The sequence below is a fragment of the Psychrobacter sp. 5A.1 genome (assembly GCF_030407455.1).
In the GTDB taxonomy this organism is placed as follows: domain Bacteria; phylum Pseudomonadota; class Gammaproteobacteria; order Pseudomonadales; family Moraxellaceae; genus Psychrobacter.
In genome coordinates, this window is sequence record NZ_JASDDJ010000006.1 from 1 (window position 1) to 57,671 (window position 57,671).

Consider the following 57,671-nt stretch of genomic DNA (forward strand, 5'->3'; position numbering starts at 1 on the left):
TGACGATGTTTGGCAAAATTTAGCTGTTTTTAGCCCATTTAGAGGACACTCGTTTGAATTGAGGACACGCCCTAATAAAAGGGCGCCTATTAATAGCCAATCATAAAAGTAAGACGAAATGCTTAAAGTGCAAAATATCATCCTACTATCAAATAATAAAATAAACAAGGAAACACCATTTAATAAATAAATACTTAGGTTGTTTGATAATGATAGTCTATAAGCCACCTGCCCTAACGGTACTAATTGTGGTTTAGCAACTAGCCTACGGTAAGTGTGGTATCACTAAACTTTACTACGCCCAGTTATGCTTTACCGTTATTTATCATCGTATCTATGCCAGACTAACGATATAATCACTCGTATCATCATTCATAAATAAAGCACTCTTAAACTATGACTATCAATCAACAAGACCTCGCAACATTGCCATCAACCACAAACACTATAGATAGCGATAACATTGAGAAAAAAGCTATCGCAGAAACTGTCATTCACACTGAAAGCAATAGTGTGAATGAGTGTGTTGAAGCAGAGCCAACCGAAGAAGATAGCGTCGATATCACACACCTACGTACTCCTATAAAGGTAGACCTGTCCCCTGTTTATGACTTTCTAGGTGCTCGAACCACGCAAGCCTGGGTAAATGCTGCCATTGAAAACTTGCCATTGATCATTCAAGATCATGCCAACTGCGAAAAAAAGGCCGCTGGCACTGCGATGAATTTGATATTTCGTTATGAGTTCTCGTATGACTTACAGCGTAAACTGGCACAGTTGATACGCGAAGAGATGCTGCACTACGAACAAGTACTGGGCATCATGAATGAGCGTGGTCAGGAATGGAAATATCTGAGTGCTGGGCGCTATGCTAAGGGTATGTTGAAGCACAAACGCACTTACGAGCCAGCAGCGATGGTCGATGTATTGATAATCGGGGCATTTATTGAAGCACGCTCTTGTGAACGTTTTGCCGCGTTGGCCGAAGTCATCGATGATGAGCGTTTAGCAAAATATTATCGTTATCTACTCAAGTCAGAGAGTCGTCATTTCGAAGATTATCTTGCGCTCGCTCAATCATTATCAGATGAGAATATAGACGAGCGAGTCGCGTTCTTTAAAGAAGTAGAAGCTGAATTAATCAGTAGCCCAGATGCTGAGCTACGTTTTCATAGTGGTACACCTGCATAGTTGATGTATAAATGATAATAGCTATCGATATCTTGAAATCTTACTTGTCATCTTCCATCAATGGACTGTCATACTGTTTATTACTTTTAGCGACATTGTGCGGATCATGATCTTCCGTAGCCTTTTCTGCTGCGGCTGGATTTGCCTTTTGTAATGCATCGTCAGGAACAATACCATTATTATCATCTGCATCTTTTAAGCTATGATCGTTATTGACGCTTTCGTTATGTGAGTTATTCATTAATACTCCCTACTATGATAATTACTCGTCTAACCCAAGAAACACTATAGATCTGTCGAAATTTAAACCTATCTAATCTTTTTCATCAGGATTTAAGACACGAGTTTGCGCATTATCAATGTCGGCATAACGATTTAAATCATTAATACCTTCACTCTTTGGCGCGGTACTACCGACAGTGTCTTCATTGATATTGTCATCAAATGCAGTGCTTCCTTCCTGATCACGGCGATCAGGTTGGCGTGCTGGATTGTCATTGTCGTTTACATGTTCTGAGTCGACAACTGACTCATCAAAAGTATCCGTTCCTTTGTTCTCAGTGGTATTTTTTTCAATTGCATTATGATCGTTAGATCCTAGCACCTTTACATTATCTATTGCTGAGTCTTTGGCTTGCATTGTCATATCCTCGTTTTATATTTATTATTTTGTCGATTTGGTTAGCCCGCTGTCATCCGTAGCCCTCTACTCGTTACCTTTTTGGCTCAAGTCATAGGCACTCAATTCTGCTGCGTTTTTGCCACCCGCTGGAAGGTTCTCTTCCTTACGTGGATCAGCATAAACCTCGTCCGTTTCTTGTGAGTCTTGCTCAGGGCCATCTATTTCAGGCTCATGCTTACGTCCTGCATAGCTGTCTTTAGGGTTTTTTAATACGTTAGCAGCAGGGTCATCTACGATTACTTTTTCCTCTGTTTCTGTTGCTACTGGTTCTTGCATAGTCATGGCGCGTCCCTCGCTTTATTATTGGTTATTATTGCCTATTAGGTCGATATTCTAATGTTCAACAGACCCTACTTATCGGTACGTAAGTCATCATTGATAAAAGGCGTTTGCTCTTCTTCATTTAACGGTTCAGGAGCGTCGACTTTCTTATTCTCTTTTAGATTCTTCTCGATTTCCTGACTGTTTACTTGTTCTGCAGCTTGCTTGATATCAGAATTGTCAGTATTAGTAGCACTCATGATTTATTTCCTATTTTTATAATTGGGTTGGGGCATGTCCTCAATTCAAACGATAGTCATCTAACTGGGTTAAAAATGGCTAAATGAACAATTAATACTTATCAAACAGCGTCGGAATTGATATTAATTATAGGTATGACCTTGGGCAATGCACCAGTGTACTGCCGTATCAATATGTGAATAATTGTGAGGTTGCAATTCAGTTTGTAACCGTTGCAATTGGTTAGCACAAAAAAACCAAGCACCAGTATTTACCAGTGCTTGGTCAGATAGATAATCGAATAGCTGATTATCGGCTAAAGGTACTTTTACAAATTAGCTAGATTCTTCCACACGATTAATCGTTTTTAATAAATGCTCTTGTGCGACATGTGGCTCCTCGCCTGCTGCGGGCTGTAGCTGCTGCCAAACACCAGTACCATCGAGTGTCCATGCTTGCATATTATCCTGTAAGTAGTTAATCAAACCATCTTGGTAAATCTGCTTAAACAGCTTTTTGTTCTCAATTGGGAATGCTACTTCTACACGATGGAACAGGTTACGATCCATCCAGTCTGCACTACCGCAGTACAAGCGCTCATCGCCATTATTATAGAAATAATAAACGCGCGTATGCTCCAAAAATCGACCGATAACGGAGCGTACCGTAATATTTTCAGACAGCCCTCTCACTTGCGGACGTAGACAACACATGGAACGCAAAATCAGCTCAATCTTGACGCCTGCTTGTGAGGCATCATATAACTTATCAATGAGTCGACGCTCGGTCAGCGCATTGGTTTTGATAATAATATGCGCGCGCTTGCCAGCTTTGGCATGAGCGATTTCATCATCGATAAAGCTCATTAGTTTTTCATGCAGCGTAAACGGGGCATGTAGCAGTTTTTTGAGGTTGGCAGGTTTGCCCATGCCGGTTAACTCTTGGAAAATCTTGTGAACATCTTCTGAAATATCAGGGTCGGCGCTAAACAGACCATAGTCGGTGTAAACCTTGGCATTGGCCGCATGATAGTTACCAGTGCCTAGATGGACATAACGGCGGATTCGGTCGTCCTCGCGGCGTACGATTAGCATGAGCTTGGCATGGGTTTTATAACCAACGATACCGTAGACCACGACCGCGCCTGCTTCTTGTAAATAGTTGGCGACTGCGATATTAGACGCCTCATCAAAACGCGCACGTAGCTCGATGACGGCAGTGACTTCTTTGCCATTGCGAGCGGCGGCGGCAAGCGCCTTGACGATTTCTGAATTGGTGCCTGAGCGATATAGTGTTTGCTTAATCGCCAATACTTTGGGATCACTGGCTGCCTGCCAAAGTACATTGATAATCGGTGAGAACGCATGAAAAGGATGATGAACCAACACATCACTTTTACGCATGGCAGCGAACATACTGGTCGATTTATCGGATTTGTCCATTTCACGGCGAAATGCTTTTGGCACGACATGGGTAAACGGCTGATAACGCAGCGCAGGAATATTAAAGTCAAACAGCAAGCGCGTTAGATTCACTGGGCCATTGACACGGTATAGCTGATTGTCATGCAGCTCAAACTCATTGAGCAGATACTCACTGATGTGCGTTGGACAATCGGTTGTGACCTCAAGACGTACTTTATCACCAAAGCGGCGGTTTTCAAGCTCACCTTCTAGTGCCTTGGCAATGTCTTCGACATCATCAGCCAAATCTAAATCGGCATTACGTGTCAGTCTAAATTGGTGACAGCCTGTCACACTCATTCCAGGGAATAGCTCACCGATATGCTCATGAATGATAGCGGATAGCATCACATGATGCTCTTTGCCACCAGTCAGCTCATCAGGCAAGCGAATTACGCGTGGCAGACTACGCGGCGCAGGCACAATCGCTAAGTTGATATCACGTCCAAAGGCGTCTTTACCTTCCAAGGTAGCGATAAAGTTTAAGCTTTTATTTACAAGACGCGGGAACGGATGCGCCGGATCAATACTAATCGGCGTCAATACGGGTACGACTTGCTCCGTAAAATAGCGCTTCATCCATGCAGACTGCTCAGCGTTTAGCTCATCACGTTTGAGATAGCGAATATCTTCGAGCGCGAGCGCTGGCAAGATATCTTCATTGAGAATACGATACTGCTCACTGATTGCGGCATGAGTGATAATAGATATCTCGTTCAGCACTTCGCTAGGGCGCATGCCATGAGCACTGGTCGATACATCACCGATATTAAGCTTTTGCATGATACCAGCGACCCGAATCTCAAAAAACTCATCGAGGTTAGATGAAAATATAATCAAGAAAAATAAGCGCTCAAGCAATGGATGGCGTGGACTGGATGCCTGTGCCAAGACACGCAGATGGAACTGTAATAAAGACAAATCACGATTGATATAACTGCTGGGTGAATAGCTGCCATCTTCTGAGCGTTGCCATTCGATTTCAGCCAAGTCATTTTGGTTACTACCTACACTGATACCTTTATCAAGGGTTTCATTAGCACCCTCGTTCACATTATTAACGTCAATTATATCGTTAACATCACCGCTGCCCTGATTGTTAGTCATCTCTACCACGTCACTACTCCTTTTGCGTTATCGATACGCCATCATCTTTTATAGTTCTGTCTTTATTAGGGTATATCCTAGGGCGTGTCTTCATTTCAAAAATGGCGATAAAAATGAGATAAATTGCCGCCAAACAAGAAAAATAGCGCAGATAATATCGGGATATTAGCCAGCTATTTGACGCTGTCTGGCAAGATTTAGCCATTTTTAACCCATTTAGATGACTATCGATTGAATTGAGGACACGCCCTAGTCTTATTCGAAATAGCCGAGCCTACAACATCCGATCCTATAACCTAACCTAGCCCTAATGATTTATCTTTACGAAGATGCTTGTGGCAATACGGCGTTTTTCATGCGCTTTTTGATAATACGTTGCTTGTTACGTAAGCGTTTATCACCTTGATTGTCTTCGTAATATTTTGGGTTGGTTAACATAGAGATAAGCAACGCTGACTCATCACGGTTGAGATTGGCCGCCGACTTATCAAAATAATGGTGCGCTGCCGCGTCGATACCATAGATACCATTGCCAAACTCTGCCACATTAAGGTAAGCAGTCAAGATACGCGGCTTGTCCCACAGTGTTTCAATCAGCACAGTGATAACAGCCTCTTCGCCTTTACGGACATAAGAGCGATGTGAGGTTAAGAACAAATTTTTTGCCAGTTGCTGAGTAATTGTTGAGCCGCCAGCTGACATCTTACCTGTCTCTTCGTTTTTCTTTTGTGCCGCTTTAATGCCTTTAAAATCGAAACCACTGTGCTGACTAAATGTTGAATCTTCACTTACAATCGCCGCTTGCTTGGCAGACTTGGCGATCGCATCATACTCAGCCCACGTCTGAGTGACCGTGCCGCCCGTTAGGCGATGCGTCAACATAAACATGCTGTTATTAATTGGCTGCGTTTTCCAAATTAATAGTAACCCAACGACCAAAATATGGAATGCAACGACCAATAGCATAATTGCCAATAACAGTCGTTTGATGAATGTGCCAAAACTTGCCATGCGCGATATCCGAGTGGTTAAAAAAATAATAAGCTAATCTATTAGGGTCTGTTGAACATTCAAATATTAGGGCTGCTGATTGCTAAAATTGCACCAAATTAGGCGCAAGCCGACGATAATGTCGAGACCTTAACTAGGATTGCAACAACGTTTGGGGTGATTTTAGCATCAGCCTTTCAGGGCAGTACTATTTTCTGCCAATATATGGCGAAATTGTTTAACCTAGAATCACTAGGCGTCAAAAATTTCACTGCATATTGTCTAAAAAATAGTGACTGCCAGCACCATATTTGAATGTTCAACAGACCCTAATAACGAGGGCGTGGCCTCAGTCTGAACCGTAAACTATAAATGGGCCAAAAAACAGCAGTGACAAACCCATAGTTATAAGCCTGTCATTAGCAAACCATCATTAGTCATTAATAGCAGGTCATCTTACCTAATCTCACAATCGCTGTCATTATTTACCCCACTTCTTTATGATGTAATGACCCTTGAGGTATTTTACACTTTAGATAAGCGCGTACTAGGGCGTGTCTTCAATTCACTCGATAGTCATCTAAATGGGCTAAAAATGGCTAAATCTTGCCAAACATCGTCAAATAGCTGGCTAATATCCCGATATTATCTGCGCTATTTTTCTGGTTTGGCGGCAATTTATCTCATTTTTATCACCATTTTTGAAATGAAGACACGCCCTAACAACCAGCGCTTTGCAATCAGTAAGAAGATAAGAGACTAACCATGCACGATGATAATATAGAAGTGTTACGAGCGCGTGTTATTGCAGAAAATCCGAGCCTCGGCACCGCTGATAAGAGCAATCAATGGTGGTTATTGGGTACATCGGGCTGTCATTTATGTGATATCGCTGAGCAAATAATTAATCAGTTTCAGGCGGTACAGCCGATTGGTTACCAAAATCTCGATATTGCAGACTTTGATGAGGCACTCATGATGGAGTTTGCCACGACTATCCCTGTGATTTTGACGCCATCAAAGCGATTAAACTATCCGTTTTCGGTTATGGATTTGCAGCAACTGCTCGGATAATAGCATTAGGCTTATCATAAAGACGTTCTATTATAGTCAATCTTTTATAAACTGGGGACGGTGTCAGTCTTGCCACACAAATGATTGGTGAGTCCATCAAGATGCCAGTCGCCATCATCCCAACTGCAGCGGGAATGATGTGGGCAGATACATAACATTATCTGACCATACCCTTTATACTATATATACAACATTCTGATGATATCTCGCTTTTATGACCATTCAACAATTATTCAAAACAGCACCCGTCACAACCCTGCTACTAGCCAGTTTTATTGGCCTATTTATTATGCAGGTGCTGACAGGTGTCGATGCCAATAACCCCTCCACTGAAGCACTGCTCAAATGGGGCGCGAATGCATTGCCTTACACGATGCAAGACCAACCATGGCGGCTGGTCAGTAGTGCGTTTTTGCATATTGGTTTGATGCACTTATTGTTTAATGGCTTTGCTATGTATTTCTTTGGGCAGATTGCCGAGCCGATGTTTGGCTCAGCCAAGTTTTTGGCGTTATTTTTGCTGGCGGCAATCGGTGGTAACTTGCTCAACAGCTATGTGACGTGGCAAAGTATTTTGGATGGCACGGGACAGCCTGGACTATCAGCTGGTGCATCAGGCGGTATTATGGGTATTGGCGCAGCATTACTAATCGCTGCACTGTTTAAAATATCAGTAAATGGTATGGTGCTGAATCTCAAAAGTCTGATATTTATTATGGGCATCAACTTGGTTTATGGTTTTGCTGTACCGGGTATTGATAATGCGGGTCATATCGGTGGTGCTATTACCGGACTGGTCATTGCACTGGCCTTCGCTATTGCTTACCGTCAGCGTTTGGCTGTCGCACTACAAAACGCAGCTATCTATCAAAACCAAAATTCACACCGTTATCAAACGACCTACATCAATCAACCGCCTAGCCTTGATAGTTACTCAGCTCATCAGGCTACTGATTTAGATACGACCGATTCACGTAGCGATGATACTTATGCTCAAAGCAGCACTGGAACGGATGCAGGGTCAGATATCAACACTACTCATGCCAACAGCATCACACCAAAAACACCTATCAAACCCTCCTTTATCTGGCAGTTATTGCCATGGCTAGCGATGTTATTGATCAGTATTGGCTTTGTCTGGTGGTGGCAAGATATTCACTATCAGATATTACAAGTATTAAAAGCTATTGAGTAAACGCCCATACTTATCTATCATGGCTCAACGGCTTCTTAGTTTGGTTTTCTCTACTCGCTTATTGCTATCTAATTGTTTTACCTTATGACGACCACTCCTTTACGAGATTCTCTTATGTTTACACTTGCAGCGCTACCTCATATCTCTACGCGTACTATGTTCAATGCGTTAACCGCTACTGCGCTATTCAGTGTGGCTAGCCTGTCTAACGCTGCGATTTTTAATGACAACTTACCGACTGACAAAGATGCCGTACTCAGCGTCGGCGTCAACGTCATGGCGGTCAAATCAGCTTATGATCTGGAAGACGATACCGAGGTAAATGTGTTACCAGGTGCATTTTATGACAATAACAGATTTTATATACGCGGCGCGCAAGCGGGTGTCTACGCGATCAATGATGGTGTCAACCAGTTGTCTGCCTATGCCAAACTCGCTGGTTCTGAGTTTGATCCTGATGATGCCAATGGTGCGCTTCAAGGTTTGGATGAACGCAAATCATCAGCAGAAGCAGGTCTGAGCTATCAGCGTCGTACGTCTGTTGGCGGCATCCGTGCTCAGATAGGGACTGATGTGTTAGATCGTAGTGGCGGCAACACGGCTCGCTTGACGTATCTTGCTAGAATCACTAAAGGCAAGCTGACGGTCTATCCAAGCATTGGCTTTGAGTATCATGATGCTGACTACAATGAATACTATTATGGCGTCAGTGATGAAGAATCAGCGGAAACAGGCGTTGACGCTTATAAATCTAATTCGAGTGTGAACCCATATATTAATATCAGTGCCAACTATGACTTCAATGATCGTTGGGCAGGATTTGCCAATCAAAGCGTGAGCTATGTCCCAAATGAGCAATACGATAGCCCAATGGTTGACTCACGTACTGAAGCAGCGACGACACTTGGTTTGCTTTATAAGTTTTAATAAAGCTTAGAAGTTTGATATAAAAAAGACCTTACCGCGTGATGTGGTAAGGTCTTTTTTTATGACAACTTTAATTGTAAGGTGTGCCTAGCGCACCGATAATATAGCTATTTCTTGAAACTGGTATGTGGGACGCAGCCTAATCTAGAAAATCCTTTTAAATATGTAGTTAAAGATTACTAACTTTGGATTTAGCATCTTTATCTTCTGCAGATTTCCTCGGACCTTCTGGAGTGAGTTGATACAAAGCGTCTAGTTCTTTTGGTTCTGAAATTCCTTTTTTTACTATGAAATTAAGGAGATCAAACATTTTGGAAGCTACCTGGTCAAAGTCTTCGTCTGTCATTGTTCCTGGATGAACAGCATTATTTCCTGTAATTCGTACCGTATCAGCTACTTTAACAACCATAGGAGGTAGAATATTTTTAGAAGCAAGACTACGAATATCAGTATTTATATTTTTACCATTTTCACCTAGATGCTTACATAGCTTCTGCAACGCTAGTCTAAGTAGAGCTGCTGAGCCACGAGGTGACTTTGAAAATATTTTTGCCGCTTCAATATAGTCGGCTTTTACATCACTGGGCATATCATCCTCAGGCAATGCCGCCAATCCATTATCTGGAAATAAAAGTATAGCTTCCGCAACGTTCTGTCCAGATGAACTTTGACTATAACCATTTACCCTCCAAAGACTTTTTTCATTACAGTATGAACAAATTGACTCGTGGTATTTCGTAAGGTAACCTTGATTGACTAAATTAGCCCAAGTCATATGGGCATAAGTACCACATAAAGGACAATTAAACCCATTTTTATTAAATTCTGGTGTAGTAAATTTCATTATTATCAATTCTTCTAATTGCAGGAAGCGCTAGGGGCACTAAAAAGTGTATTTCTTTTAAGATAAATATTTTAAAATCACTATACTTTAGTTATCCACTTCTAAAATATTTTCAACAGAATTTTTTTTAATCCAACGGTAGTGGTTTATTAGCCCACTTTTTTTAGTTTCGAATACTCTTTCATCTTCATTTATTACTGCTTTTAGTAGCCAACCTGCATCTATGCCAGCTGATTTTACAGAGTCTTCTTTATCTTTATGCTTTTTATATAGCTCAATTAAGGGCGTTCCTTGCCAATGGAAATTGTCACCACCCATCAAATCTCTTAATGAAAACCACTCATCTTTTCTATTCTTACACCAGCAATAAACTCCGCCTTGCAAGAAAGCTTTTATATTGTCTTTCTGCTCTCCGGTAATTTGGTACACATTATGTATTCTATGACCTTCATCTACAAACATAACTCATCCTTAGTTTTTGGTTAAAAATATGAAGTCAATAAGTATCTTAGACAGCGATTTCATCTAAGATTTTTTGGCCATCAGGCATGCTGGATCTTGTCTGAAGAAAAACCACATTACGATCAAGAATTTTTTTAATTTTCGATGCTGATATTGGTGCTTCTAAGACCACGAAATCTATTAATTTTTGATAATGACATTGATTTGTTTCACCTTCATAGTCTTTTTCAAGTGTTTCTCCTGAACCTTTTCCATAAGCTACGATACCTACGCCATTCTCGTACAGAAAAACGGTGTCATTTTTTTGGATTTTGTTTATTTCGAGTTTCCAATCACCGTAATACGCAGCCGCTATACCTTGGCCTAGCATCTCTTTTTGAGCATTTAAATCATGTCTTTTATTAGTGTTTAAGACATGAAAATTTGTAGATATTGAGTCTTTAATTTCGTTATTCTCAAGAACACCTTCTGCAACCTTAATCCCTTCTTCTATCAAATCAAGCATGACATCCTGCTTTGAGATTGACAGATATTCTGCAAGATCTTCGATGGCTAATTGAAGTTCTTTTGGAATACGTACTGTAGTTGCAACAAATTCACTTTTAATTTTCTTTGCTTTCTGGGTCTCAATAATCTTACTTGTTATGTCTGACATATTTATACACCTCTGCGTTGATTTATAGATACTATATATTTAAATCCATAATAAATCAACATAGATTTATTAAAAAATCTAAAATAAATCAACATAGATTTAAATCAAAAAAAAGACCTTGCCACATAACATGACAAGGTCTTTTTTATTTCTAACTTCTCAATAAAATCTAAGCATTACTTTTTAAATACGCTAACATAGTGTCTGCATCTGATACTTCAAATGGGTCTATTGGGCAGTTGTCGCCAAAATCAGCTTCCTTAAACACTTTTTTAACTTCTTTATTGTCGACTACCATCGAATAACGCCATGAGCGCATACCAAATCCAACATTACTCTTATCAACAAGCATGCCCATTTTACGAGTGAACTCACCATTACCATCAGGAAGTAAGAAAACGTTTTCACGGTTTTGCTTTAGACCCCATTGGTACATGACGAACGCATCATTGACAGAAATGCAAACTACTTCATCTATACCTAATGCCTTAAACTCATTATAAAGCGCTTCATAACGAGGGAGATGGCTGGTCGAACAAGTTGGCGTAAAGGCACCTGGTAGAGAAAACACAACCACTTTTTTATTGGCAAATAACTCATCTGTGGTTAGATCATACCATGTGAACGGGTTGTCTCCTCCAATAGAGTCATCACGAACACGAGTTTTAAATGTCATATCAGGTACATGGGTAATCATTGTTTACTCCGAGTTAGGTTATTGTCTTTTTTATTTCTAAATTCTCAGTGTCACAAATATGACGCTGCTACCAGAAATACGAGTGCAAAGGGTACTTAGCGTACATTGAGCAAGTCTGATGCTGTAGCAGGTCACTACTTGATCTACTGCTTGGTCTGCTGCTTACTTAGGATTCACCATATCAGCAGGAATAACCCACTCATCAAACTGAGCTTCAGTTAATAGCTCTAGCTCAACCGCAACTTGCTTCAACGTTTTGTTTTCTTTATAAGCAGTTTTAGCGATTTTCGCTGCATTCTCATAACCTACATGACGGTTCAATGCAGTCACTAGCATCAATGAGTTGTGCAAGAAGTCATCGATTTTGTCTTTTACTGGCTCGATACCAACGGCACAGTTTTCATTGAAGCTGTTGCAGCCATCACCCAATAGTTTGATAGATTGCAATAAGTTAAACGCGATAACTGGCTTATACACGTTTAGTTCAAAGTTACCTGATGCGCCAGCCATGCTGATCGTTACATCGTTACCCATGACTTGAGCGACAACCATCGTCAGTGCTTCTGACTGAGTTGGGTTAACTTTACCCGGCATGATAGAAGAGCCTGGCTCATTTTCAGGAATCGTCAATTCGCCTAGACCACAACGAGGACCTGATGCCAACCAACGTACATCGTTAGCGATTTTGTTTAAGCTAGCTGCTAGCGTTTTTAGTGCGCCTGAGGCAAATACTTCTGCATCACGAGCCGCTAGTGCTTCGAATTTGTTTGGTGATGTTACGAATGGCAAGCCAGTCAAAGTCGCTAATTGCTCAGCAGCGGTCACTGCATAATCAGGATGAGCGTTTAGACCCGTACCAACTGCAGTACCACCTAGTGGCAATTCATATAGGCCTTGCAACGCATTATCAATACGTACCAATGAGTGATCAAGTTGGCTGACATAGCCGCTGAACTCTTGACCTAACGTTAATGGAGTAGCGTCTTGTAAATGCGTACGACCAATTTTTACGATGCTATCGAATTCTTTGGCTTTTGCAGCTAGCGTATCGCGTAGTGCTTTTACCGCAGGGATTAATAAGCTATTGATTTGACGAGCAGCAGCCACACGAATCGCTGTTGGGAAGCTGTCGTTGGTAGACTGTGCATGGTTTACATGGTCATTTGGGTGAATTGGCGTGTAGCTGCCGCGCTCAGAACCAGCGATTTCATTAGCACGATTAGCCAATACTTCGTTCATGTTCATGTTTGACTGTGTGCCAGAACCCGTCTGCCATACAACCAATGGGAACTGATCCGTTAGACCACCATTGATGATTTCGTCAGCAGCTTGCACGATTAAATCGCGCTTGTCATCTTCGATACGCTCAAGGCTAGCGTTGGTGATTGCAGCGGCTTTTTTGACCAGTGCCATTGCTTCAATCATCGGACGCGGCAAAGTTTCACCACCGATTTTAAAGTTCTCACGGCTACGCTGAGTTTGCGCACCCCAATAAGCGTCAGCTGGAACTTCCACGTTGCCCATGGTGTCTTTTTCGGTACGAGTTGCCTGATTCTGTGTCGACATAACTACCCTCTTTGATGGTTTGTTGTTTTATGACTGCTTCGTAAAAAGTGCAACAGCTGCTGCACATAAAGGAGAATACGATGTAAAGTGGCGTTATGATAGCATGACTAGGGCGTGTTGAATATTCACAAATGGCCTTGAGCGATGCCTAAAAGCGAATGCCTAAAAACACCTGTCACCATCAATCTAATACTTCATTGGATGGGATACCTATGCACCCTAAATCAATACACCCTGAGCCACACAATCTTGACTCAAAAAGCCTCGAATCATCTAGGTCAACACCCAGCAACCCGCCCAGACGACTATTTACTCGCCAGCGTCGCCAGTTAAGTGACGGCGCGCGTAGGAATTTAGGGCAAGCTGCCAGTTTACAGCTAGCTAAATTACAGCAGCGATTACCAGCACATGCGCGTATTGGCTTATATTACGATGGCTTTGGTGAGCTACCCACTCAGCCAATATTAGACTGGTGTCAACGCTTAGGCTATTTACCTTATTTACCAGTCGTCGGCTCACTTGGTCATACTAGCGATGGCAGTGATGATAAACATCTACGCTTCGTACCCATTTATCATTCGAAGCTACTCAACATACCGACGCGTATCCATCGGTTAGGTATGAAGCAAAACCATCATCGCCGTCTACTTTGGGCGCGCGAATTGGATGTCATTATCTGCCCACTGGTGGCGGTCGACATAAACGGCAACCGTATGGGTATGGGTGGCGGGTTTTATGATACAACGCTTGGAAAAATCTATCGGTCAGGGGCCAAGAAACCATTAAAAATTGGCTGGTGTTATGATTTCCAAGTGGTTGAGCAATTAGCGCGGCAGCCTTGGGATGTGCCATTAGATGGCTTAATTACGCCAAGCGGCATAAGGTGGTTTTGATGAAAGACGATAAACAATTTGAAAAAGACTCTAGCGCTGCTGATTCCAGTGCAGACAGTGTGGATGAGTATTTGCAAACGTTAGGTAGCGAGGATGCTAGAGAGCTACGTTACTACAGTCAAGAACAGCCTTTTAGCTCTGATGAGATGACAAGGCTAGTCAATGAAGAGCGTCTAAATAAACTGCTAGCGCAAAGTGATGCGTTTTTGAGTAGTTTAAGCGGTGAGATTAGAGATTTTGATGAAGATGGCCTCTGATTTGAGTAGGGTGCGCCTAGCGCACTAAAAAACAGATTGATGATAGTTCTTATAGTCGATTCAATTTAAAAGTAGTACAAGGCAACCGAGTGCAGATGTATATGTGATACTTCAAGCGAGGTTAACGCTGTAATTCTTTTATAGAGGATTGACTATAGTGCGCTCGGTGCACCCTACAAAACTTATATACCAACCACATATATTCCTTTACTTCCGACATCAGCATAGCTCACTTTTTTAAATTTAATTAACATAGGTATCGTACCTTGATTCCCTCAATAACTCATTCTAATAAGAAAACCATAACGATTGTGATTATGCTTATAGTAATCATCGCGCTATCACCTGCCTTTTTTTAAGCAAGTTTCAAGTGTTTTGGTCACCCTTTCAAATCCTAAGCCATGACGATATTAATAAAAACCAACAAGGCATTTGCTTAGCGGAAGATAGACAACTTGATGAAAAAGAACTGTTTGTTCGCGCTATGCAAGGCTATTGGGACAAACGCACACACAGCGTAGCAAGAGATATTAATTATGAAGGTGACGTTATCATGCGGTGTCAGAAACAATCCCTATGTGAATATTGGAAGATACCTGAACCCCTGCTGTTAGGAGAGTATACAAAAGCCATTTTAGATCGACCAGATACTATCGATTTCAAAGCCCTGATGACGGACTATTTTCAGGCCGCACTCTTTGAGCAAGACAGTATAGCGAACCTGTCTCAATACAACAACGGTCTGCTTCCTTATTCTATATTAGCCGCAGAACAGGGTAGCTACAGTTTGATTCCCAGTGATTGTTGTCAATTATTGACCGATAAACAATACAGTCAGGTGTTTATCAAACAAGACCCTGAAGCAAACACCGAACACCAACAACGCGGCAATGGTCATTACTTTATTAAAGTAAAAGAAGTACTTTTGTCCGATCCTAAAACAGATGGACCGATGGTGGACAAACCGTATCATTTAAGACCGCGTTCTATACATTATACAATATCCGCAATTTCCAATTGCGGTGAGTTCTATGAGGAATATTATGAAAGCATACTTGATTTTGATTATGTCGATTTATCTTTTAAAGATCGCGTGCTTGAAGGAGGTCGTCCTGCTGGCAATTCACTGTATTGGTATGATGATAAATATATCAAAGGAGAGGAATTTGACTCCACCACAGACTATGACGAGTATTTAAAAATACGACAAGTCATAGACGAAAAAGCAAGGCAGTATTTAATAAAAAACAGTCAATTAAATAAACCATAGGAAAGCGATTATGAGTACTTTTAATTTAAGCTTTTAGCGCCGATGAGTAACGGCAGTGATTAACGAGAGACGCCTAAATAAACTGCTGGCCCAAAGCGATGAGTTTTTGAGTAGTTTAAGCGGTGAGTTGAGAGATTTTGATGATTAGGTATGACATATGAGCACACAAAAAATGTCTATAAAGACATTCGCTAGCTACTTTCGAAACAAACCACCACGATTCTTTTTCGCTATTTTGTGGGTTGTATTTGTCTACCAGATTATTATGTCGGGTTTTGAACTAAATCCTTATGAGCTACAGGTGCTTGATGCTAGTGTGCCACTTTCTTATCCTATAGAAATAGTTGTCATATTGGTAGTCTCAATGCTTCTTCATTTAAGCTTTCTCGTTACTATTGATATATATATGCGTAGCCAGTCGAAGTTTTTTACCATGCTGTTTATGACCACATTATTTTTATTTTTCTTCGATATAATAAGCCTGCATACACCACCCTTGAGTTGGATCATTATATGGAGTTTCTTGTCATTTCTACTGTTTTTGGTTATTTGCTTTTGTCAGGCTTGCTCATTCTTTTTAAGTTGTGTATTCCGTAGAACCTAGTAATGAAGATAGGAAATTTCATACCTAATTAAAAATACAAGTTGTCCTACAACATCACAATCCAACCAGACATCGATAAGGAAATACCGTAACGGATAAATACTTATTTTTATATCAAACTATTGTTTATAAATTACCTATAAACTATAATTGTTGGAAATAATTATCATTACCGAATAGGTATTCTAGTGTCTGGTTACTTTGCAAATAAATTTATATCGCCATACTTACTAGGGCGTGTCATCATTTTAAAAATGGTGATAAAAATGAGATAAATTGCCGTCAAACAAGGAAAATAGTGCAGATAATATCGAGATATTGACCAACTATTTGACGATGTTTGGCAAAATTTAGCTGTTTTTAGCCCATTTAGAGGACACTCGTTTGAATTGAGGACACGCCCTAATGTTCTTACTATTTTTTTGGGTAGCTCTATTACTATTTGGTGTCTACTTTTGGGAATATGATGGAACTAGCAGCTTAGTAGGGTTCGTTTATTATGTCTCTTTCATGGTTTCAATGATTATCGTTACTTATAGAGAAGTACAACAAGCGAAAAAGCGTATCTACGATAAAAAATTACTATTAGTCACCCGCTCATCGTTTCAGATAGAGAATAATAGCTCGCTACTAGCTTCTGATAAGAAATTCTTAAAGTTATCGAATTTTACTTTTTGGGCTATATCAATGCTCTTAATTCCGTCAGCCATCTTATTCGCTTATAATATGGTTAATGGTATAGAAGAATACGATGGTTTCCTTTTTCTCGTTTTTGGGCTATTTCTTATGAGCTATATCTTTAAAGATATACAACTAACCAGACAACGAATACTCAGTACATAGTCCAAAACACCATTTAAACGTTTAAAAACAAGTCGTCTTATCAAAATAAAAAAACTCTCTGATATAAAAATATCAGAGAGTTTTTTTCGTTTTGATCTGTCATATCTACTTGAAACGATATGATTTGTAAACAATCTCAATAATTGTATTACAGCACCATCGCTGCTATCCAACCAAATATCAATAACGGAATATTATAGTGAATAAAGGTCGGCACCACACTGTCTTTGATATGGTCATGCTGTCCATCGATGTTTAGACCAGACGTTGGCCCCAGAGTCGAGTCTGACGCAGGCGAACCCGCATCACCCAGCGCGCCAGCCGTACCGATAATCGCCACAGTCGCCAATGGCGAAAATCCTAATGAAATACACAGCGGTACATAAATCGCGGCCAAAATAGGAATGGTCGAGAATGACGAGCCAATACCCATGGTCACAATTAGGCCAACCAATAGCATAATAAATGCCGCGATTGCTTTATTACCCGCAAACAGTGACGCCGCACCATCGACCAATGGCTGAATCTGCTCAGTTACTTTCATGACTTCCGCAAACCCTTGCGCCGTAATCATAATAAAGCCAATCATCGCCATCAATTTGATACCATCATTAAAGACCGAATCGGCTTCACGCCACTTGACCACACCAGTAGCCATAAAGACACCAAAACCAAACATCGAACCCAGCAATAACGAATCGGTATAAAGTTGTACGACAAAAGCAGTCACGATAGCTGCCAGTGCAACCAGCGTTTTGAGCTTGCTTTGCGACTGTGCATCAGCCGCCGTCTTGCTCAATGCATCACCCTCTACGACTGCATCATGTGCCTCTTTATCTAGCGCAACTTGTTGATACGCGCGTGGCTTGCGATAACTGATAAAGACAGCTATCAGCAAACCAATAAACATGCCTAAGGCTGGTATCGCCATCGCTTTAGTGACAGAAATATCACTAACATCAATGCCCGCCTCGCCCACGTTTTTGAGCATGATTTGATTGAGGTAGATATCACCAAAACCATATGGGATAAACATATAGGTGGTGACCAGACCAAAGGTAATCAAACAAGCAATCAAACGTCTGTCAATATGCATGCGATTGAATGCTAGTAACAGTGGCGGTACCAATAAAGGAATAAAGGCGATATGAATAGGGATTAAGTTTTGGCTAAAGCAGCTCATGGTAATGAGGCCTGCAAACAGCATATACTTAATCATGCCACTGGTGCCACCCGCATCAATGCGCTTAATGACGGATCCTGCCAGTGATTGCGGCAAGCCCGAATGAGCAATGGCAACCGCAAACGCCCCAAGTAGCGCATATGACAGTGCAATCTCTGCACCATTGCGGATACCTTCTTGAAACGCCTCTAAAGTTTCTGTGATACCGAGACCCGCTATTAATCCACCAGCCAGCGCACCAATTAATAAACTGAGCACCACGTGCACTCGCGCAAGTGACAGCCCCAACATGATGATGACTGCCAGCAGTACCGCATTGATTGCCATGTGTTGCCTCGTATTCTATTTGCTTTGTTTCAATTTAAACTTATTGATATCTCATAATGTATGGATATCGCCATCGTCTTAAAAATGCTTTTTCTCGAATGTGTCTCTGAAGCGTTCTACTCTAAAACACAGCGTTTAAGACGCGCGACAGTTTACCTTATTTTGCCTATAAAACCTATGCGTAGAACCCAATAGATATTTGATAGCTTCTGTTTATAAGTGTTCTCTAAGCGTCTGTTATAACTGCTTTCTATGACTCTTGTATGGCTACTTCCGATATACTGACTCTCACCAGTGACGCATTAAGCTCATAACCGTATGACGCTCTGTATTCAGTTAGATATAAATATTTTGCAAAGTTAAGCAGGTGAGTATGAGTACAAGCCTTGCAATTTTATCTGCGAGCACCATTTATCTAAACATGAACCACGAACTTGACTTTACAAGTCTGGTGAACGAGGAAAAATATATGAGTGAACATAAAATAGCCCAAGACAATATCGACATAGATGTCGACGTTTCATCTACTGTTGCTGATGATAACCAGCCAGACACTGTGTCTAGTCATGCGTCAGAAAGCGAGTTAGAGACAGCGTCTGACAGTATCGAAGATATTACAAAAGACGACGATACTGCCAAAGATGACGATAGTGAAGACAGTACCAGTGAAGACGACGATGCTAAAGACAGCGTTGAAGACGACACCTACTTACCATTATTGGCATTGAGAGATGTGGTCGTCTACCCACATATGCAAATTGCCTTGTTCGTCGGTCGTGCACCATCGGTCAAAGCCGTTGAGCTGGCACAGGCTGAGTACGGTAATAAAGTACTGGTCGTGGCGCAAAAAGACTCACTGACCGAAGACATTGATCAAGACAACTTATATCAGTACGGTACGGTGTGCCGCATCGTCAGCACCATGCCACACGATAGCGATGAAAACTGCATCAAGGTATTGATCGAAGGGCAGTATCGCGCCCGTGTCGATAACATAGAAAGTCATGACACGCTATTGATGGCGAGATTTGAGCGTGCTGACCTCGATGTCAGTATGGATGAGAGTCAGCAAAAGAACACCATCCAAGCACTGACTGCGCTATTTGAAAGCTATGCTGATGCGCGTCTGCGTAATGCACGCGAGCTAACGCGTGTGGCCAAACGTATCGACGACTTACTTGAGTTGGTCTACTTCATCTCAACTCGTGTGTCGATGGACCTTGATATTAAGCAGTCTTTCCTAGAAGAAGACGATATCAAAACGCACATCAATACCTTGACTGAATACTTGGTCAAACAAAGTGCTGAACAAAATATCGAACAAGATATCCAAGAAGCTGTCCGTCAGCAAATGGAAGAGAATCAGCGCGAGTACTTCTTAAACGAAAAAATGAAAGCCATCAAAAATGAGCTTTCAGATATGAATGACGGCGCGTTCGATGGTGATGATGATGTCGCCGAGCTTGAGCAGCGCTTAGAAGATGCTGACTTGCCAGAAGATGTCCGCAAAAAAGCGGAGCAAGAGTTTAAGAAGCTCAAAATGATGCCACCTGCATCGAGTGAATCGTCAGTCGTACGCAACTATATTGAATGGATTTTGGACACGCCGTGGAACGCGACGACTAAAGTTTCTATCAATTTAGACAAAGCTAAAACCGTATTAGACGAAGACCATTACGGCTTACAAGATGTAAAAGACCGCATCTTAGAATACCTCGCCGTGCAATCACGTGTGAAAAAACTCCGTGGCCCAATTCTATGTCTCGTCGGTCCTCCTGGTGTCGGTAAAACCTCATTAGGTGAATCGATTGCCCGTGCCACTGGTCGTAAGTTCGTGCGTATGGCGCTTGGTGGCGTGCGTGATGAAGCGGAAATTCGTGGTCATCGCCGTACCTATATCGGTGCGATGCCGGGTAAAATCGTCCAATCACTGGCTAAAGTTGAAGTCAAGAATCCGCTATTCTTATTGGATGAAATCGATAAGATGGCACAAGACTTCCGCGGTGATCCAGCATCAGCATTGCTTGAAGTGTTAGATCCCTCACAGAACGATACGTTTAACGACCATTATTTAGATATGGACTTAGACTTGTCACAAGTGATGTTTATCTGTACTGCCAACAGCATGGATATTCCAGCAGCCCTCCTTGATCGGATGGAAGTTATTCGTCTGCCAGGTTATACCGAAGAAGAAAAAGTAAATATCGCACAGAAGTATCTGGTGCCAAAAGCGATCAAAAATAACGGTCTCAAAGAAGGCGAGATTGAGATTGTTGAAGCAGCGCTGCACAGTATCGTTCGTAGCTATACGCGTGAAGCTGGTGTCCGTAACCTTGAGCGCGAAGTGAATAAAATCTGCCGTAAAGTGGTTCGCGGTTCAGTCGAAACACATGGCGCGCGTGCTCCGAAAAAAGCAGAACGTGAGCTAATCGTGGTCGATGACAAAAACATCGATGATTATCTCGGCGTTCATCAATATGACTATGGTCTGGCTGAAGAAGAGCCTGAGATTGGTCGTATTACTGGTCTGGCGTGGACGCAAGTCGGTGGTGAGCTACTCACTATCGAAGCAGTCGCCATGAAAGGCAAAGGTGAGCTTAGCTTTACGGGTTCGCTCGGCGATGTCATGAAAGAGTCAATTCGCGCGGCTATGAGTGTGGTTCGTGCGCGCGGTGAAAGCTTGGGCATTGACTATGAGACGTTTAAAACCACTGACGTCCATGTGCATATGCCTGAAGGTGCTACGCCAAAAGATGGCCCATCAGCGGGTGGTGCACTGACGACAGCACTAGTCTCTGCGTTAACTGGCATTGCCATTCGTCCAGATATTGCGATGACAGGTGAGATTACCTTGCGCGGTAAAATCCTACGCATTGGTGGTCTCAAAGAGAAGCTACTCGCGGCACATCGCGGTGGTATCAAGCATGTATTGATTCCAGCGACCAATGAGCGTGATTTGGCTGATATCCCTGATAACGTGAAAGAAGGCTTAACCATTCAGCCAGTCGCGACGATTGAAGAGATATTGAAAGTTGCATTGGTGAGCATGCCAGTTCCAATCAAGCCTGCTAAAGTAACAGTTGATAAAACCAAAGGTAAAGCACTGCACAGTTAATAACTTATGCAGGTATGGCTAAAGCCTTACAAAATCTAAAGAGCCGCTTATCACTATGATGGGCGGCTTTTTTTTGAGCTTGAATACTGTCAAACGCTATAGTGCTACTAGGGCGTGCCCTCATTGTCAATATAGTGACAACTTGCCATAAAACGTGGAAGATATACAGATAACATCGAAATCTAGACCAGCTACTTGACGCAGTTTGGCAAAATTTAGCCATTCGTTGCATAAACCAAGCATTTAAAATATAAGTAGGTTGTTAAAAGAGTCGTATCTACCGTTAATCAAAAGAGGCCACTTGATTTCCAGGATCTTTTGCTGGATCAACGGGTTTGATGGTTAAGTCACTCTGAGTATTATAAAGCTTATTAGCAGAGCCTGTACTTGGTGTCTGGCCATTGGTTTGAACACCGTCTACTGGATCAGTAACGTATCCATAGACTTTCTTGTTGAAATCTACTTTCTCGCCGTGCTGTGCTGAAGCATCTTCAGACACGCCCATCTCACGATTATTACCTCCTGTATTGGCTTTAGTGTTACTGCCATCTTCTACGCTATTTTTGAGCGAATCAGTCGCAGAAGCATTACTGTCGGTATTTGAGTGATTTTCTTGCTGAGCATTTGGTACGATATCTTGGCTATTAGCAGGCTTAAAATAAAATACCAGCAGCCCCATGACAAACAAGAAGAATACTCCGATTATAATAGGAGTTATTTTTTTCATAGTATTTTACGTCCAATAAATAAAGCATAAAAGTGTCAAGACTGGGTATGCTGTACACTTCTTTAATGTGAGAACATGGCTTAATACACGCTTTGATACTATTAGATCGTGTCATCTAAAACTCTCATGTTAAACGACACCAGCCTTTATTATCATAAGTCACTGTAGCCAATCCATTGAATGGCTACAGTATATAAAAACCTTTTTACTAGGGCGTGTCTCCTTTTTTGAAATGAGGACACACCCTAATCCTTGACGTCCGACTGACTAGCTCCGAGCTGTACTCAATAATGCCGCGTACAAATCAACTCTTGGACGTACGATACCGTTACGTGTGTCTCTGACACTAACGCCATTTTGTGTAAAACGACGTGTGGTATCGTCTACACTATCTTGAGTCATTTCGAGAGCTTTCGGTGCGCGCAACACGGCGTAAGCACCTGCCATGTGAGGCGTTGCTTGCGAAGTACCGTTCATCGTGATGCCTGCAGCAGTGATGTCATATCCTGGTGCCAAGATATCCAACAGGTTAGAGCTGTTTGAGAAACAGGTCACTTCATCTACTTGATAGCCATAATTGAATTTTGGTTGATTGTATCTATCATTGCCACAGTACACTCGACTATTTGAGCTCGCAGTATCGTGAATGGCTCCCACAGCGATTGCATTTACCTCAGATGCAGGCCAACCAATTGCATCGGTAAGATACTCATTGCCGGTAGCCACGACCGAGGCGACACCTAGATCTTTGAGATCACCAAGCATTGTTAGGTTATTCGTCGCAGACTTATAAGCGCCGCCACCTAAACTCATATTTAAAGAAACAACATTAAGTCCATTGCTGTTTCTGGCAATGTGATTGTTGTATATCCAATTTAAAGCGCCTTGTATGGCATATGAGGGCGCACGTAATCCGCGCTCACCTTTCTCATCTATCTGCCAGTTGAAGACATCTAAAGAAACCAGCTTGGCTTCTGGCGCAACGCCTAAAGCGATGCCACTCACATTAGTACCATGTTTAGAAGGATCGTCATCCAATTGACCATCACCTTGACCATTTGCTTCTTGAGCGAACTCATAGCTGCCTACCACACTACACTGCGCACTACCGATATTACAGTTACCAAAAGCATTACGGTTGGCATCCAGTCCTGTGTCTAATATGGCAACCACAGATCCTTGACCTTTAAAAAAGTATTTTCCAGCTTCTGTATTAATATAAGTGCTTGCGGTTTGTGGTTGTTTCATATGTGCAAGGCTTTGCTGTAGCGTTGGTGCCACATTGATATTGGGTTGTACTGATGCTACATCGATGCTATTGAGTAATGTGACCAAATCTTGCTTTGACTGTATCCGATAAAAACTGAGTGGTGAACCATAGTAATCACGCAGTACTTGAGTATCTTTAAGCTGTGACTGTACCTGCTGCTTAACCAACTTATACTTTCTTGTCGCGACACTCTTGCCCGTGTTGTCACTGTTATCTACCGCATAACGATCCTTATTAAATGTAACAATCAGATCATTAGTATCGTTGGCCAATAGACCATTAACATCGATATTGGCATCACGTAGCTTTTCTAATGCACTAGGGCTTAGTTGCTCAAACGCCTCAAGTGACGTATTAACTTCTGCATGAGCCATAGAGACAAAACTACTCGACAGCAATGCAATGAGTAGCGGTGTCGCTCTTGATATTGTTTTCATAACATATCCTTATTGGAAAATAACTTCATAGAGTGGTGGTTTAGATACTTTGGTTCATAGCACTTAAATAGAACCAACATAGTTCTGATGATTTATGAGCATGCGTAAAAACAGGAATATATAAGCTGTACCGATATAAGATTTATAGCATTAAAAAATTATAAATCTTAACCTATTAGTAACAATCGTTTAATATCCTTGCTAGACAGCAAACAAATGTAACCAACAGAAGGCAGTATTAACTATAACACCACTATTTTTCTGTTGACTTATTGTAATTTGTGAAAAATATTCTAGAGTGTGTCATCATTTAGATTGTGGGGCTTAACATGAGAAAAACTGCAGTCAAACAAGGAAGCACTCGCCGTAAATATGAACATATTGATAAGATTTCTGACGATGTTTGACAAAATTTAGCCATGTTAAGGCCGTTTAGAGAATGATCGGTTGAATTGAGGACACCCCTAGTAATCATGGTTTTTTGTTCACTTAAATCATCCACTTTTGCCAATTTTGACCGTAGATTTTAAGCAAGAGATTTACATTTATTAACTTATTGTTGCGTATTTGATGAATAACTATAGGGTTAGGTTGGCTATACTGACTGCGATGTTAACGAATAGTGAAGTTAATGAATGTTGACACGAGTTTTAATAGAACAATAAACATAGATAGTCATAACTTTAATAACGACTAAAAATAATGACTCAAACAATTGGAGATAATAATGAATAAAACAATGCTTGCAAGTGCACTATTATGTGGTTCAGCTTTAGCAATGACTGGTTGCCAAACCGTAGAAAGCCAGATGCAAACAGGTAATCCTTTGGCGCAACCAACGCTAAAATCAACTATCAACACGGTAGATGGTGACAAAAAAGAAGTCGGCCAAGTCTTCTTACGTCCAGTTGATGGCGGTGTACAGGTTTATGGCAAGCTCACAAACCTACAACCAGGCAGAACTGTCTCATTGCATATCCACGAGACAGGCAGCTGTGATGTGATGGGTAAAGCAGCAGGTGGTCACTTTAATCCAGACAACAAACCACACGCTAATCCAGACGATATGAATGGCCATGCAGGTGATTTACCGACTTTAACCGCCAACGAAGAGGGTGTTGCTACTGTCAATTATGTGAATAAGAAAATTGCAGCGACTGAAGCAGGTAAATACAGCGTAAATCGCTTGGCCTTTATCGTGCATGCGGGCGTCGATGACTATACCAGTCAGCCTTCAGGTAATGCAGGCGATCGTATTGGTTGCGGTATCATTGTAAAAAACTAATACTGTCCCAACCTATGAACTTAAGCTAAGTCTAAAAACATAAATATGGCTTAAAAGAAATATTATGAGCACAAAAAAAACCCTCTTATAATTTAAGAGGGTTTTTTATTATCGATAGAAAAATATTTATTCTTCTACCCACTCGCCTTTACGCCAGTAAACACCCCAACGCGTGGCTTTACCATTCTTTTCAGAGCCGATGTACTGCTCTTTTTTCTTACGTGACCAACGTAAAATCGTTGCGTTGCCTTCAGGATCTTCGTCTGGGCCTTCGAACAGATACTGGAACTTGTCTTCCATCTTATCTTTTATTTCGCGTAGTTCAGCAAGCTTTGGCGCACGAGTCTCGCGCACTTTTGGAAACTTAGAAGCTGCCAAGAACATCCCAGCTGCGCCTTCACGCAAGATGAAATAGTCTTCATGTTTGACCGATTTCAGCTCTGGTAAGTGAATCGGATCCATACGCGGTGGTGCTGCTTCACCTGTTTTTAGTACTTTACGCGTATTGTCACATTTCTGACAAGCGAAGTAAGGACCAAAACGTCCCGTCTTCAGCTCCATCTGTCCATCACATTTATTACAATCGATGGTAGGGGCATCTGAACCCGGTACTTCGAACTTGCCTTCTTCTAGAATATAGCCGTCGCAGTCAGGGTTGTTACCGCAAATGTGCAGCTTTAGACCACCATCCACGATATAGCCGTTCATCGCTGTACCACATTTCGGACAGCGTTTTTTCTCCATCAAATCTTTGACTTCGGCCGCTTCGTCTTCTTCACCTTCAGCATCATCGAGATTGGCGAAAGCTTCGACTGGCATTAAGTTTTTAGTGCCTTTACAGCGCTCTTTCGGTGGTAAATTATAACCAGTACAGCCTAAAAATACGCCTGTTGAGCCTGTACGCAGCTGCATTGGACGGTCGCAAATATCGCAATGCACGTCTGGTACATCGGTCGGATCATTCGGGCGCATGCCGTCTTTTTCTTTGGCACGATCAAGCGTGGTTTTAAACTCACCATAGAAATTATCAAGCACATCTTTCCAGTCTTGCTCACCCTCTGCGACATGATCTAGCTTGTCTTCTAATGCGGCAGTGAACGTATAATCCATCAAGTCTGGGAAGCTGGCCGTCAATCTATCGGTGACGATATCGCCCATTTTTTCGGCAAACAGACGCTTATTCTCAAGCTTCACATAGCCACGATCTTGAATGGTTGAGATGATTGAAGCATAAGTCGATGGACGACCAATGCCTTTTTTCTCAAGCTCTTTTACTAAACTGGCTTCGGTATAACGAGGCGCAGGCTTGGTAAAATGCTGGCTGGGATCTAGCTTATCTAGATTTAACTTATCGCCTTTTTTGACATCGGGCAGTAAGGTGTCATCAGTCTTGGCTGGTGGCATCACTCTCGTAAAGCCATCAAATACCATGGTACGACCACGCGCTTTTAGCTCGACATCATCAGCACCTACAAACAAATTCACTGACAGATATTTGGCTGGTAACATTTGGCATGCCACAAACTGACGCCAAATCAGCTCATATAAACGTATCGCATCACGTTCCACCCCTTTGAGCTGCGTTGACTTCATATTGACATTAGAGGGACGAATGGCTTCATGCGCCTCTTGTGCGCCTTGCTTATTGCCATAAAAGTTTGGTTTTTCTGGCACATATTTTGCGCCATAGCTGTCTTCGATATGTCCACGAACAGCCGCAAGCGCATCACCAGATAAGAACGTCGAATCGGTACGCATATAAGTAATATGACCCGCTTCATATAGACGCTGAGCCAAAATCATGGTCTTTTTGACAGAAAATCCTAAGCGCGTACTGGCGGCTTGTTGCAATGTTGAGGTGATAAATGGCGCACTAGGACGTGACTGTGTTGGTTTTTCTTCACGTTCTTTAACGATAAAGTCATTTGCATTAAGGATGGCTAGTACTTTATCAGTCTGCTCTTTATTCACCAACTTAAGCGTCTTGCCACCTTGCTTGGTCGCTTCTAGGCGTATACCAATTTGCTCAGCGTCTGAGGTTTTTTTGGCGGTGCTATTGGCGATATGCGTGTCTGCATGAATCTGCCAGTACTCTTCTGGAATAAAGGCGCGAATCTCATGCTCACGCTCGACCACCAAACGCATGGCAACAGATTGAACACGGCCAGCTGACAAACCACGCGCCACTTTTTGCCACAGTAGTGGCGATACCATAAAGCCAACAACACGGTCTAAGAATCGACGAGCTTGCTGCGCGTTCACGCGGTCAATATCCAGTTTAGAAGGTTGCTTAAACGCATTTTGGATGGCTGATTTGGTAATCTCATTGAAAACCACACGCTCATACTTACTATCAGCACCGCCGATGACTTCTTTTAGATGCCAAGCGATTGCTTCCCCTTCTCTATCCATATCCGTTGCCAGATAGATTTTGTCAGCATCTTTGGCTAAGGCTTTTAGCTCTTTGATGACTTTGGTTTTGTTTGGCAGTACTTCATAGACTGCCGCCCAATTATGTTCTGGGTCAATACCCATGCGCCGTACCAATGCTTGCTGGGTTTTTTCTTCTTTGCTTAAACTGTCATCTTTTTTAGTTGTTGTTGGTTTTTTCGCACTCTTACTGGCGCCCACTGGTAGATCACGGACATGACCAATACTAGAGCGTACGATAAAGTCATCGCCAAGATATTTGTTAATCGTTTTTGCCTTGGCGGGTGATTCTACAATCACCAAAGACTTGCCTTTCGGACTGTCAGCAGCCGGAGCTGGACTTTTTTTGGTTGCGGTTTTTGCCATATTTGACGACACCATTATTATATGAGTAAATTAAAAGTAAAAATAAATACAGCAGCATGACAATTTATAATCGTTAGTTATAATAGCGCGGCGAATTATTGTCGTAATAGCGGCTCACAAAAACGTTTATAAAACAAACAATAACCATAAGATAAAGAGTGAGTTATAAAGACGTTACACTGCTAAGCATTAAACTGTCAACTGCAAATGACGGTGAGTGCGCCAAAAGTGCTTGCATATTGCGTATTAATGGAGATTAAAAACAATTTTCTATCTTGTCGTGTTTTTTTGCATCTCTAATACCCATTGTTCAAGCTGTTTTTTGAGCACCAATAAATCTGCTTCAATCAATTTTTGCTGATAAGTAGGATTGGTCGATGGACGCACATAAGCGATATCCTCCCAATAAATAACGATGCTATTTGCCTTGGTCAATAATCCTTTGACAAACGGCTCGATACTCACTGGTAAATCTAATGGCACTTTGTCCAAGCTAAAATTGGTTTTTTTGACCGTGGTATCCGCATGACCATAATTGGAACGAATAGCACTTGGGATAGTGAGTTTGGTCGTATCTCTTGTCGTATCAACAAAACTACTATCTGGACGCCACTGACCATCAATCACTTGATAACGTGTATGCGGCAATTGCGTGTCGTCTAGCACTAAGCAATATTGACCCATCATGCCACGGCCATACTCGTTGTCTTTGCCTTTAATCCAATCAGGACAAGCAACCAGCTTTGGATTGAGCTGTAACCGACGCGCCGTCATGCGCAGTTTATCCAAGCGCTGATCGATACCGTTCGGTTTGAGCGCCATCATACTCCCTAATACAAATAGTACAATGATAACGCCGATCAATGTTCCCATGATGGTCTGGCCTTTTGACAAAAGTAAAGTAATGCTAAAAAATATAAATGCTGCAGCGGCTCACTGTATGACAAACAACTATATATAGAAGCTTATAATGAGCGCGAACCATAAAAAATCAAGCGCTGCCTATGAATCATGGCTCAAAAACCGACGCTATGATTCGCTATCTGTTGGTCAGTTATTCTGCCAAATCAGATATTTAGCGCACATAATCAGCTAAATCATCGTCAGAGACAAAAAATTGTCAGATCAAAAAAGTGCTATGATAAACCATAATTTTAAACGCGCGCAGGTTTATTATGAATTATCTTATTAAGTTAAACTCATCGAGCATTCATGATGTGAGCAAACTGACTGGCAAACTCATGAGTAAAGCTGGCATAAGCGTTTCGCTGCTGAGCGCGGTGGTGCTGACCTTATCAGGATGCGCCACAACCCCAATCCTGACACCGCAGCAGTGTCAAAGCAGTCACTGGCAAGACGTCGGCTATACAGACGGCAGCCGTGGCCGCTCAGGGGCTTATTTTGGTCACTACGCCAACAGTTGCTCAAGTGTGGGCGCTGCTATGCCCAATCGTATCCAATGGGAACAAGGGCGTCAGCAAGGTCTCAAAAACTACTGCACTGAGCTGACCGCTTATAAGCTCGGTCGCGAAGGTTATGAGTGGCAAGCGGTCTGTCCACTAGAAGGCATTGAGAAGTTAGAAGAAGCCTATTCACAAGGGCGCTACTACTATATTCGCCAGCAAGATTTGGATTATCTACGCTCACCTTATCCTTTTGGCTATGGTCACTTTGATCACAGATATCGCCCATTGGGCCATCGCTGGTAAAAAGAAAACCTCACTGAATACTTAATTTGAGGTTTAAGTAGTCAGTGAGGTTGGAGAAAAGTTTATTATTTTAATTGTTCTTATTATTACCGTGATGGTCGTTTTATCAATTGAATCTTTAGGGTCTGTTGAACATTCAAATATTAGGGCTGCTGATTGCTAAAATTGCACCAAATTAGGCGCAAGCCGACGATAATGTCGAGACCTTAACTAGGATTGCAACAACGTTTGGGGTGATTTTAGCATCAGCCTTTCAGGGCAGTACTATTTTCTGCCAATATATGGCGAAATTGTTTAACCTAGAATGACTAGGCGTCAAAAATTTCACTGCATATTGTCTAAAAAATAGTGACTGCCAGCACCACATTTGAATGTTCAACAGACCCTACTTTATTTAGCAAGCATTTTAGGGCGTGTCCTCATTTTAAAAATGGTGATAAAAATGAGATAAATTGCCGTCAAACAAGGAAAATAGTGCAGATAATATCGAGATATTGACCAACTATTTGACGATTTTTGGCAAAATTTAGCTATTTTTAGCCCATTTAAAGGACACTCGTTTGAATTGAGGACACGCCCTAGGGTTGTCATTCAGCTTTTTAAGCTATTCATTCACAAACGCAATTTGGGTCAGTCCTGCTTGGCTAGCAGCGGCCAATACTTGCGCAACTGTATCGTATTTACCTTCTTTATCAGCACGTAACTGTAGCGCAGGGTTTTTACCAGTAGCACCTTGCTGTTGCAAGCGTGTCTCTAGCTCTGCCATGCTAAGTGGTTCGCTGTCCCAAAATATCCCTGCGTCTTTATCAATACTGATTTGAATCGCTTCTGGCGGTGTTTCATTGACCTCTGCACTGGTCTCCGGCAGGTTCAGCGGAACAGTCGGATTAAGAACGGTCGCAGTCAACAAAAAGATAATCATCAAAACCAGCATGACATCGATAAGCGGAATGAGGTTCATCTCATTCATGCCTTGGACGTCGTCTTCACCTAACTGAAATGCCATAATTACTCTCAATATATGCTTGCTATGTGTGCTTAGTCAGTACTTGTCTTCACTGTTTGTTTCATCGTTACTTATACGATGATAGGAAGCACTGTTACCCGCTAAAGGTAACCATCGCTATCCATGATACCGTCTATAACTGCGAAGTAGACACATTACGATACTGTTTATTAGTATTGCTCACTTGGGTGTCAGCTGAGCTTTTCACTGAAGTTACTTGCTCGGTAGGCTGCGTATTCGCTACTGCTTTTATATTCGCAGAATCCGCCAGCAAGTCATGCGCTCTATCATTTGCATGATACATCACACGGCGATTGATACGCACAGCGAGGTTATAAAAGACCACCGCTGGAATAGCCACAGCAATACCCAAGCCTGTCATGATAAGTGCCTCACCGACTGGCCCTGCTACTTGACCCAATCCTGCTTGTCCGCTCGTACCAATATTATGCAGCGCATGAAAAATACCCCATACCGTACCAAACAAACCAATAAACGGTGCAATCGCTGCCGTTGTACCAAGGATAGGCAAACCACGCTCACTAGAAAAGCGATAGCGCCCGATATGCTTGAGCAACGCCTGCTCTATCACTAAGCGACGAGTGGGTGCATCTTGCTCTATCAATCCAGTCTGTTTGGCTTGGATTTGATGAGTCAAATCATCGGCAACCGTCGCCGCCAACTTGCGGCTTTGTAGTACACGAATGATACCCGTCACCCAAGAGATAAGGGATAAAGCGAATAGTACAAAGAACAAGGTTTTGGTCACCATGTCACTATATTGCCAGTATTGCATAAAGTCCATGTCAGACTCCTTCGTCTTTTGTGTTATGGCTTAAGATATCGATCATCATTTTTTACAACTTTAACTCATTACTACATTCAAGGTATTATGTAATTAACAGGCAAAGTAACCAAACCAACCACAGCTACATTATTTTGCATAAATGGATGAAATTCTGCGCCATTCATTTTTCTGCTGGCGTTACTATCTAATGCTGAAACACCTGAAGACTTTGCAATACTAACGTCATCAACACGACCTTGTTTATTAACTTTTACTTTTAGTAATACAGTAATCTTATCTCCTGGTTTTCCGAACCGCTTAGCTTTACTCTGAGCGTTTTTAGGAAAGTCAAAATAAGGTGTACTTTTCCATCGGGCAGCAGCAGAACTGAAGGTTACTGGCTCATTGCTTGCAGCAGCAGCTGCTTCCGCGTCTTTTGCGGCTTGTGCAGCAGCGGCATCAGCGGCGGCTTTAGCATTAGCTATCTCTTGAGCTTTTTTGGCAGCAGCGGCATCTTTTATTGCTTGGGCTTGCTGTTGAGCTAATAATGCATCTCTTCTTGCTTGTTCCGCTTGCGCTGCCAATATTTTAAGCTGATCATCAGCCACTTGCGTCTTACGAGTTTTTTGAGGTGTAGTTTTTTGTTTAGCAGGTGGTGGCGTGAACTCAGCAGGCTTAGGCTTTTCAGCTTGTTTCGCTTTCGGCTTATCTACTGGTTGCTTCTTCTGCACAACTTTAGGCTTGGGCGAAGCAACTGGCTTCGCTTTTGGCTTAGGCTTAGGCTTAACCTCTCTGACTGGCTCTGGAGCTTCTTTCAGATTTATCTCTTCAATCTCCACAGGTGGCGGAGGCGGTGGAGGCGTAACCAGCTTGATCTCAATAGGCGGCGTTTCTTTTTTTGGCTCAGGTTTGATTTCAGGAGGTTTGACCATCGCTAATGCAACCGCTGCCAGCACATGCAGCCCCACGACCGCAACAATGGCCAGCAATATCGATTTCAGTGGTGGCGCGCCTAAATCCGTTGAACTCATAACAGCCTAATGTTAATTAACCGAGGTAGAATGGTGTAGATAATAATGCAAACGATAATTATTATCAATAATAATTTACAATATTTTCTCTACTTAACACATTTGTGATACCCAGTTTACTAAGCTACTTTGCCAATCAAAACATCGACTCTAGAGCCTATCCTTTTGCAACGCTTTGAGTCGTTGTTGTCGACCTTTCCACCACAGATATACACCCGTCCCTGACAGCACCGCCACGGCCAAACCTACCAATACTAAAAATATTTGATACAGTACATGCCCGATGCCTTGGCTGATATGCCCCATATGTAAGGTCGATAGCCATTGATCGGTTTTGCTACCAAATGAGGCGCTTTGATAACCAAAATTTACGCGCTCAATGTTGCCTGTTGCGGCATCGATAGTAATGGATGAAGCACCGCCTTTTTTACCGATGTCTCTATCCGTTTTAAAACGCATCTGCCATTGTTGGTCTGCGTCTACCCAGCGTATGCCCAATAGCTCACGTACTGTCATACCTTTACTTTGCGCGGCAATATGAGCTTGCTCACTCAAATATGCAATGCTATTGGCTTTGTTGACTGCTTGAGCCTTTATGATTTCGTTGTTTGCGTCATCACTGACACCTACGTGTTTGCCTTTTATAGTGCTGTCTGCTCCATTTTTTTGTGCCATGGCTTTATTTGGCTCAAGTTTGACGACAGGGCGTCCTTCTATCGAAGCCAGCCCAACGACGGCTTGCATCACAGGACGATAGACTTGTGGTAAGTTGAAGCCGACACTTGACCAAGCAATGACAAATAACATAACCCAAAGCCATAAACCAAAAGCATGATGCAAATCATAATTGAGTTTAAAGGTATTGGTTTTGCGGCGAATCTTCCATGCTGGTCGCCAGCGTTTAAAAAATGAGGCGCGTTTTTTATGAGCGGCTGGTTTGGTTTTATTCGATTTGACCACCCGAGGAAAGGTTAAATAAAAACCGATAAAACAATTGATAGTCCAGATCAGTGATACGATGCCCAAGATCCATTTACCAATATCGCCGAGCAATAAGTCGCGATGCAACCAAAACACCTTCCACATGGTGTTGTGCCATGCCCATGCGTCTTTATCACGCGTGCCAATGATGTCACTGGTATAAGGGTTGACATATACGTCTTGAAATAATGGCTTGGGCTGATTGTCGTCTCCACCTCGGTTTCTATCGACCGAAAATACAACTGATTTATCGGGTGTAATCGACGTGGGCATACTCGAAAACTGGTGCTCAGGATATGTCGTAATGACCTTATCATGCAGCTCAGCAATAGAGAGCAGCGGTGTGCTTTGTGCTTCGATATTGGCCAGCTTGCGATTGAAAATATCATCGAGCTCATGATGAAAGGCCAATAATATACCAGTAATACTGGCAACGATTAAAAAGGCGGCCATAGCAAGCCCAGTATAACGATGAATCCATAGACAGGCTTGGCGAGGTTTGAATGAAATCATTGGTTTTATTTCTTTATTGATTGTTTTAGTAAATGCTCAAAGCTTGGGGTTTTGCCGTCGGTATAATCACATCAAGAGCCTATAGCCTATAGGCAATAAAAAGCCAGCTCCCATGTATAGACAGCTGACTTGATAAATACGATTAAGGTCTGTTGAACATTTTAGAAATGGTGATAAAAATGAGGACACACCTTAGATTAGAACTGATACGTTAAAGACGTTTTGATATTACGGCCCATTTCAAAGTCAGTATAGGTATCATCGACAGAGTTACGTGACGTATGGCTTGCATAAGTCTCGTCAAAGATATTGTATACCCCGAGCGTGGCTTTTAAGCCCTCGATTTGGGTTGGCGTGTAGCTCATAAAGATATCATGGACGTCATAGTTTGGTTTTTCATTGTCATCACCAGCGGTGTTGGGCGTCACAGAGGCGACATAAGTACTGCGCCAGCCAAGCTCGGTGGTGTTGGTTGGTGCATACCCAAGATTGATCATGTATTTGTCACCAGACTCAGAGCCACTGCCACTGACCGAAGAGAGGTTATAACCAGTGTCTTCGCCCTTGCTACGAGCACGGGCATAGCTTAGACCCATATTAAAGTTATCCGTACGATAGTCGGCTGACAGCTCTACCCCTTTGATCTTATAATCTTCGTCTTTATTAATGACACCCTGACAACTGCCACTCAACTGTCCAGTCGCACAGTCTAAACCTGTTCTATTTTTACCAGCGCGTACAAACTCAATATAGTTTTCGATATTGGTTTCAAAGTATTTACCACTTAATCTTAAAGAATCATCCGCCATCGTCAGACCACGCAGAGTGGTGGCAATCCCAACTTCCGCATTGTCACCCTCTTCGACTTTTAGGTCCTTGTTTATATACGTATCAGTGCCGTTGCTATTAAAGATTGTTTGGCTGAGATCTGGACCGTTAAATAACTGAGTGTAGCTCGCAAATAATTGGGTGCGCGGTGCAATTTCATAGCTGGCAGCCAATGCGCCAACGACATTGTCATAAGTCTTGCCAGCCGATACATATTCAGGAGATTCGTAACGATCATAACGGATACCTGGCGTTAGGCTAAGCTTGCCCATTTGCCATTGATCTTCTAGATAGACTGACGTATTGGTCGCCTCATCGCTACTTGCATTGCCAAAGTCTCGCGTCATCTCAGACTCTTTTTTGTAATGCTCAACACCAGCGATAAATTTATGCGTCCCTGTAATTCCATCGATGATACTGCTATCAATCACACTGGTGTTTTGTACTTTGCCGCCTGTGGTTTTGACCTCTGCATCAAACTCAAACCCAGCTTTGCCATCAGAATTACGCAAAATCTGCGTGCTGGTCTGATACACATTGGCATCTACATTGAGCAATTGATTGGCAGGGCCATAAGTGTAATCCAGCGCATAAGTGTCGCGTGTTACTTCCTGCGGGATGATTGGGTTCCAGCTATCAGGACCTGGACTTGCTGGAAAATCTGGACGTAATGGGAATTTTCCTTTGTTTTCGGTACGGCTAAAGCTAGCGCCCACATGATGGTCACTACCGACATAAGCACCCGCTTTCAATAAAATATTTTCGCCTTTGCTGTCTTCGGTTTGAATATTGCGACCATGACCATCTTCACCTGCACTGGCATCGCGCTTACCATAATAAGCAAGCAGGTCAATATCTTCTGTTGGTGCACCATAAACGGTGGCCGAGGTCAAAAGCTCATCATTATTGCTGGCATAGCCTGCATGGATTTTGGCACCTATTTTTTGACCTGGCTTGAGTAAATCGGCGGCATCGACTGTCTCAAAAGCAACCGCACCACCGATGGCGTCATTGCCTAGCATCACCGAATTATTACCAACCGATACCTCTGCTTGTTTTAGCAGATCTGGATCAATGGTGACGTCACCCATATGATAGAACAACGCGCCTTCTTGACGTGCGCCATCAATCGTTACTTTTAGATTGGTATCATCAAGTCCACGCACACGTATACGTTGATTGACCGATGACGTACCACCCACACTGACGCCTGGCACAACGTCTAGAAAATCACTCAAATGGCTCGCTTGTGCAGCTGGGGTATAGTCATCTATATAGACAGATTCTTCTTGCACATTGTCCCGTACCGAGCTATTGGCTGTCACGGTAATGGTCTGCAACGTCGTATTTGGCATGTCTGCTGCCGTAGCAGCACTGGCAGCTTGCGTCCACAATACGGCTGCGACACCCATAGACAATACCGTCAATTGACTAGATAACTTTACTTCACGCATAACACACTCACTTTATTTACTATCAGAAATTAGAATTTTTAGAATGATGTTAAAAAGCTGTCGCTCCACAACTTTTTAAGTATTTTCCCTTAAGACATTTGATCCTTTAACCTATTCGAGCCAATTATACGAATAATAATGTTAATGATAATTATTATCGTTAAAATAACGACAGGCATGATAACGAAGTATTAACAATTTGGCAATAATTAATATAAGGAATTCGTGCCCCAGTATGGGCAAAGGCATCGGTAATAGTGAAAATATGCTCTGATACCATTAAGACGGCCTACATAGGCCTTCAAATAAAGGCAAGCGGTTCTCTATTTCTAAGCCGAGTGACTATCGATGACGCTTATCCCTTGTTTTTTTTGTACTACTGTACTAGAATACTGAAACAAGCCAAGCGTTTGAGCAGCTTGCCTACTTTCTTTGTTTAAGATTAACTATTATGAATACCAATCCTTATCACAGCTTACTGACACACTTGGCAAACTGTAGTGACAGCGCAGATATCGAAAAGCTGCTCAGTGCACTGCTGACGGATAAAGAACAGCACGACATTGCCAATCGTATTCGTATATTTGACTTGCTGGATCGCGGCACCACGCAACGTGACATCTCTGAGCAGCTAGGCGTTGGTATCGCCACTGTCTCACGCGGTGCCAAGGCCATGCAAAGCCATAATCTTAGCGCATTACTGGCGACTCACAGAAAGCATTCTTGAACCAATAATTGCGCTTCTCTTACTTATTAATCGACACACATTTGATGAATTTCGGACTTTGTTATGACATCCACGACTCGTATACAGACCACGCCTGCTCCTATCGATATTCCGAGTAAACCACAACGTATCAAACTCACGCAAGATATTGATTTTTTCGCATTATTCAAACGTATCGAAAGCGCTTTTGACACCTGTTATTTACTCGAATCTTTAGGCGAAGACAGCCATATCTCACGCCATCATGCGATAGGTTTTGATCCTGTCACGACCATCGCCGCATTAGATCGCAACACGCTTGCGATTACCGATAATAAAACCGCTGAAACCAGCCACTATCAAACCGACAACCCTTATCAGTTGCTCCGCACCATAACACCGCAGCATGTCATTGCCCGCGATCAAAGCGGTGGTCTCGTCGGTTATTTGGGTTATGACTGCGTGAACTTCTTTGAGCCAAGTCTTAATGCAAAGGCCAGCGACGACTTTGAACCATTCAAATTTGGCGTGTATCTAGATGGATTGACCCTAGATAAAATGACGGGTGAGATTTTCTATTTTTATTACCCAACCGCGCAGCAAACAAACCGCATCGAGCAAATCAAGGCCCTACTTGATGAGTCAACGCCTAGTTATGAAGCGCCTAAAGTTGAGTTTTTAGGTGATGGTATGAGCCAAGAAGAGCATGCCAATGTCGTCATGCAAGTTAAAGAAGACATCATCGCTGGTCGTATCTTTCAGTGCGAAGTAGGCTTTAAGTCTAAGTATCGCATTACCGGTGACAAGATGCCCATTTATGAAAAACTGCGCGCCGTCAATCCCTCGCCGCACATGTATTTTATGAAATTTGCGCAGCAGTGCATCATTGGCGCTTCTCCTGAGCTGCTATTCCGCTTGCGTCAAGGTGAAATGGAAACTTATCCACTCGCAGGAACTGCCAAGCGCGGTGCCGATGTGATCGAAGATCGCAAACTTGCCCGCGCACTACTCAACGATGAGAAAGAAATTGCCGAGCATAATATGCTGGTTGACTTGCATCGCAACGATATTGGCCGTGTGGCACGATTTGGTACGGTAAAAGTCCGTAGCTTAATGGATATCAAACGTTTCTCACACGTGCAGCATATCTCCTCTGAAATCGTCGGTATCTTGCATCCTAATGAGGATATGTTTAGTGCCCTTGCCAGCAATTTCCCTGCTGGTACTCTATCAGGCGCACCTAAAGTAGAAGCCATCAAAGTGATTAATGAGCTAGAGCCAGATGGTCGCGGTGCTTATGGCGGTGCATTAGGGTCGTTTAATTTCAATGGTGATTGTATCTTTGCTATTCCTATTCGCAGTCTCTTTATCAGTGGCGAGTCTGCCTACTCCCAGACTTGCGGCGGCAACGTTTACGACTCCAATCCAGCCGATGAATACTTAGAGATTCAGCGTAAACTGTCTGCGATGAAAGTCGTATTAGACAGCTTTATGCAGTCGTAATTCGTACCAGCCGTAATCCGTACATTGACCATATTTTACCTAGCACTATTTTTACAGAAGAGTTTATGACCCATGAATGTTTTAATTATCGACAACTACGACTCGTTTACCTTTAATCTCTACCAATATGTGGGCGAGATTTTGCAAACCTTAGACAGTGAGACAGAAGCCAGCGTCATCGTTAAACGCAACAACGAAATCACGCTAGCAGAAGTGCAAGCGATGAATCTTGATAGAATCATCATTTCACCTGGCCCGGGCTCCCCTGATGACCCGACGTACTTTGGTATCTGTAGCGAGGTCATCGAGACACTGGGCAAAACTGTGCCACTACTGGGTGTTTGCTTGGGTATGCAGGGCATCGCCCATGTGTTCGGCGGTGACGTGGTACGTGCCAGCGTACCGATGCATGGCAAGGTCTCATCGATTCGTCATGATGGTGCTGGTATTTATCAAGGTCTGCCACAAGAGCTTGAGATTATGCGCTATCACTCACTGGTCGTAAAAGCCGATACCATCCCAAGCTGCCTCACGATTACCTCCGTGGTCGCCAATGACAGTGGTACTGAGTTGAGCTTTGCTGAATCAGCATTGACTGGTGATGAGATTATGGGATTGGCTCACAAAGACTATCCGATTCAAGGTGTCCAGTTCCATCCTGAGTCGTTTGCCACTGAAGGCGCTAAGCGATTGCTGAGTAACTTCTTGCTGCAGGTATAGAGTGATATGTCTATTTCTATGTCTGCTTCAAGCCTAAATAAAGCCAGCTTACTCAGGCGTACTATGTTGCTCTCGAGCTTAATGCTAGTGACTGCTGTCAGCTTGGCTGTGGAACCTGTACAGGCAAACTTTATATTAGGCATGGACATCCAAGGTCAACGTTTGAATCTCTATAGAGATTGCGAAGAAGGCAGCGTGACTTGCGATAATATGTTGTTGGTTGCTCCAAATTTAGGACGACTCTTGCAAACAAAACAGGTGGGCAAGAGACTCGATAACACGCCTTATGCTGTCAAGCGTTATGCGGCCAGAACCAAGCACAGTGTGTGTAAAGATGGCGTGACTCCTTGTAGATTTCAGGGTTATGCCTTTGAAGGGGAAGATGTTTACGGATTTATAGACCCATCAAATAATGAGTTATACATCACCAGTAACGGGACAACGGATGGCGACACTTTACCCTACATAGAAAATGCCAATTACCTGCCATTAACATTACAAGCTGGGCTAATTGATACTATCTACGAAACGTCTGATCAAGAATTAAACAGTGGCTATAATGACACACGACAGGAAGTCAGACGCCTATATGGCGCAAAAATGGCAGCTGATTTAAAACAAGAACAAATACAATGGATAAAACAGCGCTCAAAGAACTGCGGGGCTGATGCATCACACCAGCCAAGAACCCAAGCGGAAAAAGTGTGCTTTATTCAGCAAAATGACCTGCGAGAACGAGATTGGTTTTTGTGGATTGATTAACAGAGACTATATAAATAAAAAAGTGATGCGAACACAAATATGATATAAGTTAATGATTCGATATTGTTTAGGTTATTTAGCAAACGCTAGCCATTTTTTAGCCATTTAAATAACTATTGATGAAATTTAGCATACGCCCTAGTAGCGACTTCTTATCGTTTGGTGATAGACTCAAGTAACAAACAAAAGACAGCCTTTCATCAGGTTGTCTTTTCTTATTTCAGTATTGCTCGGAGAGATTGTATCAATAGCAATCTTACAAAACCTTGTGTCACTTAGATCGTAAGAAGAAAACAGTATGGCAAACATCGACAACGGAATGACGACGCACTCACATCAATCATGGCTAGGCACCATTCAAATCATCACGGCAGCCGTTTGCTGGGGTACGTTGGGTATATTCTCGACCTACCTCAACCAAATTGGCTTTAGTGGTTGGCAAGTAACCATATTACGCATTGTCACGGCGGCCTTTATTATATTAGCCATGCTACCAACACTGTGGCCACACCTCATCAAATTGCAGCCAAAGCAATGGCTTGGACTGGCGATGCAGTCTTTGATAGGCGTACTTGGTATGTCGGTTTGCTATTTTTTTGCGGTCAGTTACGTCGGTGCTGGCCCTGCGGTTGCCTTGCTCTATACCGCACCTGTGTTTAGCTTATTATTTTCAAAATTCTTACTCAGCGAATCCATTACTCGCCAATCAGTATTGCTGGCATTAATGGCCGTGTTTGGTGTGGGGCTAACGATGTTAGGCGAGCAAGCGACAATCAACTGGGGGATTTTACTCGGGCTATCCGCAGGAATGTGCTACTCGTTATATGGCGTATTGGGCAAGCGCGCCATGCATTACGCTCACCCTGCCCCTCTGGTATTTTTTACCTCTATTATCATTAGTGCAGCCGTGCTACTACTCTTGCCTGAGACCTATAACACTTATGATCAGCTACTAGATCTTCCCTTAATGACTTGGGGGTATGTTTTAGGATTGTCACTGCTGGGAACCGTCGTGCCGTTTGGGCTATATATGAAGGCGTTAGAAAAGCTGCCTGCCACTCGTGCATCAGTTTTTACCATTTTTGAACCATTGACTGCGATTGCGCTTGCGATGCTGTTATTGCATCAATCCTTGTCTTGGATTCAGTATTTGGGTGTGGCGCTTATCTTACTGGCAGCTTTATTAAACGCTGTATTAAATGGTACCGCCACTCGCGTACCTCGCTGGTTAAAACAACGACAAAAAATATAGTTTACTGTCTATTTATTTGAAATACATCCTACCTATTTCAAATAAAAAAAGCCCCAACCATGACCGCATGATTGGGGCTTTGTTGTTTCATCGCTTACGCAAAAACAGACATTTTTACTGCTCAATACGTTGCAAAAATGCCTGTGTACGCGGATGCTCTGATAGTTCGAACATTTGCTTAGGGCTTCCTTCTTCGACCACATGACCATCTTCGATTAAGACAACATGGTCCGCCACGTCACGAGCAAATTTAATCTCATGAGTGACGACGACCATCGTCCAGCCTTCAGATGCCAGTTGTTTCATAGTGCCCAATACATCTTGCACCAGCTCTGGGTCAAGCGCGGATGTTGGCTCATCAAACAGTAGCAATGACGGTTCGATAGCCAGCGCACGGGCAATGCCAATACGCTGCTGCTGACCACCAGACAGCTGAAACGGATACAGATCGGCTTTGTCCGACAGCCCTACTTTCTCCAGTAGTGCCAAGGCCTGCTCGCGTGCCTGAGCTTTACTTTGCCCCTGTACGACCGTAGGCCCAAGCATCAAGTTTTCAATCGCTGTCTTGTGCGGAAACAAGTTATAAGACTGAAACACCATGCCTGACTTACGTTGCAACGCCAGCAAGGTTTTTTTCTTAGGCTTGGTCGCAAAGTCAACTGTCAAGCTACCATCATCAAAAGCAATCACGCCTTGATCAGGAATCTCCAGCGCATTGAGACAACGCAAAAAGGTGGTTTTACCCGATCCTGAAGGCCCTAATATTACGACTACTTTGCCTTTATTGATGGTCAAGTCGATGCCTTTGAGCACCTGATTGCCACCGAAAGCTTTGTGAATATTAGTGACTTTGATCATAAAAATTCCTGTTGTACTGGTCTCTATTTGCGACTGTTTATTCTAAAGGGCTTATATTACTAATGGCTGTGCGGCTAACAATTACGCAATCATCACTGAGTAACCACCATTTATTTTGCCACGTAACGATCGAGCCTAGTTTCAAGCTTGCCTTGGATAAAGGTCAAGAACAGACAGATACCCCAGTAAATAATCGCCGCTTCTGTATACACCAGCATAAACTCATAGTTACGAGCCGTGATGATCTGCGCTTGTTTGAATAGCTCAGTGACCAGTACCAATGAAGCAAGTGAGGTATCTTTTACCAAACTAATGAAGGTATTAGACAACGGCGGCACCGACACTCTAAGCGCCTGCGGTAAAATCACATGGCGGAAGGTCTGTAGATATGTCAGACCAACCGTTGAGCCTGCTTCCCACTGTCCTTTTGGAATCGACAAAATCGAGGCACGCACTGTCTCCGATGCATACGCACCGATGTTCAATGAGAATGCAATAATCGCTGAGGGAAAGGGATCAAGCTTCACCCCGATACTTGGCAAACCATAGAAAATAATGAATAGCTGAACCAACATCGGTGTACCGCGAATCGCGGACACATAAATACGAGCCAGCCGATAGATTACTTCATGGAACCAAGTGGCACGCGGGACGATACGAATCAATGCCACTGTCAGTGCAATGGCCATACCAATCGCAAATGAGATCAATGCCAGCGGTATCGAATAATAGATACCGCCTTTGAGCATTGGCCAAAACGATGAAATGACAATCTGCGCTCGATCAGGACTCATAAATGGCAATACTGCCAATAAGTCCGCGAACCATGATGTAGACATTACAGAAGCTGACATTATTTTTGTTGACTTATATCAGCACCAAAGAACTCTTCGCTAAGCTTGGTGAGTGTACCCTCAGCCGCCAATGCCGCCATCGCTTCATCCAGTTTTGCCACGACTGCATCATCGCCTTTGATAAGCACTAGGCCTGAGCCTGTTTGCTCGCTAGCAGGCGCTGTCAGTTTAATCTCAAGTTTGGCATCTGGGAATTTTTTGAGATAGTCCAATACCGCGAGATTGTCATTCATCGTAAAATCAGCACGGTCTTGCTTAACCAATTGAATCGCTTGCGCCATACCATCGACAGGAACGATTTCTGCCTCATAACGTTCTGCCAGCTCACCGTAGTTACTGCTAAGTGATTGTGCGGTACGTAGACCTTTTAGGCCTTCCCACGAGCTATAGCGATCGTCATCAGTCGGTGCCAATACCACTGCACCTGACCAGCTATAAGGACTGGCTTTGTCATACTTAGCAAGACGTTCAGGCGTGGTCAAACTAACTTGGTTAGCCACCATATCAAAACGTTTTGAATCCAAACCTGCCAGCATTGCATCCCACTGAGTCTCTTTAAAGTCGACTTCTACGCCCAGTTTTTCCGCAACGGCACGTGTCACTTCGACATCATAACCCGTCAGTTTGCCGCTCTCATCATGATACGTGAACGGAGGATAAGTACCCTCTGTACCGACATTGATGGTGCCGCCATTATTGATACGCTGTAGCAAATCAGAACCGCCTGTTGCAGCGCTGTCTGTCGCACCCGCATCGGCTTCATTGGTAGTAGATTGACCACAAGCGGCAAGGAACATGGTGCTGGCGGCAAGGGCTAAGAGAGTACGACGTTTCATAAGACGTCCTTATAAGAGTGAATGAATAAAATAAGAGTGAATGAATAAAGTTAAAATAATTAAAGCCAATCAATAGGGAGAACCGAGACAAGAGCACAGTATAAAATGCCCTGCAATATTCGGTGTTGGTTGCCCGATTTGAGGTTATTTAGCCTATTTTTCAATACTGTTTCTGGTTTATTTTTGAATTTTTAACGCGTATCTAAATATCATTGCTGTTCATGAAATAGCAGCTTACGAACATAGTATCTCAATTTAGACATAAAAAACGTACAAAATCCGTGAGCATGCGAAAGGTAACACCTATAAATCACCCGAAAACTGGTAGCGATCGCCAGCATGCCACATTTTGACAAAGGTGACGACTTGACCAGCCGAATAGGTTTGGCGACACAATACCAGCGTTGGTGACTGCGCTATAATTTGTAAAAAATCAGCAATCTCATCAGGGGCAGCCAACGCTCGGATGGTATAACTACCGCGCTCCAGTGGGCTTTTGGCAATCAAATAATCACTGGTATTGACCACACTAAAATCTTGCTCAATGAACGCTGGTACTTTGTTCGCATCCACCCAGCGCTCTTCGAACTGTATGGGCTGACCATCCGCAAAGTGAATGATTTTTACTTCATATAACACAGGCGCATCACTAGCGTCTGTATAAGCGTTTGTGTGAACAAGCACAGCCGCGTCATCAATGCCAAACTTACGACGTAACTCGTCGTCGAGCATGTCAGCCGTAATGGCACGCTTACTGACGACCTTCGCCTCATAATCGCGATTGGCCGACTTCAAATCCTGTGCAATATTACGCACTTCTACAAAGGTATGGTTGAACTGCTGTTGCGCGACAAACGTCCCCGACCCTTGTCGACGCTCTAATACTCGCTCCTCGCTTAGCTCTTTTAAGGCTCGATTGACTGTCATCCGTGACACACCGAACTCTTCGGCCAGTGCCATTTCTGTCGAAATCGCATTACCTGCTTGCCACTTACCAGAGTGAATATTGTCTAATATGGCGTTTTTTATACGTTGATACGCCGGAATCGTCTTTGTCATGTCCGTTTTTAACCGTCAGCTTTACTAAAAATAATAGCCACATAATATCACGAGACCGCCATGCAAGCCTTAGTCAAAATGTCTAAGCGTTTAGTCTTGATCGAGTTAATAACAAAAATAATGCGGCTATCCATAAAAAATCCTTGCATGAAAAAAATATCTTTGATAATTTGTATATACAACTTTACGACAGTATCGATAATCTAGCCAATTTAGCAAGCAGTTAAGTGCACTCTTAGACTGATCGTAAACCACTCACTTTAATTGCCCAATCGACTTAAAAGATTTCACAAGGATTTGACCATGACTACTGATAGCAATAGCAACAAACCTACTCGACGCGATGAGAGCCGTAATATCGCTGCGCCTACTGGCTCTACCCTACATTGCAAAAGCTGGCTGACCGAAGCCCCTTATCGTATGCTGCAAAACAACCTGCATCCTGATGTGGCGGAAAACCCAAAAAGCCTAGTCGTCTATGGTGGTATCGGACGCGCAGCACGCAACTGGGAAAGCTATGATCAAATCCTAGAGTCGCTAAAAGAATTAGAAGATGACGAGACGTTGCTCGTGCAATCGGGCAAACCCGTCGGCGTGTTTCAAACGCATGAAAATGCACCACGCGTCTTAATTGCCAATTCAAACCTTGTGCCGCGCTGGGCAACGTGGGAGCACTTCAACGAGCTCGATCGCAAAGATTTAATGATGTATGGCCAAATGACCGCTGGTAGCTGGATTTATATCGGCACGCAAGGCATCGTCCAAGGTACTTACGAGACTTTCGTTGAAGCAGGTCGTCAGCATTATGACGGTAGCTGGGCAGGTCGTTGGATTTTGACCGCTGGTCTTGGCGGTATGGGCGGCGCGCAGCCACTAGCCGCTACTTTTGCAGGGGCCACTTCATTAAACATCGAGTGTCAGCAGTCTAGTATTGATTTCCGTTTGCGCACTGGTTATGTTGATAAACAAGCAGATAACCTTGACCATGCTTACGAGTTAATCAAACAACATACCGATGCGGGTGAAGCTGTCTCTATCGCCCTACTTGGTAATGCCGCAGATATCCTACCTGAAATGGTCAAGCGTGCTAATGCTGGTGGCATGAAGCCTGATTTGGTCACCGATCAAACCTCGGCGCATGATTTGATTAATGGCTATCTGCCAAGTGGCTGGACAGTGGAAGCATGGAAAGCAGCACAAGAAGATTCAGAGCAACATGCAGCACTGACCAAAGCAGCCGCTAAATCTTGTGCCGTACACGTACAGGCGATGCTAGATCTACAAGCAATGGATATTCCAACGACCGATTATGGCAACAACATCCGTCAGGTCGCTTTCGATGAAGGCGTCAAAGATGCCTTTAACTTCCCAGGTTTTGTCCCTGCGTATATTCGTCCACTGTTCTGTCAAGGTAAAGGCCCATTCCGCTGGGTAGCGTTGTCAGGTGATCCAGAAGATATCTACAAAACCGATCAAAAAATCAAAGAGCTGTTCCCTGAAAACAAACATATTCATCGTTGGTTAGATATGGCAAAAGAGCGTATTCAGTTCCAAGGCTTGCCTGCTCGTATCTGCTGGCTAGGTCTTGGTGAGCGTGATAAAGCAGGTTTGGCATTTAATGAAATGGTCAAAAACGGCGAGCTAAAAGGCCCGATCGTCATTGGTCGCGATCACTTGGATACGGGTTCTGTTGCCAGTCCAAACCGCGAAACAGAAAGCATGAAAGATGGCTCAGACGCCGTATCTGATTGGGCACTATTGAACGGTATGCTCAATGTCGCGGGCGGCGCAACGTGGGTATCACTGCATCATGGCGGCGGCGTTGGCATGGGCTACTCGCAACACTCAGGCATGGTCATCGTCGCAGACGGTACGGATGCTGCAGCCAAACGCTTAGCACGCGTGTTAGTCAATGACTGCGGATCTGGCGTTATGCGTCATGCCGATGCAGGTTATGAGCTAGCGATTAAAACAGCGAAAGATTATGGATTGAATTTGCCAATGATCAAATAGTTTGTTCCTTGTCCTTATACGCTGTAGCTGGGTATAAGGACATAATCGGCGTCTTATCAAGGAGGATAATATGATTGAGCAAAATACGACATCTAGTCTGAACGATGAAAATATGACAACATCGTCAAAAAAACTGCTATCCACCCCTATTGCTTTAATACAGCTGATCGTATTCAGTGCGATCGGTTTGGTGATGTTTTTTGTGCCGTTTACCATTGGTGAAAAAAGCACGATTTTGTTCGATCATGGCGCAACCTATCTGGTCACTCAGCAGCACACCTTATCTGTGACATTATTGTTTCTACTCATGATCTATGGTGTGAGTAAGCCGTTTATAGATGGCTCATGGCGTAAAAATATCACTCACATGATTATGACTGCTTTTAAAATCATGGGTCTTATATTGGCAGTGATGTATGTGGCTGACATAGCGCCTGCCTTTATGATGGAAAAGGACATGCTGCCGTTTTTGTTTGAAAAGTTGGCCTTACCAGTCGGTATGATTGTACCGATTGGGGCGTTGATATTGGCATTCTTGGTTGGTTTTGGCTTACTAGAAATGGTTGGTGTGCTCATGCAGCCGATTATGAAACCTATTTGGAAAACCCCAGGTTCATCAGCGATTGATGCTGTGGCTTCCTTTGTCGGTAGCTACTCCATTGGCTTACTCATCACCAATCGTGTGTATTTACAAAAGCAATATTCAGCGCGTGAAGCCATTATCATTGCGACTGGGTTTTCAACCGTGTCAGCGGCATTCATGGTGATTGTTGCCAAAACACTTGGTCTGATGGAGTTTTGGAATGTGTTCTTTTGGTCTACGCTAGTAATTACCTTTATTGTCACTGCGATTACCGCTCGTATTCCGCCTATCAGCCTCTTTGATGATAGCGTTGAACGTCCCGCTTTAGATCATAAACGTGGTACACGGCTAGCAGCTGCGTTTGATTTAGGCTTATCCACTTCGCGCCGTGCCACTGACCTCAAACAAATCTTATGGTCTAATTTTCGCGACGGTCTAACGATGGCCGCTGCTATCGTGCCGTCTATCATCGCTGTCGGCTTAACAGGATTACTATTAGCAAAATATACGCCAGTTTTCGATGCCTTGGGCTTGCTTCTTTATCCCTTTACATGGCTTGGCGGCCTACCAGAACCACTTGTCGCTGCCAAAGGAATGTCAGCGGGATTGGCTGAGATGTTCTTGCCAGCATTACTACTAAGTGAGGCAGATATTCTGACACGCTATGTCGCAGGGGTCATCTCCATCAGCAGCGTGCTGTTCTTCTCAGCCATGATTCCGTGTGTGCTTGCGACCGAGATTCCTGTCTCTGTTGGCAAAATGGTCATCATTTGGTTCGAGCGCGTGGTACTTAGTATTTTATTGGCTGCGGCTTTCGGACATCTGGCTATGTACCTCAATTGGATTGGCTAAAAAACTCAAACTCAATAATAGATATTTCGTTGATTAAAACCTTTCAACAACTTCATTTTAATAAAGATACGCATTAAAAATCATATAACCCATATAGTCGATTCAATTTAAAAGTAGTACAAGGCAACCGAGTGTAGATGTATATGTGATACTTCAAGCGAGGTTAACGCTGTAATACTTTTATAGTGGAATGGCTATATGACTTACCACACTAGGATTACCCCTATGAACGACATCAAACAACTAACCCTACACCCTCGCCAGCTTAGCTTTAAAATGCTACGTGATATCTATGAGCAGCCTGTCATATTGACACTACCTGAGAGTGCTTATGAATCGATAGATGCCTCTCACGAAGATGTACGTACCATCATTGCACGAGACAAAAGCGCTTATGGTATCAATACTGGTTTTGGCCTCTTAGCAAAGACGCGTATCAGTGATGATCAGCTTGAGCTACTTCAGCGCAACCTTATCGTTTCTCACTCTGTGGGCACTGGTGAAGCGTTACCAGACAGCGTCGTGCGATTGATTATGGTAATGAAAGTCGCCAGCCTAGCACAAGGTGTCTCTGGTGTACGCCGCGAGGTGGTGGACAGTTTACTAGCCTTAATCAACAATCAAATTACGCCAAATATTCCAGCCAAAGGCTCAGTTGGCGCATCTGGTGACTTAGCTCCGTTGTCACACATGACGCTGGCAATGATGGGCGAAGGCGATGTGTTTGTCGCTGGTAAAAAAGTACCTGCTGCTGCTGCTCTAGCGCAGCATGGGCTTGAGCCTATTACTCTTGCAGCTAAAGAAGGCCTTGCACTGATTAATGGTACGCAAGTCTCAACCGCGCTAGCGTTACGTGGTTATTTCTTAGCGCGTGATTTACTTGAAACTGCGACCATCGTCGGCTCGATGTCGATTGATGCAGCGAAAGGCTCGGACTCACCATTTGATGCACGTATTCATGAAGTACGTGGCCATCATGGTCAAATCGAAATCGCCAAAGCACATCGTCAACTCATCAAAGGCAGTGCTATTCGTGCTTCACACGATGGCGAGCAAGACGATAGAGTACAAGACCCTTATTGCTTACGCTGTCAGCCACAGGTCATGGGTGCCTGCCTTGATATCATCAATCAAGCAGGAAAAACCTTATTAATCGAATCCAATGCAGTAACTGACAACCCACTTATCTTTAATAACGAAGATGGGCCAGTTGCTATATCAGGTGGTAACTTCCATGCCGAGCCTGTCGCCTTTGCCGCAGATATTCTAGCGTTAGCTATCGCTGAGATTGGTTCTATGTCTGAGCGCCGTGTCGCTTTGCTAATCGACGCGACTCTATCAGGTGGTCTGCCGCCATTCTTGGTTGACAATGCTGGGGTGAACTCAGGCTTTATGATTGCTCATGTGACCGCCGCAGCACTGGCGTCAGAAAACAAATCTATCGCCCATCCTGGTAGCGTCGATAGCATCCCGACTTCTGCCAACCAAGAAGACCATGTGTCTATGGCCACCTATTGCGCACGCCGCCTATATGAGATGGCGCAAAACACTGCCACCATCATCGGCATTGAGCTATTGGCTGCTGGTCAAGGGATTGATTTTCATCGTAGATTAGATACGTCAGAGCCGCTGACTGTGGCACATCAGAAACTACGTGAACAAGTGACTTTCTATGACAAAGATCGCTACCTAGCCCCTGATATCGAAGCGGCCAAGCAGTTAGTATTAGACGGTACGCTTGCTGAACACTGGCAGTCACTACGCAGCGATTGGTACGAGTCTAAATAAATATTAATGTGCGGAGAGCAGCTATGACCATAGCGAGAACAGCAGCAACGACTACCACACGCATTAGCCATACACCTGCTGATATGACCCAGTGGGTAGGGCGTGCAGAGCTATTCGAGACTGCACGTGCCCGCTATTGGTATCAGCTTGCTCAGCCCTATAAGAAACAACATATTGGGCTAATCGGTTTTGCATGTGATCAAGGCGTCAGACGTAATCAAGGTCGCGTAGGTGCTAGAGCTGCCCCGCCATTGATTCGTCGAGCTTTTGCTACGCTGCCAGTCATCGCTGAATTGCAACAACGTTTTGATGGTCAATTATCAACCTTGTTGGGTGATGCTGGCGACATTCATTGTGATGATAATGATGGCTTTGCCGACAGCTCTCTTGAGCAAGCTCAGCTCAAATATGCCAATGCAGTGAGTACAATCGTCAAGCAAGGTGGACTCCCCATCGGATTGGGTGGTGGTCATGCTATTGCTTATGGTAGCTTTTTAGGATTATGGCAGGCATTAGAAAATACAAGCGAAGCAACTATCAGCACAAACACAGCGCCTACTATCGGGATTATTAATTTCGATGCCCATCTCGATATTCGTCAGTCTGATGTAGCGACTTCTGGGACACCATTTCGCCAGATTGCCGAGCATCTTGATGCACAGGGTCAGCCCTTTCATTATTGCTGTATCGGCGTTAGTCGATTCTCTAATACGGCGGCGCTCTTTGATCGTGCCGAGCAATTGGGCGTACAGGTCATTAGCGATGAAGACTGTCATTATCAGCCTTGGGATACACTTGCTGAGCAAGTTAAAAGCTTTATAGATCAGGTCGATATCGTGTATTTGACCATCGATATGGATTGCTTACCATCTAGTGTCGTTCCGGGTGTCAGTGCGCCTGCCGCCTTTGGTATTGAGCTAGGTTTCGTTGAGCGTATGGTTAAAACCATTATGGCATCAGGCAAAGTGAAAATGGCAGACATTGCTGAGATCAATCCTACCTTTGATATTGACAGTCGTAGCTGCAAAGTCGCTGCTCGCTTACTAGCGATTATTGTAGAGCAGTACTTACTTAGCGCTTAGATCTTGCCAACAAAGATCATCGACTTCACAAAAATCAGGAGCATATTATGAATGAATCAAAGAACTCCGTATTGAAAAACCCTACAGAACAGACGCTCGACGAATCTACTACGACATCATTTGACCACGTCATTATTAACGCCAATATTGCCACCTTTTCAGCGCAGCATGGTTTTGGTATTGATATAGGTAGTGATGCAAATGAGCACGCTGATAGCATCCCATACGGACAGCTACTGAACGCGGCTATCGGTATTAAAAGTGGCAAAGTCGCTTGGATTGGCACACAGAATCAAATCACTGCTCACTTGCCTAAATATCAAGCTAGCCAAATCACAGATGTAGATGATAAATGGATAACCCCAGGGCTTATCGATTGTCACACGCATATCGTCTATGGTGGCAACCGTAGTAATGAGTTCGAAGCACGTTTGCAAGGTGTCAGTTATCAAGACATTGCAGCACAAGGTGGCGGTATTGTCGCGACTGTCAGTGCTACCCGCGCTGCCAGTATTGAATCGCTATTTGCCCAAAGTGAAAAACGCTTAATCGCACTTATGAAAGAAGGCGTCACCAGTATCGAAATCAAGTCTGGCTATGGCTTGGATTTAGACACGGAGCGCAAAATGCTCACGGTCGCTCGCCAACTGGGTGAAAAGCACGACATTCATGTGAGCACCACTTATCTAGCAGCGCATGCCCTACCCACTGAGTACAAAGACCATGCGGACGACTATATTGAGCAAGTTTGCGAGTGGCTGCCAATTCTGCATTCAGAAGGCTTGGTTGATGCAGTAGATGGCTTTTGTGAAAATATCGCCTTTAGTACAGAGCAAATTAGACGAGTGTTTGAAGTAGCGCGTTCATTAGATCTACCAGTCAAACTGCACTCTGAGCAGCTGTCTGATATCGGTGGTAGTGCTTTGGTTGCTGAATATAAAGGGCTATCGAGCGATCATCTAGAGCATTTATCAGAAGAAGACATCAAGAAAATGGCCGCTAGCAATACGGTTGCTGTGATATTGCCAGGGGCGTTTTATACGCTACGTGACACCAAGTTGCCACCGATTGAAGCCTTACGTAAACATCACGTTCCTATGGCGATTTCAACCGATTGTAATCCTGGCACCTCACCGTTGACGTCGCTTTTATTAGCGATGAATATGGGCTGTACGCTGTTTTACCTCACACCCGAAGAAGTACTGGCAGGCTCGACCGTCTATGCAGCTCAAGCGTTAGGACTACCGAATAAAGGAAAAGTAGAAGTGGGCTGTGATGCTGATTTGGCGCTATGGGATATCGCCCGTCCTGCTGACTTGGCCTATCAGATGGGACTAAACCCTATCCAAGGTATCATGGTTCAAGGACAATGGCGCGAGAGGATGTAGTCAACCTACCTTTGTTTACCTCAATTAAAAAGCCCCAACCATTCAATGATTGGGGCTTTGCTATTTGTCCGTATGAACCAACTACTAGAGCATGTCTTCAATTCACTCGATAGTCATCTAAATGGGCTAAATATTGCCAAACATCGTCAAATAGCTGGTTAATATCCCGATATTATCTGCGCTATTTTTCTTGTTTGACGGCAATTTATCTCATTTTTATCACCATTTTTGAAATGAAGACACGCCCTAGAGCATGTTTAACCCTTAGAAGTAAAACTAGTTCAAAATACCAAAAGCGACCAACGCATCCGCCACACGTTTGAAACCAACCATATTGGCACCAGCCATATAATCGATATATCCATTGTCAGTTTGACCATATTGTTCTGAAGCATTCGCAGCACTGTCATGGATATCTTTCATAATACCTTTTAGACGCTCATCGACTTGCTCGAAGGTTTGATATTGACGGACAGAGTTTTGCGACATTTCAAGCGCAGACACTGCCACGCCGCCAGCATTGGCCGCTTTACCAGGGGCATAATGGACTCGGTGTAAACGGATATAATCAATCGCTTCCGCAGTGAGCGGCATATTCGCGCCTTCGACCACATACTTCACACCATTTTCGACGAACAGTTTGGCATCAGCTTCATTGACTTCGTTTTGAGTGGCACATGGAATCGCAATATCAGCCTTAAACTGCCACGGTTTTTGTTTGGCAAGCCATTGACCACCATAAACATCGACATACTCTGCCAATGGCTTATTTTGCTGTTTTTGTTTTTTGAGCCAATCGATTTTTTCTTGATTAAGGCCTTTTTCATCATACAACGTCCCTTGTGAATCAGAGACAGTTAGGACCATACCGCCAAGCGCGTTCACTTTTTCGGCAGCATGTAATGAGACATTACCTGCCCCTGATATAAGTACCTTTTTACCTTTGAGCATGTCATTTTGGGCGAGAAGCATATTTTCCAAGAAATAAACCGAACCGTAGCCAGTCGCTTCTGTACGCATCAAGCTGCCACCAAAGCCCACGCCTTTGCCAGTGATAACCCCTGTTGATTCACGCGTTAAATTCTTATACATCGCAAACATATAGCTAACTTCTCGACCACCGACGCCGATGTCACCAGCAGGCACATCCATGTCTTTGCTCACGTAATGATGTAGCTCACGCATAAAGGCATAACAAAAACGGCGAATCTCACTATCTGTTTTACCTTTAGGGTCGAAATCTGATCCGCCTTTACCGCCGCCAATCGGTAAGCCAGTTAAGGCATTTTTAAAAATTTGCTCAAAGCCTAAGAACTTTAGTACTGACTGATTGACGGTAGGATGGAATCTGAGACCGCCTTTATAAGGGCCCAAAGCATTACAGAATTGCACACGCCAGCCACGATTGATCTGTACGACACCTTGATCATCTTCCCAATTAATACGAAAACCAAATACCCGATCAGGCTCCACCAAACGCTCAAATACTTTCAAAGCACTATATTCAGGATGCGCATCGTATAAAGGTTGAATAGTAACCGCCACTTCTTTTACTGCTTGAATAAACTCTGGCTGATGCGCATAACGTGCTTCGACTTTTTTGATGGCCTGACTGATACTCATATTTTTTCCTTAGGGTAAAAATGGTGATCGTGCTTATCTGCATCGATGTCACGTCGTATGACAACAAACGAGAGGATTGTGAACACTGATGCAACACTGACATCATCGCTACATACTGGTGTTTGTAGAGATGAATGGGATTAAAAAAGCTGACTGAATTGATATCTGTCTGGCAGATTCAGAGACAAGAATATTTTTTATCTCATAACTATATATCATTATTGAAGCGCATAAGTCTAGTAAATATCAACATCAAGAAAAGTCATAAACGGTTTTTATGAGTATCCTCTAAGCGGCTACTGTTATAGCAGATGAAAACACCGATTGATTAGAACACGTCCTCCACCCAATCAACAGTCACCTAAATGGGCTAAAAATGGCACTAGGGCGTGTCCTCAATTCAAACGAGTGTCCTCTAAATGGGCTAAAAACAGCTAAATTTTGCCAAACATCGTCAAATAGTTGGTCAATATCTCGATATTATCTGCACTATCTTCCTCGTTTGACGGCAATTTATCTCATTTTTATCACCATTTTTAAAATGAGGACACGCCCTAATGACTCATCCTTATTCTGTTTTTCATGCGTCGATACATTAGATATCGATAGGCATTTGTGTTTTTATCCCTATAAAATGGAGACAAAAGGTCAATATTTGACCATAAACGGTATAAAAACCTAATAATTTGGGTTTTTATTTGAACTAATGTATATCAATATTAATAGTAAGGCTTTATAATACCCCTCTTAAAACGAGAATATTTTTGGCTAACGCTATTAGGCCGTGTCCTCATTTTGAAAATGGTGATAAGAATGTGATAAATGGTAACCAAACCAGGAAAGTAGTACAGATAATATCAGGATATTAGCAAGCTACTTGACGCAGTTTGGCAAAAATTTAGCCATTTTTAGTCCCTTTAGAGGTGACAGCTCAGATTGAGAACATGCCCTAGATTAGCCCATAAATAAAAACCAACAAACAGTACAGAGAAAGCGATATGCGTACAAACTCATTCCAGCAAATATTGGAAGACTTAAACAGCTCATCAGCAGATGTTGAAGCATCCGCCCTAATCTCTAACGATGGTCTTATGATAGCCTCAGCGCTACCAACCGGCGTTGATGAAGACCGTGTTGGCGCCATGTCAGCAGCGTTATTGTCATTGGGTGACCGTGCAGGTCGTGAATTGGCTCGTGGTAGTATTGATCGCATCATGATTCAAGGCGAAAAAGGCTATGTTATTATGACCTCATCAGGTGATGAAGCTGTACTCACCATTATGGCAAAACCGAATGCCAAGCTTGGTTTGATATTCTTAGATATTAAGCGCGCTTCAGAAGCCCTTGCAAAGCTCATTTAATTGGCGGCGGCTTATCGGATTTAGTTTTTTCTTGACAAGCACCATATCTACCCGCTTGTTACTCATTATAAATATAACAACCAACGAAGGAGATGACCATGGGTTCTCCAATCCCTGATGCACACAAGCCTGATATGCCTGCTGAGCAAATCATCCTGACGTATCATGATGGCACGTCGCGGACTGTCTATGATACTGGTATAGAACGTCCCTATCCAGATGGTAAACTGATTGTCTCACGTACCGATCTGGACGGCATTCTTACGCACGTCAATGATGCCTTTGTCGAAATCAGTGGCTATCATGTGGACGATCTGATTGGCCAGCAGCACTACATTTTGCGTCATCCCGATATGCCAAAAGCCGCCTATAAAGACTTATGGGATACCGCTGAGTCTGGAAAAAAATGGCATGGCTATGTCAAAAACTTATGCAAAGATGGCAGTCATTATTGGGTCTATGCCACTGTCGTGCCCAATATCCGTCGCGGCGAAACCGTCGGCTATACCTCGGTAAGACGCAAGCCATCACGCAGCAAAATTGAAGCGGCAATGGCTCAGTATGCCCAAATGAAACAAAATGAGGAAGGCTGAATCATGACGACACACAATATGTTAATCGCTCCTGATTTTTCGCCTGAGCGCTTTGCTGGCTGGCACATGTTCAATACGTTGATTCAAAAACGTGCCAACCTAAACATGCATCTCAATATCCCTGCATCCCATGCTGAGCAAGAACAGGTCATTAATGCAGGTGACATTCAGGTCATTTACGCCAACCCTTTTGATGCAGCCACCCTCATCCGTGAGCAAGGCTACCGAGCCGTCGCTCGTCCTATCGGCAAGTCTGATGAGATGGTCATTGCGGCAGCAGCCAATAGCGATATCACTCGTTTAGAAGACATTCATGCTGGTGCGACTGTCGCCATGGCAGACAACCGAGATGTCAAACTGATTGGCTTACGTTTGCTAGAAGCTGTCGATATAGAAGAGTCTGATCTCACATGGGATGTGACCGAGACCTATCAAGCGGCGGCCCGTAAAGTCATCAAAGGTGATGCCCAAGCCGCGTTTTTCTTAGCAGAGATCTTCCACAGTTTCTCACGCTTGACCAAAACTCAGCTATCGGTGCTTATCGAAAGTGACTTGGCCGATATCAGCCATGTACTTCTTATCAAAGAAGGCTTCCCTGATGCGAAAATCTTTATGGATGCCATTCTCAATTTGCATAACGATGACGATGGCAAAGAAGCCTTGGCTGAGCTTGGTATGCCTCAAGGATTTGAGGCTATGAATGAAGAAGATGCTGAATTTATGATTGATTTGATGCAGACGTTATTAGACTAATTATTAGTCTATATGTTGCATCATTTTGCTTATTGAAGTCATAGCCTATTGAGGCTCGCTCGATAGGGACTATGACTTAGAAGGTACTATTATGTCTGATTCAGAGCTTATCAAAGAAAACGAGAGAGTCGCACACCGAGTCTTTCGCTTTTACTCGCGTAAAGTATTTTTGGCACCCAACAACCGTCATTTTCATGAGCTGCGCATCAATGCAGCATTACTACTTCCTGAAAAAGAACCGCTACAAGGTGCTGTTGCAGACTTTTTTTATGGCTGTTGGTTTGATATTCCTTACGATGTAAATAACCTATTTACCCGTATCAAGGACCGTTTGTACCCTCATATCCAGCAAGGGTTTCTCGATTGTATTAGCAAAAAAAGATATGTTCAGCGCAATAGTATGCTGGCAACTCGC

50 protein-coding genes (1 of these 50 running past the window's edge) are annotated in these 57,671 nt (G+C 43.2%); 24 read left to right on the plus strand and 26 right to left on the minus strand.

Going from position 1 to position 57,671, the window contains the following annotated elements; all coding sequences use genetic code 11:
• Positions 1–513: 513 nt before the first annotated feature.
• Positions 514–1,191 (plus strand): tRNA-(ms[2]io[6]A)-hydroxylase, encoded by a 678-nt coding sequence (locus QL982_RS02315; protein ID WP_290165721.1) that lies wholly within the window; start codon positions 514–516, stop codon positions 1,189–1,191.
• A 40-nt stretch (positions 1,192–1,231) separates the two neighbouring features.
• Here the strand turns inward: QL982_RS02315 and QL982_RS02320 are convergent, their stop codons facing one another.
• From QL982_RS02320 to mtgA, 6 genes are all read right to left on the minus strand, one after another.
• Positions 1,232–1,432, minus strand: a complete 201-nt coding sequence (locus QL982_RS02320) for a hypothetical protein (RefSeq protein ID WP_290190142.1) — start codon at positions 1,430–1,432, stop codon at positions 1,232–1,234.
• Positions 1,433–1,504: 72 nt separating this feature from the next.
• Positions 1,505–1,831 carry a hypothetical protein gene (locus tag QL982_RS02325; RefSeq protein ID WP_290190143.1) on the minus strand — a complete coding sequence of 109 codons (327 nt, stop codon included), beginning with the start codon at positions 1,829–1,831 and terminating at the stop codon, positions 1,505–1,507.
• 66 nt (positions 1,832–1,897) lie between these two features.
• Positions 1,898–2,155: a hypothetical protein gene (locus QL982_RS02330; RefSeq protein ID WP_290190144.1), complete on the minus strand. Its 258-nt coding sequence runs from the start codon at positions 2,153–2,155 to the stop codon at positions 1,898–1,900.
• 68 nt (positions 2,156–2,223) lie between these two features.
• Entirely contained in the window at positions 2,224–2,394 is a 171-nt protein-coding gene (locus QL982_RS02335; protein ID WP_290190145.1) for a hypothetical protein, read from the minus strand.
• A gap of 315 nt (positions 2,395–2,709) precedes the next feature.
• A complete protein-coding gene (gene ppk1 / locus QL982_RS02340) occupies positions 2,710–4,944 on the minus strand; it encodes a polyphosphate kinase 1 (protein ID WP_290190151.1) in 2,235 nt (744 codons plus the stop codon).
• A 321-nt stretch (positions 4,945–5,265) separates the two neighbouring features.
• On the minus strand, positions 5,266–5,955 hold the full coding sequence (gene mtgA / locus QL982_RS02345) for a monofunctional biosynthetic peptidoglycan transglycosylase (RefSeq protein WP_290190146.1): 690 nt from the start codon (positions 5,953–5,955) through the stop codon (positions 5,266–5,268).
• A 744-nt stretch (positions 5,956–6,699) separates the two neighbouring features.
• Here mtgA and QL982_RS02350 point away from each other — a divergent pair.
• From QL982_RS02350 to QL982_RS02360, 3 genes are all read left to right on the plus strand, one after another.
• The gene (locus tag QL982_RS02350) at positions 6,700–7,008 is read left to right on the plus strand and encodes a glutaredoxin family protein (protein WP_290164448.1); all 309 of its coding nucleotides are present in this window, start codon (positions 6,700–6,702) and stop codon (positions 7,006–7,008) included.
• Positions 7,009–7,222: 214 nt separating this feature from the next.
• Positions 7,223–8,203: a rhomboid family intramembrane serine protease gene (locus QL982_RS02355; protein WP_290164447.1), complete on the plus strand. Its 981-nt coding sequence runs from the start codon at positions 7,223–7,225 to the stop codon at positions 8,201–8,203.
• Between the two features lie 114 nt (positions 8,204–8,317).
• Entirely contained in the window at positions 8,318–9,130 is an 813-nt protein-coding gene (locus tag QL982_RS02360; protein WP_290164446.1) for a MipA/OmpV family protein, read from the plus strand.
• A 169-nt stretch (positions 9,131–9,299) separates the two neighbouring features.
• On the opposite strand, the gene QL982_RS02365 is transcribed toward QL982_RS02360, so the two are convergent.
• The 5 genes from QL982_RS02365 to fumC form a co-directional block, all read right to left on the minus strand.
• Positions 9,300–9,974 carry a DUF4145 domain-containing protein gene (locus tag QL982_RS02365; protein ID WP_290164444.1) on the minus strand — a complete coding sequence of 225 codons (675 nt, stop codon included), beginning with the start codon at positions 9,972–9,974 and terminating at the stop codon, positions 9,300–9,302.
• An 87-nt stretch (positions 9,975–10,061) separates the two neighbouring features.
• Complete coding sequence (locus tag QL982_RS02370) at positions 10,062–10,436, minus strand: hypothetical protein (protein WP_290190147.1); 375 nt, start codon at positions 10,434–10,436, stop codon at positions 10,062–10,064.
• Between the two features lie 46 nt (positions 10,437–10,482).
• Positions 10,483–11,091: a hypothetical protein gene (locus QL982_RS02375; RefSeq protein WP_290164441.1), complete on the minus strand. Its 609-nt coding sequence runs from the start codon at positions 11,089–11,091 to the stop codon at positions 10,483–10,485.
• A gap of 169 nt (positions 11,092–11,260) precedes the next feature.
• The gene (locus QL982_RS02380; RefSeq protein ID WP_110923162.1) at positions 11,261–11,788 is read right to left on the minus strand and encodes a peroxiredoxin; all 528 of its coding nucleotides are present in this window, start codon (positions 11,786–11,788) and stop codon (positions 11,261–11,263) included.
• A gap of 162 nt (positions 11,789–11,950) precedes the next feature.
• Positions 11,951–13,354 (minus strand): class II fumarate hydratase, encoded by a 1,404-nt coding sequence (gene fumC / locus QL982_RS02385; RefSeq protein ID WP_197134523.1) that lies wholly within the window; start codon positions 13,352–13,354, stop codon positions 11,951–11,953.
• A gap of 212 nt (positions 13,355–13,566) precedes the next feature.
• On the opposite strand from fumC, the gene QL982_RS02390 reads away from it, so the two are divergent.
• From QL982_RS02390 to QL982_RS02400, 3 genes are all read left to right on the plus strand, one after another.
• Positions 13,567–14,247, plus strand: a complete 681-nt coding sequence (locus QL982_RS02390; protein WP_290164439.1) for a 5-formyltetrahydrofolate cyclo-ligase — start codon at positions 13,567–13,569, stop codon at positions 14,245–14,247.
• Positions 14,247–14,504, plus strand: coding sequence for a hypothetical protein (locus tag QL982_RS02395; RefSeq protein WP_290164437.1), 258 nt, complete (start codon positions 14,247–14,249; stop codon positions 14,502–14,504). Before QL982_RS02390 ends, QL982_RS02395 begins: the two co-directional genes overlap by 1 nt.
• Before the next feature lie 370 nt (positions 14,505–14,874).
• The gene (locus tag QL982_RS02400; RefSeq protein WP_290164436.1) at positions 14,875–15,774 is read left to right on the plus strand and encodes a hypothetical protein; all 900 of its coding nucleotides are present in this window, start codon (positions 14,875–14,877) and stop codon (positions 15,772–15,774) included.
• Positions 15,775–17,369: 1,595 nt separating this feature from the next.
• On the opposite strand, the gene QL982_RS02405 is transcribed toward QL982_RS02400, so the two are convergent.
• Positions 17,370–18,731 carry a Na+/H+ antiporter family protein gene (locus QL982_RS02405; RefSeq protein ID WP_290164435.1) on the minus strand — a complete coding sequence of 454 codons (1,362 nt, stop codon included), beginning with the start codon at positions 18,729–18,731 and terminating at the stop codon, positions 17,370–17,372.
• A gap of 469 nt (positions 18,732–19,200) precedes the next feature.
• Here QL982_RS02405 and lon point away from each other — a divergent pair, with 469 nt between their 5' ends.
• Entirely contained in the window at positions 19,201–21,846 is a 2,646-nt protein-coding gene (gene lon, locus QL982_RS02410) for an endopeptidase La (protein WP_290164434.1), read from the plus strand.
• Positions 21,847–22,129: 283 nt separating this feature from the next.
• Here lon and QL982_RS02415 read toward each other — a convergent pair whose 3' ends face one another.
• Positions 22,130–22,573: a hypothetical protein gene (locus QL982_RS02415; protein WP_290164432.1), complete on the minus strand. Its 444-nt coding sequence runs from the start codon at positions 22,571–22,573 to the stop codon at positions 22,130–22,132.
• Positions 22,574–22,840: 267 nt separating this feature from the next.
• Positions 22,841–24,280, minus strand: coding sequence for a S8 family serine peptidase (locus tag QL982_RS02420; protein WP_290164431.1), 1,440 nt, complete (start codon positions 24,278–24,280; stop codon positions 22,841–22,843).
• 727 nt (positions 24,281–25,007) lie between these two features.
• Here QL982_RS02420 and QL982_RS02425 point away from each other — a divergent pair.
• Positions 25,008–25,565, plus strand: coding sequence for a superoxide dismutase family protein (locus QL982_RS02425; protein ID WP_290190148.1), 558 nt, complete (start codon positions 25,008–25,010; stop codon positions 25,563–25,565).
• 126 nt (positions 25,566–25,691) lie between these two features.
• Here QL982_RS02425 and topA read toward each other — a convergent pair whose 3' ends face one another.
• Both topA and QL982_RS02435 read right to left on the minus strand, forming a co-directional pair.
• Positions 25,692–28,361: a type I DNA topoisomerase gene (topA, locus tag QL982_RS02430; protein ID WP_290165727.1), complete on the minus strand. Its 2,670-nt coding sequence runs from the start codon at positions 28,359–28,361 to the stop codon at positions 25,692–25,694.
• Between the two features lie 270 nt (positions 28,362–28,631).
• Positions 28,632–29,234: a hypothetical protein gene (locus QL982_RS02435; protein WP_290165725.1), complete on the minus strand. Its 603-nt coding sequence runs from the start codon at positions 29,232–29,234 to the stop codon at positions 28,632–28,634.
• Between the two features lie 302 nt (positions 29,235–29,536).
• On the opposite strand from QL982_RS02435, the gene QL982_RS02440 reads away from it, so the two are divergent.
• Positions 29,537–30,070 (plus strand): DUF2799 domain-containing protein, encoded by a 534-nt coding sequence (locus QL982_RS02440; RefSeq protein ID WP_290165723.1) that lies wholly within the window; start codon positions 29,537–29,539, stop codon positions 30,068–30,070.
• A gap of 604 nt (positions 30,071–30,674) precedes the next feature.
• On the opposite strand, the gene QL982_RS02445 is transcribed toward QL982_RS02440, so the two are convergent.
• The 5 genes from QL982_RS02445 to QL982_RS02465 all read right to left on the minus strand — a co-directional run bounded on the left by QL982_RS02445 (position 30,675) and on the right by QL982_RS02465 (position 36,670).
• Positions 30,675–31,076, minus strand: a complete 402-nt coding sequence (locus tag QL982_RS02445) for a biopolymer transporter ExbD (RefSeq protein WP_290164060.1) — start codon at positions 31,074–31,076, stop codon at positions 30,675–30,677.
• 133 nt (positions 31,077–31,209) lie between these two features.
• Positions 31,210–31,881: a MotA/TolQ/ExbB proton channel family protein gene (locus QL982_RS02450; protein ID WP_290164061.1), complete on the minus strand. Its 672-nt coding sequence runs from the start codon at positions 31,879–31,881 to the stop codon at positions 31,210–31,212.
• Between the two features lie 77 nt (positions 31,882–31,958).
• Entirely contained in the window at positions 31,959–32,894 is a 936-nt protein-coding gene (locus tag QL982_RS02455; RefSeq protein ID WP_290164062.1) for an energy transducer TonB, read from the minus strand.
• 150 nt (positions 32,895–33,044) lie between these two features.
• A complete protein-coding gene (locus QL982_RS02460; RefSeq protein ID WP_290190149.1) occupies positions 33,045–34,388 on the minus strand; it encodes a PepSY-associated TM helix domain-containing protein in 1,344 nt (447 codons plus the stop codon).
• Positions 34,389–34,585: 197 nt separating this feature from the next.
• The gene (locus QL982_RS02465; protein ID WP_290164064.1) at positions 34,586–36,670 is read right to left on the minus strand and encodes a TonB-dependent receptor; all 2,085 of its coding nucleotides are present in this window, start codon (positions 36,668–36,670) and stop codon (positions 34,586–34,588) included.
• A 451-nt stretch (positions 36,671–37,121) separates the two neighbouring features.
• Here QL982_RS02465 and QL982_RS02470 point away from each other — a divergent pair, with 451 nt between their 5' ends.
• The 5 genes from QL982_RS02470 (at position 37,122) to QL982_RS02490 (ending at position 41,613) form a co-directional block, all read left to right on the plus strand.
• Positions 37,122–37,397, plus strand: coding sequence for a Trp family transcriptional regulator (locus QL982_RS02470; RefSeq protein ID WP_290164065.1), 276 nt, complete (start codon positions 37,122–37,124; stop codon positions 37,395–37,397).
• Positions 37,398–37,460: 63 nt separating this feature from the next.
• Positions 37,461–38,879 carry an anthranilate synthase component I family protein gene (locus QL982_RS02475; protein WP_290164066.1) on the plus strand — a complete coding sequence of 473 codons (1,419 nt, stop codon included), beginning with the start codon at positions 37,461–37,463 and terminating at the stop codon, positions 38,877–38,879.
• Positions 38,880–38,951: 72 nt separating this feature from the next.
• Positions 38,952–39,599, plus strand: coding sequence for an aminodeoxychorismate/anthranilate synthase component II (locus QL982_RS02480; RefSeq protein WP_290164067.1), 648 nt, complete (start codon positions 38,952–38,954; stop codon positions 39,597–39,599).
• 6 nt (positions 39,600–39,605) lie between these two features.
• Positions 39,606–40,361 (plus strand): lysozyme inhibitor LprI family protein, encoded by a 756-nt coding sequence (locus QL982_RS02485; RefSeq protein ID WP_290164068.1) that lies wholly within the window; start codon positions 39,606–39,608, stop codon positions 40,359–40,361.
• 298 nt (positions 40,362–40,659) lie between these two features.
• Positions 40,660–41,613: an EamA family transporter gene (locus tag QL982_RS02490; protein ID WP_290164069.1), complete on the plus strand. Its 954-nt coding sequence runs from the start codon at positions 40,660–40,662 to the stop codon at positions 41,611–41,613.
• A gap of 114 nt (positions 41,614–41,727) precedes the next feature.
• Here the strand turns inward: QL982_RS02490 and QL982_RS02495 are convergent, their stop codons facing one another.
• From QL982_RS02495 to QL982_RS02510, 4 genes are all read right to left on the minus strand, one after another.
• Positions 41,728–42,471, minus strand: coding sequence for an amino acid ABC transporter ATP-binding protein (locus QL982_RS02495; protein ID WP_197216680.1), 744 nt, complete (start codon positions 42,469–42,471; stop codon positions 41,728–41,730).
• 110 nt (positions 42,472–42,581) lie between these two features.
• Positions 42,582–43,325 carry an amino acid ABC transporter permease gene (locus QL982_RS02500; RefSeq protein ID WP_290164070.1) on the minus strand — a complete coding sequence of 248 codons (744 nt, stop codon included), beginning with the start codon at positions 43,323–43,325 and terminating at the stop codon, positions 42,582–42,584.
• Positions 43,325–44,161 (minus strand): amino acid ABC transporter substrate-binding protein, encoded by an 837-nt coding sequence (locus tag QL982_RS02505; RefSeq protein ID WP_290164071.1) that lies wholly within the window; start codon positions 44,159–44,161, stop codon positions 43,325–43,327. Before QL982_RS02505 ends, QL982_RS02500 begins: the two co-directional genes overlap by 1 nt.
• A 303-nt stretch (positions 44,162–44,464) precedes the next feature.
• The gene (locus QL982_RS02510; protein WP_290164072.1) at positions 44,465–45,220 is read right to left on the minus strand and encodes a UTRA domain-containing protein; all 756 of its coding nucleotides are present in this window, start codon (positions 45,218–45,220) and stop codon (positions 44,465–44,467) included.
• 303 nt (positions 45,221–45,523) lie between these two features.
• On the opposite strand from QL982_RS02510, the gene hutU reads away from it, so the two are divergent.
• From hutU to hutI, 5 genes are all read left to right on the plus strand, one after another.
• Positions 45,524–47,233 carry a urocanate hydratase gene (hutU, locus tag QL982_RS02515; RefSeq protein ID WP_290164073.1) on the plus strand — a complete coding sequence of 570 codons (1,710 nt, stop codon included), beginning with the start codon at positions 45,524–45,526 and terminating at the stop codon, positions 47,231–47,233.
• Positions 47,234–47,303: 70 nt separating this feature from the next.
• Positions 47,304–48,668 (plus strand): YjiH family protein, encoded by a 1,365-nt coding sequence (locus QL982_RS02520; protein ID WP_290164074.1) that lies wholly within the window; start codon positions 47,304–47,306, stop codon positions 48,666–48,668.
• A 225-nt stretch (positions 48,669–48,893) separates the two neighbouring features.
• Positions 48,894–50,456, plus strand: a complete 1,563-nt coding sequence (gene hutH, locus QL982_RS02525; RefSeq protein ID WP_290164075.1) for a histidine ammonia-lyase — start codon at positions 48,894–48,896, stop codon at positions 50,454–50,456.
• A gap of 23 nt (positions 50,457–50,479) precedes the next feature.
• Positions 50,480–51,538 carry a formimidoylglutamase gene (gene hutG, locus QL982_RS02530; RefSeq protein ID WP_290164076.1) on the plus strand — a complete coding sequence of 353 codons (1,059 nt, stop codon included), beginning with the start codon at positions 50,480–50,482 and terminating at the stop codon, positions 51,536–51,538.
• A gap of 47 nt (positions 51,539–51,585) precedes the next feature.
• The gene (hutI, locus tag QL982_RS02535; RefSeq protein WP_290164077.1) at positions 51,586–52,926 is read left to right on the plus strand and encodes an imidazolonepropionase; all 1,341 of its coding nucleotides are present in this window, start codon (positions 51,586–51,588) and stop codon (positions 52,924–52,926) included.
• A 276-nt stretch (positions 52,927–53,202) separates the two neighbouring features.
• On the opposite strand, the gene gdhA is transcribed toward hutI, so the two are convergent.
• Complete coding sequence (gene gdhA / locus QL982_RS02540) at positions 53,203–54,549, minus strand: NADP-specific glutamate dehydrogenase (RefSeq protein ID WP_290164078.1); 1,347 nt, start codon at positions 54,547–54,549, stop codon at positions 53,203–53,205.
• 998 nt (positions 54,550–55,547) lie between these two features.
• Between gdhA and QL982_RS02545 the strand changes: the two genes are divergently transcribed.
• The 4 genes from QL982_RS02545 to QL982_RS02560 all read left to right on the plus strand — a co-directional run.
• Positions 55,548–55,910 (plus strand): roadblock/LC7 domain-containing protein, encoded by a 363-nt coding sequence (locus QL982_RS02545; RefSeq protein WP_290165752.1) that lies wholly within the window; start codon positions 55,548–55,550, stop codon positions 55,908–55,910.
• A 98-nt stretch (positions 55,911–56,008) separates the two neighbouring features.
• Complete coding sequence (locus tag QL982_RS02550) at positions 56,009–56,503, plus strand: PAS domain-containing protein (RefSeq protein ID WP_290165754.1); 495 nt, start codon at positions 56,009–56,011, stop codon at positions 56,501–56,503.
• A 3-nt stretch (positions 56,504–56,506) separates the two neighbouring features.
• Positions 56,507–57,256 carry a PhnD/SsuA/transferrin family substrate-binding protein gene (locus QL982_RS02555; protein ID WP_290165756.1) on the plus strand — a complete coding sequence of 250 codons (750 nt, stop codon included), beginning with the start codon at positions 56,507–56,509 and terminating at the stop codon, positions 57,254–57,256.
• 91 nt (positions 57,257–57,347) lie between these two features.
• Positions 57,348–57,671, plus strand: the 5' portion of a protein-coding gene (locus QL982_RS02560) for a hypothetical protein (protein WP_290165758.1). The gene runs 294 nt beyond the window's last position; the window shows 324 of its 618 coding nt (coding positions 1–324); it begins with the start codon at positions 57,348–57,350; its stop codon lies off the right edge, out of view.

Coding starts and splice junctions, on each gene's coding strand:
- QL982_RS02360 (WP_290164446.1), top strand. CDS start 8,318: ATGTTTACACTTGCAGCGCTACCTCATATCTCTACGCGTACTATGTTC.
- QL982_RS02335 (WP_290190145.1), bottom strand. CDS start 2,394: ATGAGTGCTACTAATACTGACAATTCTGATATCAAGCAAGCTGCAGAA.
- QL982_RS02370 (WP_290190147.1), bottom strand. CDS start 10,436: ATGTTTGTAGATGAAGGTCATAGAATACATAATGTGTACCAAATTACC.
- QL982_RS02485 (WP_290164068.1), top strand. CDS start 39,606: ATGTCTATTTCTATGTCTGCTTCAAGCCTAAATAAAGCCAGCTTACTC.
- QL982_RS02420 (WP_290164431.1), bottom strand. CDS start 24,280: ATGAAAACAATATCAAGAGCGACACCGCTACTCATTGCATTGCTGTCG.
- QL982_RS02550 (WP_290165754.1), top strand. CDS start 56,009: ATGGGTTCTCCAATCCCTGATGCACACAAGCCTGATATGCCTGCTGAG.
- hutI (WP_290164077.1), top strand. CDS start 51,586: ATGAATGAATCAAAGAACTCCGTATTGAAAAACCCTACAGAACAGACG.
- QL982_RS02500 (WP_290164070.1), bottom strand. CDS start 43,325: ATGTCAGCTTCTGTAATGTCTACATCATGGTTCGCGGACTTATTGGCA.
- QL982_RS02380 (WP_110923162.1), bottom strand. CDS start 11,788: ATGATTACCCATGTACCTGATATGACATTTAAAACTCGTGTTCGTGAT.
- hutG (WP_290164076.1), top strand. CDS start 50,480: ATGACCATAGCGAGAACAGCAGCAACGACTACCACACGCATTAGCCAT.
- QL982_RS02375 (WP_290164441.1), bottom strand. CDS start 11,091: ATGTCAGACATAACAAGTAAGATTATTGAGACCCAGAAAGCAAAGAAA.
- QL982_RS02440 (WP_290165723.1), top strand. CDS start 29,537: ATGAATTATCTTATTAAGTTAAACTCATCGAGCATTCATGATGTGAGC.
- QL982_RS02520 (WP_290164074.1), top strand. CDS start 47,304: ATGATTGAGCAAAATACGACATCTAGTCTGAACGATGAAAATATGACA.
- QL982_RS02470 (WP_290164065.1), top strand. CDS start 37,122: ATGAATACCAATCCTTATCACAGCTTACTGACACACTTGGCAAACTGT.
- QL982_RS02325 (WP_290190143.1), bottom strand. CDS start 1,831: ATGCAAGCCAAAGACTCAGCAATAGATAATGTAAAGGTGCTAGGATCT.
- QL982_RS02450 (WP_290164061.1), bottom strand. CDS start 31,881: ATGGACTTTATGCAATACTGGCAATATAGTGACATGGTGACCAAAACC.
- QL982_RS02320 (WP_290190142.1), bottom strand. CDS start 1,432: ATGAATAACTCACATAACGAAAGCGTCAATAACGATCATAGCTTAAAA.
- QL982_RS02490 (WP_290164069.1), top strand. CDS start 40,660: ATGGCAAACATCGACAACGGAATGACGACGCACTCACATCAATCATGG.
- QL982_RS02465 (WP_290164064.1), bottom strand. CDS start 36,670: ATGCGTGAAGTAAAGTTATCTAGTCAATTGACGGTATTGTCTATGGGT.
- QL982_RS02475 (WP_290164066.1), top strand. CDS start 37,461: ATGACATCCACGACTCGTATACAGACCACGCCTGCTCCTATCGATATT.
- QL982_RS02480 (WP_290164067.1), top strand. CDS start 38,952: ATGAATGTTTTAATTATCGACAACTACGACTCGTTTACCTTTAATCTC.
- QL982_RS02415 (WP_290164432.1), bottom strand. CDS start 22,573: ATGAAAAAAATAACTCCTATTATAATCGGAGTATTCTTCTTGTTTGTC.
- QL982_RS02455 (WP_290164062.1), bottom strand. CDS start 32,894: ATGAGTTCAACGGATTTAGGCGCGCCACCACTGAAATCGATATTGCTG.
- QL982_RS02495 (WP_197216680.1), bottom strand. CDS start 42,471: ATGATCAAAGTCACTAATATTCACAAAGCTTTCGGTGGCAATCAGGTG.
- QL982_RS02505 (WP_290164071.1), bottom strand. CDS start 44,161: ATGAAACGTCGTACTCTCTTAGCCCTTGCCGCCAGCACCATGTTCCTT.
- ppk1 (WP_290190151.1), bottom strand. CDS start 4,944: ATGACTAACAATCAGGGCAGCGGTGATGTTAACGATATAATTGACGTT.
- QL982_RS02510 (WP_290164072.1), bottom strand. CDS start 45,220: ATGACAAAGACGATTCCGGCGTATCAACGTATAAAAAACGCCATATTA.
- hutU (WP_290164073.1), top strand. CDS start 45,524: ATGACTACTGATAGCAATAGCAACAAACCTACTCGACGCGATGAGAGC.
- QL982_RS02365 (WP_290164444.1), bottom strand. CDS start 9,974: ATGAAATTTACTACACCAGAATTTAATAAAAATGGGTTTAATTGTCCT.
- QL982_RS02435 (WP_290165725.1), bottom strand. CDS start 29,234: ATGGGAACATTGATCGGCGTTATCATTGTACTATTTGTATTAGGGAGT.
- QL982_RS02555 (WP_290165756.1), top strand. CDS start 56,507: ATGACGACACACAATATGTTAATCGCTCCTGATTTTTCGCCTGAGCGC.
- QL982_RS02390 (WP_290164439.1), top strand. CDS start 13,567: ATGCACCCTAAATCAATACACCCTGAGCCACACAATCTTGACTCAAAA.
- QL982_RS02395 (WP_290164437.1), top strand. CDS start 14,247: ATGAAAGACGATAAACAATTTGAAAAAGACTCTAGCGCTGCTGATTCC.
- mtgA (WP_290190146.1), bottom strand. CDS start 5,955: ATGGCAAGTTTTGGCACATTCATCAAACGACTGTTATTGGCAATTATG.
- QL982_RS02545 (WP_290165752.1), top strand. CDS start 55,548: ATGCGTACAAACTCATTCCAGCAAATATTGGAAGACTTAAACAGCTCA.
- QL982_RS02460 (WP_290190149.1), bottom strand. CDS start 34,388: ATGATTTCATTCAAACCTCGCCAAGCCTGTCTATGGATTCATCGTTAT.
- QL982_RS02405 (WP_290164435.1), bottom strand. CDS start 18,731: ATGGCAATCAATGCGGTACTGCTGGCAGTCATCATCATGTTGGGGCTG.
- topA (WP_290165727.1), bottom strand. CDS start 28,361: ATGGCAAAAACCGCAACCAAAAAAAGTCCAGCTCCGGCTGCTGACAGT.
- gdhA (WP_290164078.1), bottom strand. CDS start 54,549: ATGAGTATCAGTCAGGCCATCAAAAAAGTCGAAGCACGTTATGCGCAT.
- QL982_RS02330 (WP_290190144.1), bottom strand. CDS start 2,155: ATGACTATGCAAGAACCAGTAGCAACAGAAACAGAGGAAAAAGTAATC.
- QL982_RS02355 (WP_290164447.1), top strand. CDS start 7,223: ATGACCATTCAACAATTATTCAAAACAGCACCCGTCACAACCCTGCTA.
- fumC (WP_197134523.1), bottom strand. CDS start 13,354: ATGTCGACACAGAATCAGGCAACTCGTACCGAAAAAGACACCATGGGC.
- QL982_RS02425 (WP_290190148.1), top strand. CDS start 25,008: ATGAATAAAACAATGCTTGCAAGTGCACTATTATGTGGTTCAGCTTTA.
- QL982_RS02350 (WP_290164448.1), top strand. CDS start 6,700: ATGCACGATGATAATATAGAAGTGTTACGAGCGCGTGTTATTGCAGAA.
- hutH (WP_290164075.1), top strand. CDS start 48,894: ATGAACGACATCAAACAACTAACCCTACACCCTCGCCAGCTTAGCTTT.
- lon (WP_290164434.1), top strand. CDS start 19,201: ATGAGTGAACATAAAATAGCCCAAGACAATATCGACATAGATGTCGAC.
- QL982_RS02445 (WP_290164060.1), bottom strand. CDS start 31,076: ATGGCATTTCAGTTAGGTGAAGACGACGTCCAAGGCATGAATGAGATG.